Source organism: Streptomyces sp. NPDC033216 (genome assembly GCF_055577115.1).
The window spans coordinates 1-56,293 of the sequence record NZ_JBVIQK010000008.1; the positions used below are offsets into that span (position 1 = coordinate 1).

47 protein-coding genes, 7 tRNA genes and 1 pseudogene (1 of these 55 cut by a window edge) are annotated in these 56,293 nt (G+C 72.0%); 19 read left to right on the plus strand and 36 right to left on the minus strand.

Annotated elements, in window-relative coordinates:
- The first annotated feature begins 318 nt into the window (after positions 1–318).
- A complete protein-coding gene (locus ACZ5Y0_RS16875) occupies positions 319–2,514 on the plus strand; it encodes an elongation factor G-like protein EF-G2 (RefSeq protein WP_469129438.1) in 2,196 nt (731 codons plus the stop codon).
- Positions 2,515–2,724: 210 nt separating this feature from the next.
- The gene (locus ACZ5Y0_RS16880; protein WP_469129439.1) at positions 2,725–4,386 is read left to right on the plus strand and encodes a hypothetical protein; all 1,662 of its coding nucleotides are present in this window, start codon (positions 2,725–2,727) and stop codon (positions 4,384–4,386) included.
- Between the two features lie 133 nt (positions 4,387–4,519).
- Here ACZ5Y0_RS16880 and ACZ5Y0_RS16885 read toward each other — a convergent pair whose 3' ends face one another.
- Complete coding sequence (locus ACZ5Y0_RS16885) at positions 4,520–5,083, minus strand: HIT family protein (RefSeq protein WP_469129440.1); 564 nt, start codon at positions 5,081–5,083, stop codon at positions 4,520–4,522.
- A 67-nt stretch (positions 5,084–5,150) separates the two neighbouring features.
- On the opposite strand from ACZ5Y0_RS16885, the gene ACZ5Y0_RS16890 reads away from it, so the two are divergent.
- Positions 5,151–5,858 (plus strand): potassium channel family protein, encoded by a 708-nt coding sequence (locus tag ACZ5Y0_RS16890; protein ID WP_469129441.1) that lies wholly within the window; start codon positions 5,151–5,153, stop codon positions 5,856–5,858.
- A 33-nt stretch (positions 5,859–5,891) separates the two neighbouring features.
- Here ACZ5Y0_RS16890 and thrS read toward each other — a convergent pair whose 3' ends face one another.
- The 3 genes from thrS to ACZ5Y0_RS16905 form a co-directional block, all read right to left on the minus strand.
- Complete coding sequence (gene thrS, locus ACZ5Y0_RS16895) at positions 5,892–7,868, minus strand: threonine--tRNA ligase (RefSeq protein WP_469129442.1); 1,977 nt, start codon at positions 7,866–7,868, stop codon at positions 5,892–5,894.
- A gap of 91 nt (positions 7,869–7,959) precedes the next feature.
- A complete protein-coding gene (locus ACZ5Y0_RS16900; protein ID WP_469129443.1) occupies positions 7,960–9,195 on the minus strand; it encodes a serine/threonine-protein kinase in 1,236 nt (411 codons plus the stop codon).
- Positions 9,192–9,758 (minus strand): DUF4365 domain-containing protein, encoded by a 567-nt coding sequence (locus ACZ5Y0_RS16905; RefSeq protein WP_469129444.1) that lies wholly within the window; start codon positions 9,756–9,758, stop codon positions 9,192–9,194. Before ACZ5Y0_RS16905 ends, ACZ5Y0_RS16900 begins: the two co-directional genes overlap by 4 nt.
- 193 nt (positions 9,759–9,951) lie before the next feature.
- On the opposite strand from ACZ5Y0_RS16905, the gene ACZ5Y0_RS16910 reads away from it, so the two are divergent.
- Positions 9,952–10,677, plus strand: a complete 726-nt coding sequence (locus ACZ5Y0_RS16910; protein ID WP_469129445.1) for an exonuclease domain-containing protein — start codon at positions 9,952–9,954, stop codon at positions 10,675–10,677.
- Between the two features lie 75 nt (positions 10,678–10,752).
- Here ACZ5Y0_RS16910 and ACZ5Y0_RS16915 read toward each other — a convergent pair.
- Positions 10,753–10,824: transfer RNA gene (locus ACZ5Y0_RS16915), tRNA-Val, on the minus strand.
- A 39-nt stretch (positions 10,825–10,863) separates the two neighbouring features.
- Entirely contained in the window at positions 10,864–11,310 is a 447-nt protein-coding gene (locus tag ACZ5Y0_RS16920) for an SRPBCC family protein (protein WP_469129446.1), read from the minus strand.
- 93 nt (positions 11,311–11,403) lie between these two features.
- Here ACZ5Y0_RS16920 and ACZ5Y0_RS16925 point away from each other — a divergent pair, with 93 nt between their 5' ends.
- Positions 11,404–13,737, plus strand: a complete 2,334-nt coding sequence (locus ACZ5Y0_RS16925; protein WP_469129447.1) for an SCO7613 C-terminal domain-containing membrane protein — start codon at positions 11,404–11,406, stop codon at positions 13,735–13,737.
- Positions 13,738–13,878: 141 nt separating this feature from the next.
- Here ACZ5Y0_RS16925 and ACZ5Y0_RS16930 read toward each other — a convergent pair whose 3' ends face one another.
- The 7 genes from ACZ5Y0_RS16930 to ACZ5Y0_RS16960 form a co-directional block, all read right to left on the minus strand.
- Positions 13,879–16,617, minus strand: a complete 2,739-nt coding sequence (locus ACZ5Y0_RS16930) for an exo-rhamnogalacturonan lyase family protein (RefSeq protein ID WP_469129448.1) — start codon at positions 16,615–16,617, stop codon at positions 13,879–13,881.
- A 148-nt stretch (positions 16,618–16,765) separates the two neighbouring features.
- A complete protein-coding gene (locus tag ACZ5Y0_RS16935; RefSeq protein WP_469129449.1) occupies positions 16,766–17,356 on the minus strand; it encodes a hypothetical protein in 591 nt (196 codons plus the stop codon).
- 11 nt (positions 17,357–17,367) lie between these two features.
- A complete protein-coding gene (locus tag ACZ5Y0_RS16940) occupies positions 17,368–18,258 on the minus strand; it encodes a carbohydrate ABC transporter permease (RefSeq protein ID WP_469129450.1) in 891 nt (296 codons plus the stop codon).
- A complete protein-coding gene (locus ACZ5Y0_RS16945; RefSeq protein WP_469129451.1) occupies positions 18,255–19,211 on the minus strand; it encodes a carbohydrate ABC transporter permease in 957 nt (318 codons plus the stop codon). The genes ACZ5Y0_RS16940 and ACZ5Y0_RS16945 overlap by 4 nt, the downstream gene beginning before the upstream one ends.
- Positions 19,212–19,233: 22 nt before the next feature.
- A complete protein-coding gene (locus ACZ5Y0_RS16950) occupies positions 19,234–20,523 on the minus strand; it encodes an ABC transporter substrate-binding protein (RefSeq protein ID WP_469129452.1) in 1,290 nt (429 codons plus the stop codon).
- A gap of 2,238 nt (positions 20,524–22,761) precedes the next feature.
- Positions 22,762–22,833: transfer RNA gene (locus ACZ5Y0_RS16955), tRNA-Val, on the minus strand.
- A gap of 78 nt (positions 22,834–22,911) precedes the next feature.
- The gene (locus ACZ5Y0_RS16960; RefSeq protein ID WP_469129453.1) at positions 22,912–23,370 is read right to left on the minus strand and encodes a TIGR02611 family protein; all 459 of its coding nucleotides are present in this window, start codon (positions 23,368–23,370) and stop codon (positions 22,912–22,914) included.
- Between the two features lie 191 nt (positions 23,371–23,561).
- Here ACZ5Y0_RS16960 and ACZ5Y0_RS16965 point away from each other — a divergent pair, with 191 nt between their 5' ends.
- Entirely contained in the window at positions 23,562–23,975 is a 414-nt protein-coding gene (locus tag ACZ5Y0_RS16965) for an SsgA family sporulation/cell division regulator (RefSeq protein WP_004002642.1), read from the plus strand.
- Between the two features lie 278 nt (positions 23,976–24,253).
- The gene (locus tag ACZ5Y0_RS16970; RefSeq protein ID WP_469129454.1) at positions 24,254–24,814 is read left to right on the plus strand and encodes a CGNR zinc finger domain-containing protein; all 561 of its coding nucleotides are present in this window, start codon (positions 24,254–24,256) and stop codon (positions 24,812–24,814) included.
- A gap of 61 nt (positions 24,815–24,875) precedes the next feature.
- On the opposite strand, the gene ACZ5Y0_RS16975 is transcribed toward ACZ5Y0_RS16970, so the two are convergent.
- Entirely contained in the window at positions 24,876–25,028 is a 153-nt protein-coding gene (locus ACZ5Y0_RS16975; protein WP_469129455.1) for a hypothetical protein, read from the minus strand.
- A gap of 304 nt (positions 25,029–25,332) precedes the next feature.
- The gene (locus ACZ5Y0_RS16980; RefSeq protein ID WP_469129456.1) at positions 25,333–25,779 is read right to left on the minus strand and encodes a hypothetical protein; all 447 of its coding nucleotides are present in this window, start codon (positions 25,777–25,779) and stop codon (positions 25,333–25,335) included.
- A 235-nt stretch (positions 25,780–26,014) separates the two neighbouring features.
- Between ACZ5Y0_RS16980 and ACZ5Y0_RS16985 the strand changes: the two genes are divergently transcribed.
- Positions 26,015–26,557, plus strand: coding sequence for a DsbA family protein (locus ACZ5Y0_RS16985; RefSeq protein WP_469129457.1), 543 nt, complete (start codon positions 26,015–26,017; stop codon positions 26,555–26,557).
- 23 nt (positions 26,558–26,580) lie between these two features.
- On the opposite strand, the gene ACZ5Y0_RS16990 is transcribed toward ACZ5Y0_RS16985, so the two are convergent.
- The 3 genes from ACZ5Y0_RS16990 to ACZ5Y0_RS17000 form a co-directional block, all read right to left on the minus strand.
- Positions 26,581–27,399 (minus strand): GNAT family N-acetyltransferase, encoded by an 819-nt coding sequence (locus ACZ5Y0_RS16990; RefSeq protein WP_469129458.1) that lies wholly within the window; start codon positions 27,397–27,399, stop codon positions 26,581–26,583.
- Between the two features lie 107 nt (positions 27,400–27,506).
- Positions 27,507–28,328, minus strand: coding sequence for an aminotransferase class IV (locus tag ACZ5Y0_RS16995; RefSeq protein ID WP_469129459.1), 822 nt, complete (start codon positions 28,326–28,328; stop codon positions 27,507–27,509).
- Positions 28,325–29,368 (minus strand): chorismate-binding protein, encoded by a 1,044-nt coding sequence (locus ACZ5Y0_RS17000; RefSeq protein ID WP_469129460.1) that lies wholly within the window; start codon positions 29,366–29,368, stop codon positions 28,325–28,327. The genes ACZ5Y0_RS16995 and ACZ5Y0_RS17000 overlap by 4 nt, the downstream gene beginning before the upstream one ends.
- Before the next feature lie 177 nt (positions 29,369–29,545).
- Between ACZ5Y0_RS17000 and ACZ5Y0_RS17005 the strand changes: the two genes are divergently transcribed.
- The 5 genes from ACZ5Y0_RS17005 (at position 29,546) to ACZ5Y0_RS17025 (ending at position 30,003) form a co-directional block, all read left to right on the plus strand.
- A tRNA-Gly gene (locus tag ACZ5Y0_RS17005) sits at positions 29,546–29,618 on the plus strand.
- Positions 29,619–29,656: 38 nt separating this feature from the next.
- Positions 29,657–29,730 (plus strand) — tRNA-Cys (locus tag ACZ5Y0_RS17010).
- A gap of 1 nt (position 29,731) precedes the next feature.
- A tRNA-Val gene (locus ACZ5Y0_RS17015) sits at positions 29,732–29,803 on the plus strand.
- A gap of 19 nt (positions 29,804–29,822) precedes the next feature.
- Positions 29,823–29,894, plus strand: a tRNA-Val gene (locus tag ACZ5Y0_RS17020).
- 37 nt (positions 29,895–29,931) lie between these two features.
- A tRNA-Val gene (locus ACZ5Y0_RS17025) sits at positions 29,932–30,003 on the plus strand.
- A gap of 55 nt (positions 30,004–30,058) precedes the next feature.
- Here ACZ5Y0_RS17025 and ACZ5Y0_RS17030 read toward each other — a convergent pair.
- The 3 genes from ACZ5Y0_RS17030 to ACZ5Y0_RS17040 all read right to left on the minus strand — a co-directional run bounded on the left by ACZ5Y0_RS17030 (position 30,059) and on the right by ACZ5Y0_RS17040 (position 31,893).
- Positions 30,059–30,346 (minus strand): TFIIB-type zinc ribbon-containing protein, encoded by a 288-nt coding sequence (locus tag ACZ5Y0_RS17030; RefSeq protein ID WP_467515187.1) that lies wholly within the window; start codon positions 30,344–30,346, stop codon positions 30,059–30,061.
- Positions 30,347–30,427: 81 nt separating this feature from the next.
- On the minus strand, positions 30,428–31,363 hold the full coding sequence (locus tag ACZ5Y0_RS17035; protein WP_469129461.1) for a phosphotransferase family protein: 936 nt from the start codon (positions 31,361–31,363) through the stop codon (positions 30,428–30,430).
- 347 nt (positions 31,364–31,710) lie between these two features.
- Positions 31,711–31,893 (minus strand): hypothetical protein, encoded by a 183-nt coding sequence (locus tag ACZ5Y0_RS17040; protein WP_469129462.1) that lies wholly within the window; start codon positions 31,891–31,893, stop codon positions 31,711–31,713.
- 616 nt (positions 31,894–32,509) lie between these two features.
- On the opposite strand from ACZ5Y0_RS17040, the gene ACZ5Y0_RS17045 reads away from it, so the two are divergent.
- The gene (locus tag ACZ5Y0_RS17045) at positions 32,510–33,883 is read left to right on the plus strand and encodes a serine/threonine-protein kinase (RefSeq protein ID WP_469129681.1); all 1,374 of its coding nucleotides are present in this window, start codon (positions 32,510–32,512) and stop codon (positions 33,881–33,883) included.
- A gap of 11 nt (positions 33,884–33,894) precedes the next feature.
- Here the strand turns inward: ACZ5Y0_RS17045 and ACZ5Y0_RS17050 are convergent, their stop codons facing one another.
- The 8 genes from ACZ5Y0_RS17050 to ACZ5Y0_RS17085 all read right to left on the minus strand — a co-directional run bounded on the left by ACZ5Y0_RS17050 (position 33,895) and on the right by ACZ5Y0_RS17085 (position 45,716).
- Positions 33,895–34,713, minus strand: a complete 819-nt coding sequence (locus tag ACZ5Y0_RS17050; protein ID WP_469129463.1) for a TrmH family RNA methyltransferase — start codon at positions 34,711–34,713, stop codon at positions 33,895–33,897.
- Between the two features lie 64 nt (positions 34,714–34,777).
- Positions 34,778–36,010, minus strand: a complete 1,233-nt coding sequence (cobA, locus tag ACZ5Y0_RS17055) for a uroporphyrinogen-III C-methyltransferase (RefSeq protein ID WP_469129464.1) — start codon at positions 36,008–36,010, stop codon at positions 34,778–34,780.
- 137 nt (positions 36,011–36,147) lie between these two features.
- Entirely contained in the window at positions 36,148–40,188 is a 4,041-nt protein-coding gene (gene cobT, locus ACZ5Y0_RS17060; RefSeq protein ID WP_469129465.1) for a nicotinate-nucleotide--dimethylbenzimidazole phosphoribosyltransferase, read from the minus strand.
- Between the two features lie 367 nt (positions 40,189–40,555).
- On the minus strand, positions 40,556–41,773 hold the full coding sequence (gene cbiE, locus ACZ5Y0_RS17065; protein WP_469129466.1) for a precorrin-6y C5,15-methyltransferase (decarboxylating) subunit CbiE: 1,218 nt from the start codon (positions 41,771–41,773) through the stop codon (positions 40,556–40,558).
- 93 nt (positions 41,774–41,866) lie between these two features.
- Positions 41,867–42,505 (minus strand): GNAT family N-acetyltransferase, encoded by a 639-nt coding sequence (locus tag ACZ5Y0_RS17070; RefSeq protein WP_469129467.1) that lies wholly within the window; start codon positions 42,503–42,505, stop codon positions 41,867–41,869.
- A 510-nt stretch (positions 42,506–43,015) separates the two neighbouring features.
- A complete protein-coding gene (locus ACZ5Y0_RS17075; protein WP_469129468.1) occupies positions 43,016–43,846 on the minus strand; it encodes a MetQ/NlpA family ABC transporter substrate-binding protein in 831 nt (276 codons plus the stop codon).
- A gap of 77 nt (positions 43,847–43,923) precedes the next feature.
- The gene (locus ACZ5Y0_RS17080) at positions 43,924–44,667 is read right to left on the minus strand and encodes a methionine ABC transporter permease (protein ID WP_469129469.1); all 744 of its coding nucleotides are present in this window, start codon (positions 44,665–44,667) and stop codon (positions 43,924–43,926) included.
- Complete coding sequence (locus ACZ5Y0_RS17085; RefSeq protein WP_469129470.1) at positions 44,664–45,716, minus strand: methionine ABC transporter ATP-binding protein; 1,053 nt, start codon at positions 45,714–45,716, stop codon at positions 44,664–44,666. The genes ACZ5Y0_RS17080 and ACZ5Y0_RS17085 overlap by 4 nt, the downstream gene beginning before the upstream one ends.
- A 585-nt stretch (positions 45,717–46,301) precedes the next feature.
- Between ACZ5Y0_RS17085 and ACZ5Y0_RS17090 the strand changes: the two genes are divergently transcribed.
- Together ACZ5Y0_RS17090 and ACZ5Y0_RS17095 are read left to right on the plus strand one after the other, a co-directional pair.
- Complete coding sequence (locus ACZ5Y0_RS17090) at positions 46,302–46,661, plus strand: hypothetical protein (RefSeq protein WP_469129471.1); 360 nt, start codon at positions 46,302–46,304, stop codon at positions 46,659–46,661.
- Complete coding sequence (locus ACZ5Y0_RS17095; protein ID WP_469129472.1) at positions 46,642–47,082, plus strand: hypothetical protein; 441 nt, start codon at positions 46,642–46,644, stop codon at positions 47,080–47,082. Before ACZ5Y0_RS17090 ends, ACZ5Y0_RS17095 begins: the two co-directional genes overlap by 20 nt.
- Before the next feature lie 11 nt (positions 47,083–47,093).
- Here ACZ5Y0_RS17095 and ACZ5Y0_RS17100 read toward each other — a convergent pair whose 3' ends face one another.
- The 3 genes from ACZ5Y0_RS17100 to ACZ5Y0_RS17110 all read right to left on the minus strand — a co-directional run bounded on the left by ACZ5Y0_RS17100 (position 47,094) and on the right by ACZ5Y0_RS17110 (position 49,386).
- Positions 47,094–47,591: a GNAT family N-acetyltransferase gene (locus ACZ5Y0_RS17100; protein ID WP_469129473.1), complete on the minus strand. Its 498-nt coding sequence runs from the start codon at positions 47,589–47,591 to the stop codon at positions 47,094–47,096.
- A gap of 45 nt (positions 47,592–47,636) precedes the next feature.
- On the minus strand, positions 47,637–48,140 hold the full coding sequence (locus tag ACZ5Y0_RS17105) for an RNA polymerase sigma factor (RefSeq protein ID WP_469129474.1): 504 nt from the start codon (positions 48,138–48,140) through the stop codon (positions 47,637–47,639).
- Positions 48,141–48,204: 64 nt separating this feature from the next.
- Positions 48,205–49,386, minus strand: coding sequence for a glycerophosphodiester phosphodiesterase (locus ACZ5Y0_RS17110; RefSeq protein ID WP_469129475.1), 1,182 nt, complete (start codon positions 49,384–49,386; stop codon positions 48,205–48,207).
- Between the two features lie 392 nt (positions 49,387–49,778).
- Between ACZ5Y0_RS17110 and ACZ5Y0_RS17115 the strand changes: the two genes are divergently transcribed.
- A complete protein-coding gene (locus tag ACZ5Y0_RS17115; RefSeq protein ID WP_469129682.1) occupies positions 49,779–50,450 on the plus strand; it encodes a lysophospholipid acyltransferase family protein in 672 nt (223 codons plus the stop codon).
- A 64-nt stretch (positions 50,451–50,514) separates the two neighbouring features.
- Here the strand turns inward: ACZ5Y0_RS17115 and ACZ5Y0_RS17120 are convergent, their stop codons facing one another.
- The 4 genes from ACZ5Y0_RS17120 to argH form a co-directional block, all read right to left on the minus strand.
- Positions 50,515–52,038 (minus strand): MFS transporter, encoded by a 1,524-nt coding sequence (locus ACZ5Y0_RS17120; RefSeq protein ID WP_469129476.1) that lies wholly within the window; start codon positions 52,036–52,038, stop codon positions 50,515–50,517.
- A complete protein-coding gene (locus ACZ5Y0_RS17125) occupies positions 52,035–52,586 on the minus strand; it encodes a TetR/AcrR family transcriptional regulator (protein ID WP_469129477.1) in 552 nt (183 codons plus the stop codon). The genes ACZ5Y0_RS17120 and ACZ5Y0_RS17125 overlap by 4 nt, the downstream gene beginning before the upstream one ends.
- A 90-nt stretch (positions 52,587–52,676) precedes the next feature.
- The gene (locus ACZ5Y0_RS17130) at positions 52,677–53,648 is read right to left on the minus strand and encodes an aldo/keto reductase (protein ID WP_469129478.1); all 972 of its coding nucleotides are present in this window, start codon (positions 53,646–53,648) and stop codon (positions 52,677–52,679) included.
- A 281-nt stretch (positions 53,649–53,929) separates the two neighbouring features.
- Positions 53,930–55,360, minus strand: coding sequence for an argininosuccinate lyase (argH, locus tag ACZ5Y0_RS17135; protein WP_469129479.1), 1,431 nt, complete (start codon positions 55,358–55,360; stop codon positions 53,930–53,932).
- 215 nt (positions 55,361–55,575) lie between these two features.
- Here argH and ACZ5Y0_RS17140 point away from each other — a divergent pair.
- A pseudogene (locus tag ACZ5Y0_RS17140) lies at positions 55,576–56,016 on the plus strand (hypothetical protein); the annotation flags it as partial.
- 117 nt (positions 56,017–56,133) lie between these two features.
- On the plus strand, positions 56,134–56,293 hold the start of the coding sequence (locus ACZ5Y0_RS17145) for a pyridoxamine 5'-phosphate oxidase family protein (protein ID WP_469129480.1). 422 nt of this gene lie beyond the right edge of the window; 160 of the gene's 582 nt are visible here — the first part of the coding sequence; the start codon lies at positions 56,134–56,136; its stop codon lies off the right edge, out of view.

Here is a 56,293-nt window from a genome sequence, read left to right on the forward strand (position 1 = left end):
CGCCGCGTCGAGATGCGGGTCCGGGACAACTTCGCCGACGGGAACGCGCTGGGCTGGAAGCCCTATGGCGGGACCTGGTCGGCGACCGACGGCCGCACAGGGGTCGGTCACGGCCGGTCGCACGGGCGTCCGGGTCCCGGCCGTGCCGACGCCGGCGTCGCGTCCTTCGTATGGACGCACCGGGACGGGAGTGGAAAGCTCGAAGGACCGCGGGCGCCGCCGGAGCCGCCACCGCTGGGGGTGCCCCCGGACGGAGTCTGGGGAAGGAGCCGCCGTGCCCGCGCCCCGATGACCTCACCGTGCACGGGAGGCGGAGAAATGGGCGACAAGGCGAACACACACCCCGGAGCCGCCGGCAGGGCTACGGCGGCCGACCACCCCGCGTCCGTACGGAATGTGGTGCTGGTCGGCCACTCCGGATCGGGCAAGACGACCTTGGTGGAGGCTCTCGCGCTGACGGCGGGAGCGGTGAACCGGGCGGGCCGCGTGGAGGAAGGCGGCACGGTCTCCGACTACGACGACATCGAGCACCGTCAGCAACGCTCGGTGCAGCTCTCCCTGGTGCCGGTCGAATGGGACGGCATCAAGATCAATCTCCTCGACACCCCCGGGTACGCCGACTTCGTCGGGGAGCTGAGGGCCGGTCTGCGCGCCGCGGACGCGGCCCTCTTCGTCGTCTCGGCCTCGGACGGTGTGGACGGCTCGACCCGCATGGTGTGGGAGGAGTGCGCGGCCGTCGGCATGCCCCGCGCGATCGTCGTCACGCATCTGGAGGCCGCGCGCGCGGACTTCGAGGAGATGACCCGGATCTGCGCGGAAGCCTTCGGCGGCGACGACCCCGACGCCGTGCTGCCGCTGTACCTGCCGCTGCACGGCCCGCAGGCGCCGGACGGGCACGCCCCCGTGACGGGTCTGACCGGGTTGCTGTCGCGCAGACTGTTCGACTACTCCTCCGGCGAGCGCAAGGAGTCCGAGCCGGGCGAGGACGAGCTGCCCGGGATCGAGGAGGCTCGCGACCGGCTGATCGAGGGGATCATTGCCGAGAGCGAGGACGAGACCCTCATGGACCGCTACCTCGGCGGCGAACAGATCGACGTGAAGACGCTGATCCAGGACCTGGAACGGGCCGTGGCGCGCGCCACGTTCTTCCCCGTGCTGGCCGCGGCCCCGGCCGCCGAGGGCGCCCGGCAGGGCATCGGCACCGTGGAGCTGCTCGAACTCGTCACCAGGGGCTTCCCGACACCTCTGGAGCGTGAGGCGCCCCGCGTCACCACCGTCGACGGCGGGCCGCGCGCCCTGGACCCGTGCGATCCGGACGGCCCGCTGGTCGCGGAGGTGGTGAAGACGGCCTCCGACCCGTACGTCGGCCGCGTCTCGCTCGTCCGCGTGTTCTCCGGCACCCTGCGCCCCGACCAGACCGTCCACGTCTCGGGGCACGGGCTCACCGACCGCGGCCACGAGGACCACGACGTCGACGAGCGCGTCGGCGCCCTGTCATCGCCCTTCGGCAAGCAGCAGCGGGTCCTGACGCACTGCATCGCGGGTGACCTCGCGTGCGTGGCGAAGCTGAGCCGGGCGGAGACCGGCGACACGCTGTCCGCGAAGGAGGACCCGCTGCTGATGGAGCCGTGGCAGATGCCGGACCCGCTGCTGCCGCTGGCCATCCAGGCGCACAGCAAGGCCGACGAGGACAAGCTCTCGCAGGGTCTGTCGCGGTTGGTGGCCGAGGACCCCACGATGCGGCTGGAACAGAACCAGGCCACCCACCAGGTGGTGCTGTGGTGCCTGGGCGAGGCCCACGCGGACGTCGCCCTGGAGCGACTGCGCAATCGCTACGGCGTGCAGGTGGACGTGGTGGCGCACAAGGTATCCCTCCGGGAGACGTTCGCCGCGAAGGCGTCCGGGCGTGGTCGGCACGTCAAGCAGTCCGGGGGTCACGGGCAGTTCGCCGTCTGCGAGATCGAGGTGGAGCCGCTGCCGGGCGGCTCGGGCATCGAGTTCGTGGACAAGGTCGTGGGCGGCGCGGTGCCGCGCCAGTTCATCCCGTCCGTCGAGAAGGGCGTACGGGCGCAGGCCGCCAAGGGCGTCGCCGCCGGCCATCCGCTCGTCGACGTCCGGGTGACCCTGGTCGACGGCAAGGCGCACTCCGTGGACTCCTCCGACGCCGCGTTCCAGACGGCCGGGGCGCTCGCGCTGCGGGAGGCCGCGGCCGACGCGAGGATCCATCTGCTGGAGCCGGTGGCCGAGGTGACCGTGCTGGTCGGCGACGAGTACGTGGGTGCCGTGATGAGCGACCTGTCGGGGCGGCGCGGCCGGGTGCTGGGCACCGAGCAGACGAGCGGCGGTCGCACGCTGGTGCGCGCGGAGGTGCCCGAGATCGAGGTCGGCCGGTATGCGGTCGACCTGCGTTCCCTCTCGCACGGTACGGCCCGCTTCCACCGCGCGTACGCCCGGCACGAGCCGATGCCGGCGCAGGTCGCGGAGCGGCTCCGTCAACAGGAGCGCGCCGCATAGGGGTTGAGGAGCGGGTAGGACAGGGGTCGGGGCGCGGCCGCCCTCAAGTGGCCGGTGTGGAACGCGTTCCTCCGTCACGGCGGGCGGCTTCGGCCGTCCGCCACCGAATGTCCGTGCCTGGATATACGCTGATGACCTGATCAACAGGTGTGCGGAGTACGGAAGTCGGGAAGGCCGCAGAAGCGACAGTGGCGGCGATCGGGGGCGGGAATGACCGTTGGCAGCGGTTACGCGGACTTCTTCGGGCCACAGGTGCCGCAGCAGGGCGACGGCGGGCAGACACCGACCTTCGCGCTGGCCTCGGCCGCGTACCGGGACAGCCCGGTGGAGGACATCAAGAAGGCCGACAACGAATGGCACCAGTCGGCGGTCGCCACCGGCCGCAGCTGGGCCAGGATCTTCCGGCCCAACCTCGGCGAGGCGTTCTCCCAGGCGGTGATCGACCGCATGCTGGGCGTCGGGCGCAAGCCGCTGATCCAGTCGTTCGGCAGTGAACCGCAGGTGGTCGTCGAGCACTGCCTGGCCGCCAACCGGATACGCCGGGAGCGCGACAAGAAGCTCACCGGCATCATGGCGCTGTGCGGTCTGCTGTTCCTGCCCGGACTCCTGGTGTGGCTGCTGGTCTTCCAGCTCCGGACCACCATGGTGAAGGCAGGTGACCGGCGGGCCTCCGGGCTGGCCACCGGTCTGCTCGTGGCCGTCGGCGCGCTCGCCGCGCTCTTCCTGCTCCGCATGCCGTTCTCCGGCCTGGCGGGGTGGTACGCGCGCGGTGCGGTCGTCGCGCCGGTGGCCGGCTGGTTCCTGGCCAAGCGGATCTGCGAGGGCACCGCCAGGGATCTGCGCGAGCGCTGGGACAGCCTGCTGTCCGGCGGCAGCGTCGGCGCCAAGGTGCCCGAGGCGGTCCCCACCAGCCCCAACCAGACGGCGGCCGAGCAACTGCGACAGTCCCTGGCCCGGTTGAGCGCCGAGCAGCAGTCCAACTCCGTCTTCTACGCCGGGCCCAAGGGAATACTCGGCATGGGCACCCGCTGGGGCGCCTGGCACCTCGCGGAGGAGCTGACCCCGGTCGACCCCGTCAAGGGCGTCCACGAGTTCCGCAGCTGGACGGTCGTGCGGGCCATCCACGACCAGCTCCAGCTGTTGCACCGGCAGAGCCTGAAGACCGGCGGTTTCCCGCCTCCTTCGGTACGGCACTGGATCGTCACGCCGGTCGGTGAGAACGCCAAGGCGGTGGCCCGGCCCGAGGGCACCGACGTGGAGGCGTACCAGGTCAAGCCGAGGGCCGTGGAGGACATCTGCAACAACCAGCAGTTCGGCGGCGGCGACCGGCACTACCTCGGCGTCCAGTGGCCGCTGTGGGACGGCCAGTTGATCATCACCATGCTGATCACCGTGACCGTGCTGCACGAGACGCTGCGCATCGAGGTCACCGGCCATGCGCTGGGCCCCGTGAACTCCCTGTTCACCACCAAGCCGGAGGCGCCCACGAAGGAGGTGGCCAAGACCGTCCGGTTCTGGGAGACCCGGAAGATCAGCCTGCCGCTGGTCACCGCCGACGAGGTGGTGCGGGTGGCCGCGCGCGCCATGATCAGCTGGTACCCGCCGCTGCTGAACTGGCTGGGTGGCTCCATAGGCCTGCCCGAGCCGTTCGGCCTGCGGCACGCCTGGGCCGACCAGCCGTGGCGGCACCGCTTCATGGCCGACGACGCGCTGCGCGCGGCCACGCCGGTGCTGAGGGCGGTGCACTCGGCCGCGCTGAAGGTGCTCAAGGAGCACGACGTGGACACCGAGAAGTTCAGCTCCCGTTCGTCGGTCCTCAGTGGCGCGATCCAGGACCTGACGCCGAGGAAGGCCGACACCTACGACGCGTAGGCCTCCGGCGGTGGGTGGGGCACTCGTGGGCGGCCGGTGTGCTGGACCGCCGCCCGGTCCCGCTCCGGCCCCTCCGGACGCGAACGGGCCTCGTCTCGAGCGCCGACGGGACCGCGCCTGCCCGCCCCGGCCGTCATGACGCCGCCGGCCAGGCTTCCGCCAGCATCTTCCGGGTGTCCGCCAGCAGCTGCGGCAGCACGCGGGTGTGGCCGACCACCGGCATGAAGTTCGTGTCGCCGCCCCAGCGGGGCACGATGTGCTGGTGCAGGTGCGCGGCGATGCCGGCGCCCGCGACCGAGCCCTGGTTCATGCCGATGTTGAAGCCCTGGGCGCCGGACGCGGTGCGCAGGGCCGTCATCGCCTGCTTGGTCAGCTCGGCCAGCTCCGCGGTCTCCGGCCCGGTCAGGTCGGTGTAGTCGGCCACGTGCCGGTAGGGGACGGTCATCAGGTGGCCGCCGTTGTACGGGTACAGGTTCAGCACCGCGTACACATGCTCGCCGCGCCTGACCACCAGGCCGTCCTCGTCGGACTTCGCCGGGATCGCGCAGAACGGACAGCCGTCGTCGGCTCCGGGACCTGTGGGCTTGTTCTCGCCCTGGATGTAGGCCATCCGGTGGGGCGTCCACAGGCGCTGGAACGCGTCCTGCGTCCCCACTCCGATCTGCTGCTCCGGCTCACTCGTCATGCTAGGCAGCATATGGCTTCGCCCGTTCGCGGCGTGTCGGCGGGGTGAGCGGCGGAGCCAGGCGGGCCAAGCTGGGCCGATGACCGCAGACAGCCGTGTGATCCGTTGGGAACGGCGCACCGAGGTGCCCCTCGCCCTCGCCTCGCTGGCCTACCTCGCCGGATACGCCGTCCACGTCCTCGCCCCCGGCCTGCCCGACGTCTGGGGGGACCTCAGCCTGGCGGTCCTGTTCGCGGCGTGGGCGCTGTTCGCGGTGGACTACGCCGTGCGCTGGCGGCTCAGCGGACAGGGTCCGCGCTACGTCCGGCGGCACTGGCTCGACTCCCTGGTGGTGCTGTTGCCGCTGCTGCGCCCGTTGCGGATCGTGCGGCTCTACGAGACCGTGCTGCGCCGGCGTGGGGAGCCGCGGCTGTCGCTGCACGCACGCGTCATCGTGTACGCGGGGGTGTCGGCGGTACTGCTCGGCTTCGGGGGCGCACTCGCCGTCTACGCCCGGGAACGCGGAGCACCGGGCACCGAGATGCACACCTTCGGCGACGCGGTCTGGTGGACCTGTTCCACCCTGTCCACCGTCGGCTACGGCGATGTCACCCCGGTCACTCCCCTGGGCAGGTTCATCGCGGTCGTCCTGATGGCGTGCGGCCTGGCCCTGCTGGGCGCGGTCACCGGCTCCTTCTCCTCCTGGCTGATCCAGCTGTTCTCCCGCGAGGACGAGCGCGAGGACGGGACCGGGCGGCCCCCGGAGAGCCGATCGCGCGAGCACGAGGCGGGGCCCTCGCAGAGCTGACTCTCCGAGGGCCCCGCCGCCGCCTCGGGCGGATCAGACCTGCGCGCGCTCCGCGACGACCTTCGCGATCTTGGCGATGGCGTCGTCGAGCGGGATGCCGTTCTCCTGGGAACCGTCGCGGTAGCGGAAGGACACCGAGCCGTTCGACATGTCCTCGTCGCCCGCGATGACCATGAAGGGAACCTTCTGCTTCTGGGCGTTGCGGATCTTCTTCTGCATACGGTCGGAGGAGGAGTCGACCTCGACCCGCAGTCCCTGCTTCTTCGCGGCCGCGGCGAACTTCTCCAGGTACTCCACGTGCCCGTCACCGATCGGGATGCCGATCGCCTGGACCGGGGCCAGCCATGCCGGGAAGGCTCCCGCGTAGTGCTCCAGGAGCACCGCGAAGAACCGCTCGATGGAGCCGAACAACGCGCGGTGGATCATGACCGGGCGCTGCTTGGAGCCGTCGGGCCCGGTGTATTCGAGGTCGAAGCGCTCCGGCAGGTTGAAGTCGAGCTGGATGGTCGACATCTGCCAGGTGCGGCCGATCGCGTCCTTGGTCTGGACGGAGATCTTGGGGCCGTAGAAGGCGGCGCCGCCCGGGTCGGGCACGAGCGGGAGACCCTGCTTCTCGGCGACCTGGCGCAGCGTCTCGGTCGCCTCCTCCCACACCTCGTCGGAGCCGACGAACTTCTCCGGGTCCTTGGTGGACAGCTCCAGGTAGAAGTCGGTGAGGCCGTAGTCGCGCAGCAGGCCGAGGACGAAGGTGAGCGTCTTGTCGAGTTCCTCCGACATCTGCTCGCGGGTGCAGTAGATGTGCGCGTCGTCCTGCGTGAAGCCGCGGGCGCGGGTCAGACCGTGCACGACGCCGGACTTCTCGTACCGGTACACGGTCCCGAACTCGAAGAGACGCAGCGGCAGTTCACGGTAGGAGCGGCCGCGCGCGTCGAAGATCAGGTTGTGCATCGGGCAGTTCATGGGCTTGAGGTAGTAGTCCACGCCCTCGTCGAGCTGCATGGGCGGGTACATGCCGTCGGCGTACCAGTCCAGGTGGCCCGAGGTCTCGAAGAGCTTCCCCTTCGTCGCGTGCGGGGTGTAGACGAACTCGTAGCCCTCCTCCTCGTGGCGGCGGCGCGAGTAGTCCTCCATGACGCGGCGGATGATGCCGCCCTTGGGGTGGAAGACCGCGAGGCCGGAACCGATCTGCTCGGGGATGGAGAACAGGTCCAGCTCGCTGCCCAGCTTGCGATGGTCGCGCTTCTCCGCCTCGGCGAGGAAGTCGAGGTACGCCTTCAGCTCGTCCTTGGACGGCCAGGCGGTGCCGTAGATGCGCTGGAGCATCGGGTTCTTCTCGCTGCCCCGCCAGTAGGCGGCCGCGTTGCGCATCAGCTTGAACGCCGGGATGAACCGGGTGGTGGGCAGGTGGGGACCGCGGCAGAGGTCCTTCCAGCACAGCTCGCCGGTCTTGGCGTCCAGGTTGTCGTAGATGGTCAGCTCGCCGGCGCCGACCTCGACGTCCGCGCCGTCGTCGTGCGAGGCGGAGCCCTTGAGGCCGATCAGCTCCAGCTTGTAGGGTTCGGCGGCCAGCTCCTCGCGGGCGGCCTCGTCGGTCACGACCCGGCGGGAGAACCGCTGCCCGCGCTTCTGGATCTCCTGCATCTTCTTCTCGACGGCCTTGAGATCCTCGGGCGTGAACGGCTTCTCGACGTCGAAGTCGTAGTAGAAGCCGTCCTTGACGGGCGGGCCGATGCCCAGCTTGGCCTCGGGGAACAACTCCTGCACGGCCTGCGCCATGACGTGCGCGGCGGAGTGGCGCAGGATGGCGAGACCGTCCTCGGAGGAGATCTCGACGCCTTCGACGGTCGCGCCGTCGCTCAGCTCGTGGGCGAGGTCCCGCAGCTCGCCGTCCACGCGCGCGGCGACGATCGAGCGCTCGCCGGCGAAGAGGTCGGCGGCCGTGGTGCCCGTCGTCACCGTGCGCTCTTCCCGCTCGGAATCGCGTTGGATGATCACACGGACGTCTGACACCGGTCTCTCCTGACTGAAGGCGGAAGCGCGGTCCGGATTCCCATGCCGCGCAAGAGGCGATCGTACCGACCTCGGACCGCCGACCGCGAAATCAGTCCCCTCCGCACGCCTCCTCGAAGACGGCCGTGATCTCGGCGGTCTCCTGGAGCTTTTTCATCAGCCGGTCGCGTTCGGCGTCGTCCACCTGCACGGGGACGACGCCGCCGGCTCCGGTCAGCCTGCGGAAGCCTCCCCTGCTCTCCAGCCGGCCCTGTACCCGCACCGGCAGCCCGACCAGATGGGCCTGGCCAGCGATGCGGTAGTCCTCCTCGCCGAGAGTGACCCGGACGTGCGGGACGTCCGCCCCGGCGAGCACGCGCAGTCGTACTCCGCCCTCGCCGCGCGGCCCCGACCTGCGCAGTCGTACGACGGCGCCGGTGATCCGAACGGAGACGGAGGGTTCCTCGCGCAGATAGCGGGCGCCCGCCTCGCGCAGGGCGGGGAGGTCTCCGGGGGAGAACTCCACGGGCTCGGCGCCGGCGGCGCAGTCCTCGGGGACCCCGGCGGCGGGCGCCCATTCCACGGCGACCCGGGCCCCCTCGGTGCCGCGGACGAGGGCGATGAGCGCCTCGGTCAGCTCCCGGCTGGCCCCGGCCTCGACGGCGCCGTCGAAAGCGTCCATGCCGCCGGTGGCGCGCTGGTAGTCGACGGCCTCGCGGACGGCGTACAGCGCCTGGTGGAGGCGTACGGCGAGGGGGCGGGCCGTGCCGACGGGGGCGAAGGCGGTCAGCCGTCGGCCGGCGACGGTGGCACCGACCAGGACGCTCTCCAGCATGGCTCCGGCCGACCGGCGGTGCCGGGCGCCGTGGTAACCGGCACGCGCGCGGGTGGCGAGCGCGCCGGCGAGGAGCATCTGCCGGGCGGCGCCGCGCAGCTGCTCCTCGACCGCCCAGGAGGCGGCTCCGGCCGTCTCGGCGGGACCGTCGGGGCTGTCGCGCCACCAGCGGATCTCGTCGCTCGGCACGGCCAGGGCGATCAGCACCTCGCGGGCGGCGGGCGTCTGGCCGCGCGCCAGCGCCTGGAGCGCCTCGCCCAGCAGGTCGTCGCTGTCGGGGAAGGAGCGGTTCTCCGGTACGAGCAGGCTGGTCGCGCCGCCCCCAGGTCCGGGCGGGGTCCAGCGGCCGTAGCGTCCTGCTGCGCCGCCGCGCCGCTGCCAGCCGTGCCGGCGCAGCAGGACGCCGAGGACGGCCGGGTCGACCTCGGCGGTCTCGGGGGGCAGGTTCCAGGAGGGGTCGACGGGGTGCGGCCGTACCGGCCTCAGGCGCTCCTCCAGCGGGCGGTGCGTCATGGTCTGCCTCCCGTCCCGACCCGCGTCATGATCTCGCACAGCGCCCGGTCGTCGAAGATCCGTGAGGTCGGGATCCGCACGGTCGTGCGGCTCCGGCCGGTGACCGGGTGTCCGGCCAGGTTGACCCAGTAGCAGCAGTGCCGCAGGTCGAGCCGGTCGTGGCCGGCCCGCAGCCACTGGTCCTGCGAGCGGGGGACGATCATCACGACGAGGATCTTGTGCACCGACACCGGGGTGCGGGCGAGCTTGCGCAGGTGGTCGTTGTCGAGCGTGAAGGAGAAGGAACGCCCCGGTGGGCCGGGCGGGAGCTGGTACGTGGCCTTCAGCTGCACCTTGACGGTCACCTCGTCGTCGACGGTGTGGCCGGGGGCGCTGTGACTGACGTGCCAGTCGATGCCGTTGTCGGGGAACGGCTGTGACAGTGAACAGCCCGCGGCCGCCGCGACCGCGTGGAGATATCCCACCTGGAGTGTCTCCATGCACGCCGTGGTGGCGAGTGAGCCGCGATGGGGTCCCGTGCGCTCGGGCAGCAGCCCGCCCCGCTCGGGCTGCGCGATCGCCATGACCAGACAGCCTTCCAAGCAAAAGAGGATCCCCGCACCGGGGGTCGGAGGAGTTCGGCGTCGAGCCCCTGAACTGGCCCGACCCGTACTCCTGTTGTCTCCGCGCGGCGTACGGCGCAAACAGCCCGGGTATCACCAGACAGGCAATGGACGGAGCGTCAGCTGTCGCGGGTGAACGAGGGGTTGTGGTGGTATGACGTGCTGGTACGAGGGGCCGCTGGCGGCCTTCGACACGGAGACGACGGGCGTCGACGTCGAGACCGACCGGATCGTGTCGGCGGCGCTCGTCGTGCAGGACGCGCCGGGCGCCCGCCCCCGGGTGAGCCGGTGGCTGGTCAACCCGGGCGTGCCGGTGCCCGAAGGAGCGACAGCCGTGCACGGTCTGACGGAGGAACACCTTCAGCGCAACGGCCGCTGGCCCGCGCCGGTGATGTACGAGATAGCCGAGCTGCTCGGCGAACAGGCGACAGCGGGACGGCCGTTGGTGGTGATGAACGCGCCGTTCGACCTGACACTGCTCGACCGCGAGCTGCGCCGGCATCGCGCGTCCTCGCTGGGGCGCTGGTTGGAGCCGGCGCCGCTGCGGGTGCTGGACCCACGGGTCCTGGACAAGCACCTGGACCGTTACCGCAAGGGCCGCCGTACGCTCACCGACCTGTGCGGGCACTACGGCGTGACGCTGGCCGACGCGCACGACGCGGCCGCGGACGCGCTGGCCGCGCTGGAGGTCGTACGAGCGCTGGGCCGACGGTTCGCGGCCCGGCTGGAGCGACTGTCCCCCGCCGAGCTGCACTCGCTCCAGACGTCCTGGCACGCGGCGCAGGCCCGCGGGCTCCAGGCGTGGTTCGCGCGCAGCGGCACCCCGGAGACGGTCGACACGTCGTGGCCGCTGCGCCCGGCCCTGTCGGCGGCGGCGTGACGAGGCAAGGACGGCGGGCGGGCGGGAAGCGGCATGCAAAAAGCCGGTCCGCTGCTGCGGACCGGCCTTTCCCGGTGGGCGATACTGGGTTCGAACCAGTGACCTCTTCGGTGTGAACGAAGCGCTCTCCCACTGAGCTAATCGCCCGGGAACGGACTGAACAATACAGGTCCGGTCCGGTTTCCTTCAAACCGCTTCGAGGTACCGGAGCAGTCCGCGCCGGCCGGCCCGCATCATCAGCCGGTGGTTGGCGCGAAACAGTGGACGTCCGGGCACGGCGAACCTCCTGAGCAGCGGCTTGGTCACGTCGACGACCTGCTCGTAGCGGGCGAGGCTCCCGGAGCCGTGCGCGGTGACCGCCCAGCGCGCCCAGCCCTCGATGTCCCCGGTGATCGCGATCTCCAACACCCCCGCCACCGGGTCGCGCCGCACCTCGCGCGCGGCGAAGGTCATGGCGTACGGCAGGAACGAGCGGATGGTGATGACGCCGGTGGTGTCGTCGAGCCGGGTCACCTCGCGCACCTGCGGCCACCAGCGGGGATAGTCCTCGGCCCGCTCCAGCGCCGCGTAGACGGCGGCGGGCGGCGCGGCCAGCGGCCACCGGGTGAGGAAGCGGTATCGGTTCCAGTCCATGAGCCGAGTCTGCCCGCACCGGGCCGGGATCTGAGTACGCCCTGAGTAGCCGCGCTCATGCCGTAGAGCGTGACGCGAGCCACACTCCTTTCCATGACGCACCTTCCACCCCCGGCCGAGGAGCTGCGGCTCCTCGACGCAGAGCTGTGGCGACTGGACGCCCGCCGCGCCCAGTTGCTGGCGCGCCGCGCCTGGCTGGTCGCCGCGCTCCGGTCGACGCGCCCGGTACCGCCGCCCCTGCCCCGGGCCGCGCCCCGTCCCGAGGCGAGCGCCCCGCGGGTCCAGAACGTGCTCCTGCTGCTCGGTGGCACCCTGCTCACCATCGCGGCGATCGCGTTCACGCTGGTCAGCTGGGGCCATCTCGGGAGCGCCGGGCGGGCCATGGTGCTCGGCACGGTCACGCTGGCGGTGCTCGCGGCGCCGGTGCCGCTGCTGCGGCGCGGGCTGCGTTCGACGGCGGAGTCGGTGGCCGGTCTCGGCCTGGCGCTGACGGTGCTGGACGCGTACGCCCTGCACGAGGCGGCCCTCCCGGCCACCGACGGTACGGGCTACGCGGCGGCCGCCGCGGCGGTGCTCGCCGGACTCTGGGCGGCGTACGGCCGCGGTCTCGGCGCCCTGCGGCTGCCGCTGCCCGCCGGGGTGATCGCGGCACAACTCCCCCTGACCCTCTGGGCGATCGCGGCGGGTTCGGACCCGTACGCCGTCGCGGCGGCGATGCTGGTGACGGCCGGTCTCGACGCGGTCGTGGCGTTCGGGGTGACGGCCGGGGCCGTCCGGGTCACGGTCACGGCCGGTGCGTACGGCCTGGGTGGCTGGGGTGTCCTGGCGGCCGGCTGGCTGTCGTGGACGGCCGGCGGTCCGAGCGCCGCAGCACGGGCCGCGGCGCTCCTCGCCCTCGCGGCGGTGATCGCGCTGGTGGCCTCCGCCCGGCTGCCGGAGCCGGCCGTCGCGACGGGCACGGCGATCGCCGGAGGGCTGCTGCTGGTGGCGGCGGGCGGCGGCCTGCTCCGGGTGTCCCTGCCCGCCGGCTGGGCCGTTCCCGCCCACCTCGCCTTCGGCGTCGCGCTGTTGGCGGCGGTGCGCGCGGACCGGCTCCCCGAGCCGGTCCGGCAGGGTCTTCTCCGCGCCTCCGCCGCGGCGCAGGCGCTGGCACTGTCGTCGGCCGTGCCGTTGGTCGTCGTCACGCTGGTGGGCCCGCTCGGCTGGGCCGAGCGCCTCTGGTCGGGCGACCTGACGGACGCCCGTGCCGCGGTCACCGTACACACCCCCTGGCCGCCCCACGCGGGGCAGGCGCTCCTCGTCCTGGTGGTCGTCGCCGGTGCGCTGGTCGCCCCGGTCGTGCGGCACGAGACCTGGCGGCCGCGGGCACGGAACGGAGCCCTGGTGCTGGCCTGGGCGGCCTGCCTAGCCCTTCCGGCGGTGCTCGCACTGCCCTACCCGGCCGCTCTGTCGCTGGTGGGTGCGGTGGCGGTGGCGACGGCCTTCCTGCCCACGCCGTGGCTCGCCCTGGCCACCTCCCTCCACCTGTCGTTCCTGTCCCTGGCCACGCAGTCGGCGACACTGACCGTCCTGACGGCGCTGACCGTGCTGTGGGCGACGGCGTCCCGTCGGCCGCGCCTCGCCCCGGTCGCGGCCCCGGTCGCCCTCGGCTACGCCGCCGCGCTGGCCTGCGCGACGGGCGCGGCGGCGGACTGGCAGCCGTCCCGCACGGCGCTGCTCGTGCTCTGCGTCCCCGTGGTCGCGGCCCTGGCCGCCGCCCGGCTCGGCGCCTCACCGGCCACGGTGCCGGTGGAGGCGGCCGGAACCGGCGCCGCGGTGCTCGCCCTGGGCCTCGCGGTGAACGACGCGCCGATGCTGGCCACGGTGCTGGCGGCCTGTGGCGTGATCGCCGCGGGTACCGCGGCCCGTTCCGACCGCCGCCAGGCCCGCTACGCGGCGGCCGTCCTGTTCCTGCTGGCCACCTGGGTCAGGCTCGCCGCCTGGGAGGTCACCACTCCGGAGGCGTACACGCTCCCCGTGACCGTCCCGGCGCTGCTCGTCGGCGCCTGGCGCCGGCACCGCGACCCGCTGACCCGGTCCTGGACGGCGTACGGCTCCGGACTCGCCGTGACCCTGTTGCCGAGCCTGGCGGCGGCCTGGAGCGATCCGGAGCGGTCGCGCCCGCTGCTGCTGGGCGCTGCCGCCCTGCTGGTCACCCTGCTGGGCGCCCGGCACCGGCTGCGGGCGCCGCTGGTCCTCGGCGGGTCGGTGCTGGTCCTGGACGCCCTGCACGAACTGGCCCCCTACCTGGTGCAGGTGGCCGACGCGCTCCCCCGGTGGGCGCCTCCCGCACTCGCCGGGGTCCTGCTGCTCGGCGTGGGGGCGACGTACGAGCGGCGGCTCCGGGACGTCCGGCAAGTGCGGGAGGTCCTGGGGAGGATGGACTAGGTTCCGCCTCGCCCTCCTCCCCCACCGCCCGGAAAGGCGCGGGAGAAAGCCGGGGCACCCAGCCCCGGCTCCCTGTCCCCGACCCGGCCCGACCCGGCCCGATCCGGCCCGACCCGGCTGGGACGGGAAGACCCCAGCTCCCTACGACGGCATCTTGTCGCCGAGGAGGGCCAGGTTCTCGATGGCGGCGAGGCCGTAGAGGGCGGTGTCGTTGGTGGACACCCACGCGGCCTCGCTGCCCGGCACCAGGGTGGCGGGGCCGCTCAGTGCCTCCGTCCTCCAGGGCGCGGACTCCTTGTAGCCGTCGGAGTTGTAGAACTTGTCCCAGGCCCGCTTGGCGAGCTTCTCGTCCCCGGTCTTCACGGCCGCGTACGCGTCGAGGCGGGAGTGTCCCTGGAACAGCAGCAGGGTGCCGAAGTTGGAGCCGTACCTGGCCGCCTGCTCGGCCTTGGTGGCGTTGAAGTAGCGGCAGTAGTCGAAGTACGCCTCGTCGAACTTCGGCATGTCCACGAGGTGGATCAGCTCGGCGCACAGCTCGTTGAGGCCGAAGACGGCCGAGAGGTGCGAGACGCCGACGGCAGGCTTGTCGGCGACGGCGAACTTCCCGGTGTCCAGGTCGTAGAGGGCGGTGCCCTGCACGAATCCGTTGGGCTGGGCGGCGATGGTCTCCATGGTCGACAGCACCCGCGCCCTGGCCTTCTCCCACTTGGGGCCCTTGCGCTCCCACTCCGTGAGCCAGGCCGACACCAGACCGCTCCAGTCCGTGCCGAAGCCGATCGACAGGGCGTGCCGGTCGGGGGTGTACGGCTCGGTGCGGATCTTGCGGATCGGGTCCAGGACCAGGAACGTCTCGTCCGAGTCGACGTTGGCGTGCATGAGGTCGCCGACCCGCTCGTCCGCCGTGAGGAAGTAGTAGTAGCGGCGGTACGTCGTGTTGGCGATGCGCTGCTGCTTGGCGCTGTCGGCGTAGTGCTGGACGCCGTGCCGGGTGCCGAGGCCGGCCCACTGCCCGAGGTGGTAGACGTCCACCTCACCGGTGTGCCGGGTCATCGCCTCGGCGAAGCGGAAGATGTCCGACCGGCCGCTGCGCAGATACGCGAACCAGAGCCAGAGGTCCGGCGACAGTTCGGAGTTGTCCCAGGCGTAGCCGCCGATGTCGTATCGCCACTGGTGCCGGACCGTGTCGTACGTGTGCATGATGTCGCCGTAGTCCCAGAAGCCGTACCAGCGGCGCTGATCCACCTGGTCCTTGTAGTAGGTGAAGAGGAAGTCGAGGTGGTCCTCGATCCTGGCCTTGGCGGGGGTGGAACGGTCCGGCTCGGAGTACAGGCCCGGTCCGAAGACCTGTGCCTTGATGAGCTGCTTGGGCGGGGCGGCGAGCTGGGGCAGCACCCGGACGGCCTCGACCTGTTCGGCGAGCTGCGCGGGGGTGGGCGTCGACTCGTTGGCCCAGAAGAGGAGTTCGGAGGTACGGGCGATGCCGTAGGGGGTTCCGAAGCCGGGCTCGTAGTCCTCGTAGGTGATGTTGAGGCCCTCGAGCTGCTCGGCGAAGGTGTCCTGCTCCATGCCGTCGTGGTAGAAGCGCAGGTCCATGGGCTGCGCCTCGGGCGACCAGAGCCAGAGGGTGACCTCGGCCTCCTCGGTCTGGGCGTCGCGGATGTCGAGCTGGGCGGGGAACTTCTCCCAGAAGTCCCGCAGGCCGAAGGAGAATCCGCCGCTCGGGCCGCCGACGTACCCGAATCCGGAGGCGCGTCTGCCGCCGCCGGCGCCGATCCAGCCGTGTCCCTTCTTGGTGCGCTTGCGCACGGTGAAGCCGTCGGCGGAGAGCTGGGAGAGGGTGTAGTCGCCCCACTCGGGGATGTACTGGAGCCGGGTGGTGACCCGCTGGTCCCAGGTGGCCGGGTCGGGCAGCCTCTCCCCCGCGTACTGGGCCGCCTGGACGGCCGCGCCCGGGTCCCGGCGCAGGCCCGTGATGCCCTTGACGGCCTCGCGCAGCAGACCGGTGCCCTCGCCGCCGATGCGGATGTGGCGATCGTAGGACTGGTCGCGCATCGGGACGGTGAAGCGCACGCCGAGGCCGCGGACGAAGTCGCCGGCGGCCTTGCCGGGCTGCTGCGTCCCGTCGTACGTGATGGTGTGCACCATGCGGAAGGAGTCGGCGCCGGCGTAGAAGTAGAGCCGGATCGAGAACGGCAGCCAGCTGCGTTTTCCCTTGCGGTGCTTGCCGTCGATACGGACGACGGCGCGGACCGGGCCCTGCTGCTCGACGGTGACGGCGTCGATGGTCCCGTCGAAGCGCTCGGTCCTGACCGCGCCCTGGTCCTCGTCCTCGATCTCGGGCTGCCGGATCAGCACCAGACGGCCGTTCTTGGCGATCTCGGTGGAGCCGCGGGTGACCGATTTGACGAGGGTGGCGCCGGACGTGCCGATCCGCACGGTGATGACACCGGTCGACACGTCGATGGTGCCGGCTCTCCTGGAGACGGTGACCCTCTTGGCGGGGGCGGCCGGTGCCCCGGCGGTGAGGGTGAGTTTGCCGGTGCCCGAACTCACGGCGTGGGCGGTCCACTTGAGCGACCCGTCCGGCCAGTAGGCGATCGGCCAGGACTGCACGGGGACCGCCTTGCCGTCGGCGTCCGTGAGCGCGAAGGTCTGGTCCTCCTGGTGGGCGCCCATCGGCCAGGGCACGCCGAGCGTGGAGCCGGGGGCGGCGCCGAGACCGCCGTCCTCCAGCCAGTCCAGGGTGACAGGGTCCGCGCCTGCGGGTGGCGTTCCGGGGGCGGCCTCGGCGTCCTTCGCCCCTAGCGCCCAGCTGAACTGGGCGGCGGCTCCGGCGACGGCCGCCGCCTTGAGAAGGGACCTGCGGGGGATGGGGGACATGGCCTTTCCTTTCCTGCGGGTGCGTGGTCAGGGGGCGTGATGAGGTCAGGGGCATGACAGTGAGAGGCGCGGCGCGGGGCGCCTGCCTCGATCGGGGCCTGGATCGGTGGGTGCCGGGGGCGCGCCGACGGCAGGAGGCGACCGCCCGTCAGCGCTGCCGGTGGCGTTCCTCGACCGCGACGGCCGCCGCGGCGACGGCCCCCAGCACCGGGACCGCCAGCGGCGCGATGAACCAGCCCGACAGCGCGACCACGGCCAGCCCGGCGACGAGCAGGAAGGAACCGGCCGGATCAAGGACCGTACGGCGGCCGGCCCGCGCGAGCAGGGCGCGCCAGGAGTCGCCCGGCGTCCACACGGCCGCCGCACGCATGCCGGCGACCGCGAACGCGATCAGAGCGACCAGTCCGACCGCCCCGACGAACGGTCCGCCCGGCAGCCCGGCCCGCGCGGCCTGGACGTCCACCCAGACCGCGGCCGCGGCCGCCCACCCGGCGAGTCCGGCGGCCCACCCACCGCGCACGGCCGAGCGGAAGTCGGCGACGAACTCCCGTCCCCCGCCCGCCTCGTGAGCGGTGCGGCGGCGCAGGTGCCGGGCGCCGGCGGCGAAGGCAGCCGGATAGGTGACCACGCCCAGCGAGGCCACCGCGATCCACACACCGGTGAGCAGACACTCGGCGAACACCGCGAACCGCTCCGGGAGAACGGACTCCTTGCGTGCTTCCACGCGCGCTTCGGCCATCGGGAACCGCCTCAGCCCTTCAGTCCGGAGGTCGCCATGCCGTCGATGAGATAGCGCTGGAAGGCGAGGAAGAACAGCAGCACCGGCAGCAGTGCCACCAGCGACATCGCGATCATGCCGCCGTAGTTGGCGACGCTCTCCTGGTCGCGGAACATCATCATGCCGAGGGAGACGGTGTACTTGCCGGGCTCGTTGAGGTAGATCAGCGGGCCCATGAAGTCGTTCCAGGCGTTGATGAAGGTGAAGATCGCGCTGGTGATGAGCGCGGGCCGGCACAGCGGCAGCACGATCGACCAGTAGATCCGCAGGTGCCCGCACCCGTCGAGCCGGGCGGCCTCGTCCAGTTCCCTCGGCAGGTTCCGCATGAACTGCACCATGAGGAAGACGAAGAACGCCTCCGTGGCCAGGTACTTGCCGATCAGCAGGGGGACGTAGGTGTTGATCAGTTCCATCTTCTGGAACATCACGTACTGCGGGATGAGCAGCACGTGGTACGGCAGCAGCAGGGTGCCGATCATCAGGGAGAACATCGCGTTGCGGCCGGCGAACCTGATCTTGGCGAACGCGTACGCCGTCAGCGAGCAGGAGATCAGGATGCCGACGACCGAGCCGAGCGCGTAGTACAGGGAGTTCTGGAAGAACGTCAGGATCGAGATGTCGGCGATGCCTTCGGCCAGACCCTTGAAGTTGCCCAGGATCGGGTCCGTCGGGAACAGGTCGAGGCTGCCGATGATCTCCCGGCTGGGTTTGAACGACGCGCCGACGACCCAGATGACGGGATAGAGGACGACCGCCAGGACCAGCACGGAACCGATGTGCCAGGCGAGCGAGCCGGCCCGCCTGCGGCCGAGGCCCGACGCCTTGTGCAGGGTCGGCGGCGTGGTGGACGTGGTGGCGCTCATCGGGCGTCCTCCTCGTAGTGCACCCACTTCTTCTGCGACCAGAAGAGGACGGCGGTGACGAGGGCCACGGCGAGGAGCAGCATCCATGCCATCGCGGAGGCGAAGCCCATCTGCGACTCCTTGAAGCCCTTCTGGTACAGGTAGCAGGTGTAGACGAGCGTGGCGTCGGCCGGTCCGCAGGACTGGTTGGAGACGACGTAGGCGGAGCCGAAGATCTGGAACGAGTGGATGGTCTCCAGGAGCACGTTGAAGAACAGCACCGGAGAGATCATGGGGAGGGTGATGTTCCAGAACCTGCGGAAGGGTCCGGCGCCGTCCATCTCGGCGGCCTCGTAGAGGCTCTGCGGCACCTGCTTGAGGCCGGCCAGGAAGATGACCATCGGGGCGCCGAACTGCCAGACGGTCAGCGCGACCAGGCTGTAGAGAACCCAATCGGGGTTGCCGACCCAGCCGCCGACGTTCACGCCGAAGACGGACAGGCTCCGGTCGACGATGGCCTTGTCGGAGAAGAGCGCCCGCCAGACGAAGCCGACGGAGACGCTCGCGCCGATCAGCGAGGGGGCGTAGAAGGCGGCCCGGTAGAAGGCCTGGCCGCGCCGGCTCTGGGCGAGCAGCAGGGCCACGCCGAGCGCGAGGAGCAGCTTCAGCGGGGTGCCGATGACGACGTACTTCGCCGTCACCTCGACCGACTTCTGCCAGCGCGGATCGTCGAGCATCCGCGTGAAGTTGTCGAAACCTATCCACTTCGGGGTGTTGAAGAGGTTGTAGTCGGTGAACGCGAAGTAGAGCGAGGCGACCATCGGGCCCGCGGTCAGCAGCACGAAGCCGGCTATCCACGGGGACATGAAGAGATAGCCGGCCAGGTTCTCCCGGCGGCCCCGCCGCTTCACGGCGGCGGGGGCGGGAGGCCGTACCTTCCGGGTGTCGGCAGGTGAGTCCTTGACGAGCGTCACGGGGGTTCCCAATCAGGCAAAATCAGGCTTGGAAGGCGGCCTCGGCCTCGGAGAAGAACTGCTTGACCGCGTCGGCGACCTTGGTCTTGCCCGTGGCCATGTCCCCGCCGATGCGCAGGAAGGCGGATTCGACGGTGTCGGCTCCGGCCGGGTGCGGGGTGATCTTGCCGAGGACGCCCGCCTTGGCGGTGTCCTCCTCGTACTTCGCGATCTCCTGGCCGATGGCCTCGGTCGGCTTGTACGCCTGGTACTGCTCGGTGCTGGCGAGGATGCCCCGGTCGTAGCCCATGATCTTGCCGACCTCGGGATCGTGGACCATGAAGTCGATGAACTGCGCGACCTCCTTGGGGTGCTTGGTGCGCGCGGAGCCGCTCAGCATCAGGGAGGCGAGGTACTGGCCGGTGTTCTTGCCGTCGGTGGTGGGGATCGGCGCGAGGCCGTACTCGCTGTCACCCTCCGCGGCGTAACGGACCGTGAAGTTGTCCCAGGTGAATTCCGAGGCGGCGTGACCGGCGGCCAGGGAGGACTTGGGCTTGTCCTGCTCCACGATCTTCGGATCGGTGACGATGCCGGCCTTCACGCGGTTGTACGCGTCCGTCCACCACTCCGTCAGGTCGGTCTCCTCGAAACCGAGCCCGTCCTCGGTGAAGAAGGCCTTCCCGTTCTGACGGAGGTACAGGTCGTACAGGTACATGATGCTGTGGTAGCCCGAGTCACCCGCGACCTTGGTCCTGTCGTGGATGGTCTTGAGGGCCTTGAAGTACTCGTCCCAGGTCCAGCCCTGCTTCGGCTCGACGCCGGCCTTCGCGAACACCTTCTTGTCGATGACCAGCGACATGGTGTTGGAGCCGACGGGAATGCCGAGCTGCTTTCCGTCGACCTCACCGACGGTGGTGACGCCCTCGCGGAAGTTGTCCAGGCTCAGATTTCCCGCGTCGATCTGGGACTTGAGGTCCAGCAGGATGCCGCGCTTGTCGTACTTCCGGAGAAATCCGACGGCATTCTGGAACACGTCCGGCGGATTTCCACCCGCGGCCTGGGTCTGGAACTTCTCCCAGAAAGAGAGGTAGTCCTGGAAGTCCGTCTTCACCTTGATCTTCGGATACTTCTTCTCGAAGAGCGCGACGGACTGGTTGATCCTCTTGGCCCGTTCCTCGGCACCCCACCAGGAGTAACGGATCGTCACCGTCCCGTCGGAGGAGGCGCCTCCGTCCCCACCGCAGCCCGTGGTGGCCGCCAGCCCCAGCGTGGCCGCCGTCGCTCCGGCCGCCTTCAGGATCGTTCGCCTCTCAACATTCCTGCTGGTTCGCACAGTCGGGCCCCTCCCGCAGCGTCGTTGCCGCTTGCATGAATCGTTTCAAGAAAGCGCTTGCTGGCACAAGGTACGAGGGGGTTGGGGGAGCGTCAATGATTCGGACAGGAATTTCTTACGGGGCGGGCCGGGGGCCGGGGTGCGGATTGCCGGGGTGTTGAGAGCGCGAGACGGGTGAAGGCGCAGGTGAGGGGCGGAGGTTCGGCTGGTCGGACGGGAGGCGGGGCCGGAGGGCGCGGCGGGAATCGGCCGGGGAGATCGCGGGAGGGGGAGGTCGGCAGCGGGTCGGCGGCTTCGGTCGGCGTCCGCGACGCGAGGCGGACGTTCCTGGTCGGCCGGGTCCGGGCGCTGACGGACAGCAGTTTGTGGCAGCACCAGCCGCCCGGCGTCCCACGTGCGCAGGGACGGACGGCCGGTCGGCCACGGCCCGCTGACGTCACGTCGACGGACGGAACCACGTCTGTGGCCGGCGGCGACAGGTGGCGGAGGCGACCAGTGCCCGTGGTGAGCCGACCACCGGGAGTCGCATGCTCGCGCTCGCGACGGCCCTACCGCCGGGACTGCTTGCTCCATCAGTTCGAACCGGGCCCAGCGCTCCCCCTCGCCGATCGCCCGTCACCGATCACTCCTCGCCGCTCCCCCTCGCCGATCGCCGCCAGGGCCGCAACCGCGTCCGCACCCGACCGGCAGCAGGCGGCACCCCACCTGTCGGCGCATCACCGATGGCGACGGGCGGACGCGGAGCCTACGGCACACGTCTCACGGCCCCGCCGAACGCCGCCGGCCGGCAAGTCGCGCACCTCCCGCGACCGGACGTGGGCGATGACGCCCTCGCGGCACGAAGCCGACAGCGTGCAGCTGGCCGACGGCAAGCGGGCCCCGGACGTGACGATCAGCGATCGCACAGCTCAGCGCCGAGCGACGGGCGCCAGGCAGGCGTTTCCGTGATCGCGCGTCCCACCGCCGACTGCCGACCACCGAGCGAGCAGGGTGATGGCGCAGCTCGCCCTGGGGTGCCGGGACCGCCGACAACCACGTCAGTGCTCCGAGAGGGTCCGGATCGGTTACGCCACGCCGGGCCGGACGAGGCCGCAGCCGCCCCGTACGGCTCCCGCGGCCGGGCAGTCGCGAGACCGCGACACGACACGGTCGCCACGGCGCCCAGCTCGCCGTCGGCCGGCCGCACCCGGCCATCGGCGCAGCTCAGCGGGGCACGCCACCCGGACAGCGACAGCACACCACGTCGACCCCATCCAGCGACGCCCGCGCCGGGCCGGCCGAGCACCGCCTGCGACCGACCCAGCGCAAGGCGGCGACACGGCATCGCGTCCACGCCACAGAGCATCACGGCGCCCCCGTCGCTCGGCGCCGACCGCGTGGAGCGGGGCTGTCCTGCCTTCCGGCTCACCGAGTCCCACGTCCGTGCCATGCCGGTGGTGTCGCGCCGGTGGGCGGCCGTCGGTGTCGCGCAGCTGGATGGTGCCGTGACGCACAGCTTCCCCTCCCCCGGCGCCGCGCGTCGCGGGGCGGACCCGACACCGCGACCGCCCACCGGGAGGCCAGCCACGACGAGCAGACATCAGCACCTCGCGGCCGCCGCGGCTCCGCCCGCCCACGGCGGAGCCGAGCAGTGGCCGCGTCCGGCTCCCACAGGCCCGCAAAAGGCCCACGGGCGCCCTCACCGGTGGCCTCGGCGCCAAGGGCCACAGGCGGGCGGCGCGGCTCCTCCGCGGCCGGTCAAGGCATCCTGCGGGGGTTGGACAGCTCCTCGGCAAATGCGCCGCACACAGGTCTCGGCACCTGGGGCGACCCCCCGGCGACGCAAGGCAAGGTGTACCGGCTCCCGCCGGTGCGCACGGTCCGTGGCTCCGCGGCAGGGCACCGGCCGAGCGGCACGAGGCCGCACCGGTGGAGAACGCGGGCGCCGGCCTCACCAAGCGACCGCGCCGTGCCACACCACCGGAGGCGCGCCGCACCGCCTCACCGGACGCGGCACCCACCCGGCCCGACTCGCCGACGCGCCCGGTCCGCATCGACCCGAGCCGGCCATCCGCACCGGGCGCACCGGACCCCCGCCCCGCCGCGACCACATCCCCACGGCGGCCCGCCCCGACCCGGCCGGCCCGACCACCCCCGAACGAGACAGCCGATCCGCGCCGACCAGCCCTCGGCCCCCCCTCGACCGGCGCAAACGGCGACGGCCCATCTGCGTGGTCGCAGATGGGCCGTCGGTCCGGGTGGGCGATACTGGGTTCGAACCAGTGACCTCTTCGGTGTGAACGAAGCGCTCTCCCACTGAGCTAATCGCCCGGGCGCAGGAAGTACATTACCCCAAGTCAGGGGGTCCCTGTGACCATGGCCGTGCCGTCCGCTCGGCCCCGCGACGGATCACTGGTCCTTGATCTTCCAGGGCATGACGACGCCGAACTTCCACACGTAGAAGCCCACGATGGCCGCGATGATCACGAGTCCGATCGAGGTCAGGACGATGTTTCGGCGCCTGACCTTCGGGTCGAGCGCGCGCTGCGCCGCCTGGGTGACCTTGCGTTTGGTCCAGCGCAGCACCAGCTGGGCCCAGACGAACTCCGTCGCCCAGATCGCCATGCCGCCGAATATCACGACCCAGCCGGGTCCGGGCAGCGGCAGCATCACGATGCCGACGGCCACGACCGCGAGGCCGACGACGAAGATCCCGACCTGCCAGCTCAGATGCAGGATCCGCCGGGCCCTGATGAACTCCGGAGCACGGGAGCCCAGGGCCCGCTCCTGCTTCTCCGCCGCCCCGTCCGACCCGGTGTCGTTCGTCGCCATGGCTACCTCGCCCGGCTCGTCACTCCCCGTATTCATACGGCCAAACCCTACCCGAGAGATTCCGGACACCGTAATGGTGGTACTTCACGAACGACCCCTCGGCCGGAAGAGTTACGTAAACCCACGCAAAACACGCAGAGGGGTTTACAACGGCACCGTAGGTGGCATGTCGATTTCGCCGACGTGCGAATCCCCGAGCGCACACTGAGCGAAAGGCCCTGGCGCTTATGAACACCACGGTCAGCTGCGAGCTGCACCTGCGCCTCGTTGTGTCGAGCGAGTCCTCCCTGCCTGTCCCCGCAGGCCTGCGGTACGACACGGCCGACCCCTACGCCGTGCACGCCACCTTCCACACCGGAGCAGAGGAAACCGTCGAGTGGGTGTTCGCCCGCGATCTCCTCGCAGAAGGCCTGCACCGGCCCACGGGCACCGGCGACGTCCGAGTCTGGCCGTCGCGCAGCCACGGTCAGGGCGTTGTCTGCATCGCCCTTAGCTCCCCGGAAGGGGAGGCCCTGCTCGAGGCCCCGGCGCGGGCCCTGGAATCCTTCCTGAAGCGAACGGACGCGGCCGTGCCCCCCGGCACGGAGCACCGTCACTTCGATCTCGATCAGGAGCTCTCGCACATCCTGGCGGAAAGCTAGGGAGAGGGCTCCCACCGAGCCGCCCGGCGCCGTCCACTCGGGGAGACGGCTCGGGCCCGGACAACAACCGCATAGGGCATGTGTCGGCGCCGCGTCACGGTCCTCCGTGGGGCGGCGCCGGCGTGCGTGTCGCACCCGCCGTCGCCGCTTCCGGTGTCGGCGGCGGAAGCGGCGGTGCGATTCAAGGGTCCATCGACCGTGGCCGGACGGCCTGGTGCGGCTACCATCGGCCAGCATCGGCGGGCGCCCGCCCGACCCTCCAGGCCAGGGAGCGAAACGTGCTGATCACCCACGACACCCGGTGTGCGCTCGATGCCGTGGTGGATCTGGTGAACACCGCACCGGAGGACGACACCACTCCGGACGGGCTGCCAGATGTCGCCGCCCTCGAGGTTTTCGTGCGAAGGCACGAGATCAGTGACGTGGGTGTGCTTTCCGAGTTCGACCTCTCCGCGGTGCGCAAGGTCCGGGGGCGGTTCGCGCGGATCTTCGCGGCGCCGGACCCCCGAGGCGCCGCCGCGCTCATCAACGAGCTGGTCGCCGCCGCGGGCACCACCCCCAGGCTCACCGACCACGACGGCTACGACTGGCACGTGCACTACTTCGCCCCCGGTGCCTCGATCGCCGACCATCTCGCGGCGGACTGCGGAATGGCGCTGGCCTTCTTCGTGGTGGCCGGGGAGCAGGAGCGGCTGCGGCGCTGTGAGGCCCCGGACTGCCGACGCGCCTTCGTCGACCTCTCCCGCAACCGCTCACGCCGGTACTGCGACAGTCGAACCTGCGGCAACCGGCTGCACGTGGCCGCCTACCGGGCGCGCCGCAAGGAGGCAGCGGGCTGAGGACCGCTCCCTGGATGCCGACGCGGCCCCGGCGGGTGGCGCCGGGGACCGCGGGTACGGCTCAGAGCAGCAGCAGGTCGTGCAGCGAGGCCATGAGCAGCAGACACCCGATCACCGCTAGGAAGATCATCAGCGGTGGCTGGGAAAGGGCGAAGAGGCAGCCGCGCGGCTCGTCCTGAGGGGGCGCGGCGTCACCCTGTGTCGTGTCCAGCATCTCGCGGGCGATGATGACGCAGGCGGCACACCACACGCGAACAGCACGCCCGGATTGAGCGGTACCGCACCACATTCCGTGATGTCGCTTGCCAGCCTTGATCACTTGCGCGCGCGTGTGGCCCGACTGTGTCGTTTCCTTCGCGCGGCGGCCTGGCCGCGCGGTGCCCTCTCAGCTGCGGTGACCCTCGGTGCCGGACCGTCGCCGGCCGTCGCGCCGAGTGCCTTCGGGTGACGTGCGGCGCCGGACCTCCTCGCGCTCGGCCTCCATCCGCTCCGTAGCGGTCGAGCAGTGCGGCACCGCTTCATATGCCGTGCTTCTTGAGGATGGCCTCGATGTCGCTGAAGTCGTCCGAGGCGGTCGTCCGCGGTGCGGCGGCGGGGCGGGAGGCGGGCCGGGCACCCTGCCCCAGGGAGGGTGCCGACGCGGCCGGGGCCACGGCGTCGCCCTGTGCGGAGCGCGCCGCCGCCCTTCGTTCCTTGCGGGTGCCGCCGCGCCGGCGCCGCTCCACCGCGCGAGTGGTCGCGAACAGCGCCCAGGCGGCGCCCAGCACGGCGAAGCCGGCCCAGGCCGTGAGGCTGAAGGCGGTGTCGGCGGCCCACTGGACGACCCCCGTCATCACCAGACCGAGGGGCACCAGCGCGTAGGCCCCGATCCTTGCGGCCGCGAGGAAGCGCCTGCGGTATGCCGTGACGGCCGCGATGCCCAGGCCGGCCGCGGCGACGGCGGAACACACGGTCTCGGCAATCATCCGGTCCTCCAGACACGGCACACTCGGGCAGGCACAGTACGGCTCGGCGCCGCGACGGGGCGGCGCTTCGTCCCTTCCATCCTGCACCTGCGAGGGGCCCGCGGGCCATGTTTCGGCCGGACATCAGGGACATCTCCGGGTCAGCTCCTCCGCAGGTGCCGGTGGACGTCGCACAGGCGGTGCGGACCGTCCGTCCGGATTGGGGGGCCGGGACGGGGGCTGGGAGACTGGGGGCATGAGCGACTCCTCCCCCGCCGCCGTCCCGGCGCCCGATCCCACCCGTCCCGCCGTGGTCCTCGACGTCTGGTGCGAGCTCCAGTGTCCGGACTGCCGTACCGCCCTGGCCGATCTGGGTGCCCTGCGCGAGCGCTACGGGGATCGGCTGGAGCCGCGACTGCGGCACTTCCCGCTGGAGAAGCACCGGCACGCCTTCGCCGCGGCCCAGGCCGCCGAGGAGGCGGTGGAGCAGGGGCAGGGCTGGCCGTACGTCGAGGCGGTACTGGCGCGGGTGGAGGAGCTGGACCGTGGGGGAGAGAGCTTCCTGGTCGAGGTGGCGCGGGAACTGGGCCTGGACGCAGAGGAGTTCGACACGGCACTCATCGACGGGCGGCACATGCTGATCGTCGACGCCGACCAGGCCGAGGGCAAGGCGATCGGCGTCACCGGCACCCCGACGTACGTCATCGGCGGCGAGCGCCTGGACGGGGGCAAGAGCCAGGAGGGGCTGCGCGAACGCATCGAGGCGATCGCGGACCGGCTGCTGGCCGAGCAAGGCTGAGGCGTCGCCGAGCAGGCGCCCTCTCAGAGCAGGTGCTTGTAGAGGGAGTACCCCACCGGCGCATAGCCGAGCGAGTCGTAGAGGCGTTCGGCAGGCGTGTTGCCCACGAAGACGTTGAGGCCGATGACGGGCTTGCCGGCCGCGACCGACTGGGCCTCGGCCAGCAGCATCAGGGAGCGGCCGTGGCCCCGGCCCCGGAAGGGCTCGTCGGTCTGGACGTCGAACACGAACGCCTTCTCGCCGGCGAAGGACATCCACAGGGTGCCCACCCGGTCGCCCTCGTGCTCCAGAACGCTGAACAGCATGTCCTCCGTGGCCAGGCCCCGCGGCAGCCGGTGGTCCCGCCGGGACTTGGCCCGCGCCTGCTCCTCGGGAACACCGCGGTCGATCCAGTCCTGCGCGTAGTCCACGACGCCCTGTCGGAGCCAGGGTCCGAACTCGGCCTCGGTCATGGGCCGGGCCCTGCTGCCGGCGGGCAGTTCGGGCGGGACGGCACCCAGGGGCTTCTCCATCCCCCGGTTGCGGTGGACGTACCCGAGCGCGTGCGCCAGTCGCAGGGCGGCCTCGGCGTCGGCGGGGACCCGGATCTCGATCCTCCGGCAGCCCCAACCGCGCGCCACCTCCTCGGCGGCGAGCGCGGCCACCGTCCCCCGGCCGCGTCCGCGGTCCGCCTCCTCGACGCGCAGATCGTCGACGCGGGCGACCGCCGGACCGAATTCGGGGTGGGTGGAGAGGTGGACCGCGCCCACGGGGCGGCTGTTCACGCACACCTGGAAGCGGCGGGACAACGCCCCGTCGGCACTGCGCTGGAGCGGCTCGGTCGGCCGCAGGGTCGTGGTCATCACCGGTGTTCTACCCGCTGTCACACCTCAGGTCAGCCGAATAAACGCGGTCCCGCGCGAAACAGCGGCCGCCGTGCCCGTTCGGTGCCCTCGATCGGGGCGGACCGTCACGGATCGAGGTCGTCGCCCGCCCGCTCGTCGAAGACCCGCATCGCCTTGGCGGTCACGGGTCCCGCGGTGCCCGGCAGTTCGCGACCGTCGACGCGGTGCACGGCCTGGACGTCCCGCAGGGTGGAGGTGAGGAAGACCTCGTCGGCGCGCTCCAGCACGTCCAGCGGCAGGTCCGTCTCCCTGGCGCCGGTCCAGTCGAGGGTCAACTCCCTGGTGATGCCCGCCAGGCAGCCGGAGGCGAGCGGCGGGGTGTGGATCTCGCCGTCCAGGACGACGAAGACGTTCGACCCGGTGCCCTCGCAGAGCTGCCCGACCGTGTTGCCGAACAGCGCCTCCGTGGCGCCGTGTTGATGGGCGCGGGCCAGGGCGACGACGTTCTCGGCGTACGACGTCGTCTTCAGGCCGGTCAGCGCGCCACGCTCGTTGCGGGTCCAGGGGACCGTGATCGCGGACGTGGAGTCGGGGCGGCGGCCGGTCTCGCCGAGGGCGACGACCAGGGTGGGGCCGTGCTCGCCCCGGTCGGAGCCGAGGGGCCCGGGGCCGCCGGTGTAGGTGATGCGCAGCCGGCCGAGCGGCATCGGGTTCGCCTCCAGGACGGCGGCGCAGGCGCGGCGGACCTCGTCGTGGTCGGGGTCGGGCAGGCCGAGGCCGCGCGCGGAGCGGGTCAGCCGGTCGAGGTGCCGGGTGAGCGCGAACGTCCTGCCGTCCACCGCCTTCACGGTCTCGAAGATGCCGTCGCCCACGGTCAGGCCGTGGTCGAAGACGGAGACACGGGCGGACTCGCTGTCCTGCAACCCACCGTCGAGCCAGATCTTCACGTCAGTCCCTCTCCACTCACCTCGTACGATCCCGACGCTACCGCGAGCAGCCGGGACGCCTTCAGCTCGGTCTCCCGCCATTCGGCCTCGGGGTCGGAACCCCAGGTGATGCCGGCTCCGGTGCCGAAGCGCAGGACACCTGCCGCGCGGTCGATCCAGAAGGTGCGTATGCCGACGGCCAGCTCGCCGGTGCCCCGGTCGGCGTCCACCCAGCCGATGCCGCCGCAGTACGGACCGCGCGGCGCCGTCTCCAGCTCGTCGATGATCCGCAGGGCGCTGGACTTGGGGGCGCCGGTGACCGAGCCGGGCGGGAAGGCGGCATCGAGCAGCTCGGGCCAACCGGCGTCCTCGCGCAGCTCGCCGCGGACCGTGGACACGAGGTGGACCAGGCCCGGATGCTTCTCCACGGCGCACAGGTCGGGCACGGTCACGCTGCCGGTGGCACAGACCCGCCCGATGTCGTTGCGGACCAGGTCCACGATCATCACGTTCTCGGCGTAGTCCTTCTCCAGCAGGTCCGCCTCCGTCCGCCCGGTCCCCTTGATCGGCCCGGACTCCACGGTCCGCCCGTCCCGCCGCAGGAACAGCTCCGGAGACGCGGTGGCGATCTCTGTCCCGCGCCCCGGCAGCCGAATCGTTCCGGCGTACGGCGCCGGGTTTCCGCGGGCGAGCAGGGAGGTGAGCGCGTCCGCGTCGGCGCCGGAGGGCAGCGGCGCGGACAGGACGCGGCACAGGTTCGCCTGGTAGACCTCACCGGCCGCGATGTACTCACGGATCCGGCGCACCCCGGCCGTGTACGCGGCGCGATCGAGGGACGACGTCCAGTCACCCGCCGCCGGCCCGCGCCACTGTCCCGGCACCGGCGCGGGCACCGGCTCCGCGCGTACGTCGGCGAAGCGCGCGCAGACCAGACGGCCCTCGAAATCGGCGGAAACGGCCCAGAAACCGGTGGAGTCCAGGGCCGCCGGGTCTTCCGTGACGTCGAGGAGGCCGGTGGCGACGCGGTCGCCGAAGCGGGCGAGGGGAGGGAGGTCGAGCACGGTGTCGAGTCTAGGGCGGGCGTCTCGGAGGTGGCCCGGGGATGTCCTGGTGGGGGCCTGAGCAGGTACTCGGTGAAACGCAGCGCAGCACGCTGCACAAACGCGTTTTTGTACTGGCCCCGGAATCCGCTAGAGTTCAACTCGTCGCCGGGCCGCGAGAGCGGGCCGAAACGACAGGCGGACGTAGCTCAGTTGGTAGAGCGCAACCTTGCCAAGGTTGAGGTCGCGAGTTCGAGCCTCGTCGTCCGCTCGAAGGAAGAAGGGGTCTTCGCGGCCCCCTACACTCCTGGTGGAGTGGCCGAGAGGCGAGGCAACGGCCTGCAAAGCCGTCTACACGGGTTCAAATCCCGTCTCCACCTCCAAGGACGATTAGCTCAGCGGGAGAGCGCTTCCCTGACACGGAAGAGGTCACTGGTTCAATCCCAGTATCGTCCACTGGATCTTCGGATCCCCCGCGCGATTAGCTCAGCGGGAGAGCGCTTCCCTGACACGGAAGAGGTCACTGGTTCAATCCCAGTATCGCGCACGCAGCATCCACGGCCTTCGGGCCGTGATCATCCCGAGGACGATTAGCTCAGCGGGAGAGCGCTTCCCTGACACGGAAGAGGTCACTGGTTCAATCCCAGTATCGTCCACACACCGGAGCCCCCGGCCGCCCAGCGCGGTCGGGGGCTCCTTCGTGCACCGGGCTCAGCTGGAGAAGAGCATGTGTCCGAAGCTCTTGTGGCGCTTGTTGCCGTAGTGACCGCCGTGGCCGCCGTGCGGGGCGCCCCAGGCCGGGGCGGCCGGGGCGGCGGGGTACGCCTGCGGGGCGGGCGGGGGCGGCGGGGCCTGCTGGGTCCACTGGGACTCCACACGGGTCAGCGCCTCCAGCTCGCCGTAGTCGAGGAAGATCCCCCGGCAGTTGCTGCACTGCTCGATCTGGACGCCGTTGCGGTTGTACGTGTGCATCGGGGCGTGGCACTTCGGACACTGCATGGTTCGGCTCAACTCCTCGCCGTTCGGTCCTGCTTCGCGTATCACCAGGACAGACTCTGTCCCGCTGTGGTCGGTTGCACCCTACTTCGCGGAGTCCGGCGCCGACGGGGCAGGTGCGGAACCCATGCGCGCACAGGCGTCGACGAGGGCCTGCTCGGCCTCGTCCAGGTCCCTGCCCACGGCGAGGGCCTTGGTCAGGGACCTGGCCGCCGTCTGGACGGTGAGGGCGCGGGCCGGGACGTCGAGGGCGGGCCAGGGGTCTCCGTCGGCGGGGACGGCGGGGCCGCCCGTGTTCCGGTAGGCGGTCAGGAAACGAGCCCACTCCTCGGGCGGCAGCAGCCCACACGCGTACCAGGCGGCGGGGCGCGCCAGGTCCCAGGCGGGGACGCCGACACCCAGGTCGTCCACGTCGATGAGGCGCCACGGGCCGTCGGGAGCGGGGTGGCGGACCAGCTGACCGAGATGGAGGTCGCCGTGGCAGAGGGTGGTGGAGTCGGGCATCGGGGCCTCGGCGCGGGCCCAGGCGGGGAGATGGCTCCAGGCGCGCAGGACCGGGCCGGCGGCGGGGTGGTGCCCCGCCTCGCGCAGGCGGGCCACGGCGCGGGCGGCCTTGGCGGGGCCGCGCATCGGAGGGAGGGGGGTCGGCGCGGGGGTGCGGTGCAGGCGGGCGAGGAGGCTGCCGACGGCCTCCCAGGGGGCGGCGTCCGGGTCCTCCGGTGCCACGGGGGCGCCGTACGGCCAGAAGGTGACGAGGCGGGCGTCGAGGACGGCGGGAGCGGGGCTGAACGGAGGCAGGAGGATGCCGGGGAGGCGGGCCGCGGTGGTGAGGCGGGGGGTGAGTGCGGCGGGGTCGGTGTCCGGGGCGTGGGCCTTGGCGACCGTGTCGGCGTGGCGGACGACGGTGGCGTCGGGGCGGTCCGCGAGGGTGGCCGCGCCGCAGGGGCAGGTGGGGGTGCGGGTGTGCGCGTGGGCTCGGGCGCGGGAGGTGAGCGTGGTGAGCAGGGGGTGGTCGGGCACGGGGCTCCCTGGGGCGGTGCGGGTCTGCTCCGCAGGGTACGGCGGTGGTGCCGGCGGGTACTGGTCGGGTGACCGGCGCCGACGCAGGGTGACGCGCCTCGCCCTCGCCTCCCCTTCGCGTCGGGGACCTCGGGGCTGCGTCCCCGGAAAACCGGCTCTGAACAGGCTTCGTCATCAGAGGCGGACGGGCTGGGCGCCCTGAGCTGCGCGGAAAGAGGGCAGAGCAATGCCGGCGCAGCTCCCCAGCTGCGCCGGCATCTTCTGCCGTCCGCCGCACCCCCGTCCCCACGGGGTTTCATGGATGGATGTCCCCGCCCGGACCGCTCTTCCGGGCCTGGGGTCGCCGCTCAGCGCCCCAGCACCACACCCACGGACGACGCCTGTGTGGCCACTGTCTCCCAGCCGTCGAAGACGACGAGGAGCAGGACCGCCAGGGGGAGGGCCATGACCGTCGCCACCAAGGGGTGGCGGCGGCCCGTACGGCGGGGTCGTGCGGTACGGACGTGTGTCCGCGGTGCCGTGTGGGCCATGGTCCCTCTCCTGACCGTTCTCGGTTGTCGTTGGCAGCGGCGGGTGTCTGACCTCGGGGGACGAGTGCTGCACCCGCCGCTTGACCTCAAATCTAGGTGCGCGGCGGGCACCGGGCGTCATGCCCTCGTACCGATTGGCGGGCCTCCCGGAGGATGAGCCATGACCCGCGGAGTACTCCCCTGGGTGGAGACGGGGGTCCAGGTCTCGGGGTCTTCCCGGAGGGGTCACCCGATCGGGGCCGGTTTCTTCCGGGCTGTGCCTTGATGGCGCGAGGGGACACCACGGGTGACTTCGCTCACTTCCACCGTCCCCCGGCGTACCGCCGCCCCCACCTGGCGGCCGGCTCTGCCGGGCGTCACCTCGTACGTTCGCGCCGTGTCGCCGGCGTCCACGACGACCTCCGCTCGGTCACCCGCCACGAGTTCAATCCACCTGCCACGACGGGGGGTTGAGACCACGGAGGGAGCGGAACACACCTGCTCGCAAGCGCTCTGACCCTTCTTCAAGTCTCCCACCCGGCACTGACAATCGATGGGATCGAGAGGGCGCGGCCTCTGCGCGCGAACGGCCGTGGAAACGTAAGCTGTGCCACGTCACACGGACCGGGCAGCGGGGATGAACATGGCGATGATGCGCCTGAGGCGCGAGGACCCGCGCGTCGTCGGCTCGTTCAAGCTTCACCGACGGCTCGGCGCGGGCGGGATGGGTGTCGTCTACCTGGGCTCCGACAAGAAGGGGCAGCGGGTCGCGCTGAAGGTGATCCGGCCCGATCTGGCCGAGGACCAGGAGTTCCGGTCGCGCTTCGCGCGTGAGGTGTCGGCGGCACGGCGGATCCGGGGCGGCTGCACCGCCCGGCTGGTCGCGGCGGACCTGGACGCCGACAGGCCGTGGTTCGCCACCCAGTACGTGCCCGGGCCCTCCCTGCACGACAGGGTCGCCGACGACGGCCCCCTGGGCGCCGCCGAGCTGGCGTCGATCGGGGCCGCGCTGTCGGAGGGACTCGTCGCCGTCCACGAGGCCGGGGTCGTGCACCGGGACCTGAAGCCGTCGAACATCCTCCTCTCCCCCAAGGGCCCGCGGATCATCGACTTCGGCATCGCCTGGGCGACGGGGGCTTCGACGCTCACGCATGTCGGCACGGCGGTCGGCTCCCCCGGGTTCCTGGCGCCCGAGCAGGTACGTGGGGCGCTGGTCACCCCGGCCACCGACGTGTTCTCGCTCGGGGCCACCCTGGCGTACGCCTCGACGGCCGACTCCCCCTTCGGACACGGCAGTTCCGAGGTGATGCTGTACCGCGTGGTGCACGAGGAGCCTCATCTGCACGGCGTACCGGACGCGCTGGCCCCGCTGATCCGGGCCTGTCTGGCGAAGGATCCGCAGGAGCGGCCCAGCACGCTCGATCTGTCGCTGCGGCTGAAGGAGATCGCGGCCCGTGAGGCCCACGGTCCGACCGAGATGCGGCCGCCCGCGCCGCGTGCGGGTGAGGCCGACCGGCCGACGGGCCGGCTGGCCGACAGCAGTTATCCCGAGCGCACGCTGCGGCAGCCCGGTCCGCCGGCGTCGCGTGGCGGGGCGCCGTCCTCGCGCGGGTCCGTGCCGCGTCGGCGCGGTACGCCCTCCCGCGGTGGCAGTGCCTCCCGCGGTGGCGGCAACCCGTCGTCGCGCTCGGGATCCCGGCCGACCCCGGCCTCGCGGAACACCTCCTCCGTCCGGAACACCCGCTCCGGCAACGGCAGGCCCGTGCAGCGCAACGGGGCCGGCCGGCCGGGCCCGCGGAACACGGGGACCGGACGGCGGCCAGCCAATCCGCGGCTGCTGCGGCAGCGGCTGTTCGTCTTCGTCGTCGTGACGCTGCTCGTGGCGCTGGGTATCGCGGTCGTCCAGGGGTGCCAGGGCCCGGACCGGGGACTCGGCGGGGAGAACGGCGTCGTACGGCATCAGCAGCAGGCGGACGTACGGCACCAGCCCGGTGGGGGCCTCGGCGGGTAGTCGCCGGGGGGCTACGGCGACGGGCGGCCCGTGGCGACCGCGTAGAAGGCCACGGCGGCCGCGGCACCCACGTTCAGGGAGTCGACGCCGTGGGACATGGGGATGCGGACCCATTCGTCGGCGGCGACCAGGGCCTGGGTCGAAAGGCCGTCGCTCTCCGCGCCGAGCATGAGGGCGACTCTGTCCAGGGTGTGGGGGGCCGCCTGGTCCAGGCTGCTGGCCTTCTCGTCAGGGGTGAGGGCGAGCAGCGTGAAGCCGGCTTCGCGGACCGAGTCCAGGCCCTTCGGCCAGGTGTCCAGGCGGGCGTACGGCACGGAGAAGACCGCGCCCATCGAGACCTTCACGCTGCGGCGGTAGAGGGGGTCGGCGCAGTCCGGGGAGAGCAGGACCGCGTCCATGCCGAGGGCCGCCGCGGAGCGGAAGATCGCGCCGACGTTCGTGTGGTCGTTGACCGCTTCCATGATGACGACGCGCCGGGCGGTGCGCAGGAGTTCCGAGGCGGTCGGGAGCGGCTTGCGCTGCATGGAGGCGAGGGCGCCGCGGTGGACGTGGTACCCGGTGACCCGTTCCGCCAGTTCCGGGCTGACGGCGTAGACCGGGGCCGGGAGCTCGTCGATGACGTCGCGCATGACGTCGACCCACTTGGACGACAGCAGCATCGAGCGCATCTCGTAGCCGGTTTCCTTGGCCCGTCTGATGACCTTCTCGCCCTCGGCGATGAACAGGCCCTCGGCGGGCTCGCGCCTGCGGCGCAGCTCCACGTCGGTCAGGCCGGTGTAGTCGCGCAGGCGCGGGTCGTCGGGATCCTCAACGGTGATGAGATCGGCCACAGGGGTGATACTGCCTTGTCCTGAGTACGGTGCCAACGGCTTGGCACGGGTCTGTTACCGGGGGTTACGCCAACGTCCGCGGGCCGACGCCCACGACCTCGCCGATGACGATGACCGCCGGAGGCCTGACCTCCTGGGTGCGGACCGTCTCGGCGACCGTCTCCAGGGTGGCGTCGACGCGGCGCTGGGCCGCCGTCGTGCCCTCCTGGACGAGGGCGACCGGGGTGGCGGCCGGCTTGCCGTGCGCCATCAGCGTCTCCGCGATCTTGTCGATCTTGTCGACGCCCATCAGGACCACCAGCGTGCCGGTCAGCCTGGCGAGGGACGGCCAGTCGACCAGGGAGCGCTCGTCGTCGGGGGCGACATGGCCGCTGACCACGGTGAACTCATGGGCGACGCCGCGGTGGGTGACCGGGATGCCGGCCGCACCCGGAACCGAGATCGAGCTGGAGATGCCGGGGACGACGGTGCAGGCGATCCCGGCCTCGGCGAGCGCCTGGAGTTCCTCCATGCCCCGGCCGAAGACGTACGGGTCCCCGCCCTTGAGCCGGACGACCGACTTGCCCTGCTTCGCGTGCTCGATCAGCGCGTTGTTGATGGCCTCCTGGGCCATGTAACGCCCGTACGGGATCTTCGCCGCGTCGATCACCTCGACGTGCGGCGGGAGTTCGGCGAGGAGGTCGCGCGGGCCGAGGCGGTCCGCGATCACGACGTCCGCCTCGGCGAGGAGGCGGCGGCCGCGGACCGTGATCAGGTCGGGGTCGCCGGGGCCGCCGCCGACCAGGGCGACGCCGGGTGTGCGGGTGCGGTGGTGCGGGGCGACCAGGGTGCCGTCCCGCAGGCCCTCGACCACCGCGTCGCGGACGGCGGCGGTGTGGCGGGGGTCGCGGCCCTTGGCGTCCGTGGTGAGCACGGCGACGGTGACGCCCTCGCTGTGGCCCGTCGCGGGGGTCCAGGCGGTGGCCGCGTCGGCGTTGTCGGAGCGCACGCACCACACGCGGTGGCGCTCCGCCTCGGCGGAGGCGGCGGCGTTGGCGTCCGGGTCGCCGGTGGCGATCAGGGCGTACCAGGCATCGGCGAGGTCGCCGAGGGTGTAGACCCGTCGTTCCCAGGTGATCTCGCCCGCGTCCGCCATCGCCTCGACGGAGGGGGTCGCCTCCGGCGACACGAGGAGGACGTCCGCGCCAGCGGCGATCAGGGCCGGAAGGCGTCGTTGGGCGACCTGGCCGCCGCCGATGACGACCACACGGCGGCCGGTGAGGCGGAGGCCTACGGGGTAGGCGGGGTGTTCGGCCATGAGGGACGGCTCCTCGAACGGGCGGGGATGGGCGCTGCGGCTCTGGAGCGGCCCTGACGTGCGCATTTTAGAGGTGCGTTCAGCGTACGGCGGGGTCGGGGGCACGCGGGAACGCGGGCCCCCGACCCCGGGGAGTGCTACTTCTCGGTCACCCCCGCCGAGTCGAACGTCGCCACTTCGTGCATCGCTCGTGCCGTGCTCTGCACCAGCGGAAGGGCCAGCAGGGCGCCGGTGCCCTCGCCCAGGCGCAGGTCGAGGTCGACCAGGGGGCGCAGACCCAGCTTGTTGAGGGCCGCGACGTGGCCGGGTTCGGCGCTGCGATGGCCCGCGATGCAGGCCGCGAGGACCTCGGGGGCGATCGCTCGGGCGACCAGCGCGGCCGCGCCGGCGCTCACGCCGTCCAGGATCACGGGGGTGCGCAGGGACGCGCCGCCCAGCAGCAGGCCGACCATCGCCGCGTGCTCGAAGCCGCCGACGGCCGCGAGGACGCCGATGGGGTCGGCAGGGTCCGGCTGGTGGACCTCCAGGGCGCGGCGGACGACCTCGGTCTTGCGGGCCAGGGTCTCGTCGTTGATGCCGGTGCCGCGGCCGGTCACCTCGGCCGGGTCGGCGCCCGTGAAGACGGAGATGAGTGCCGCGGACGCCGTGGTGTTGGCGATGCCCATCTCGCCCGTGAGCAAGGCCTTGTTGCCGGCCGCCACCAGGTCGCGGGCCGTCTCGATGCCGACCTCGATGGCCCGCTTGGCCTCCTCGCGGGACATCGCGGGGCCGGTCGTCATGTCGGACGTGCCCGCGCGCACCTTGCGCGGCAGCAGGCCCGGGGTCGCCGGGAGGTCGGCCACGACGCCGACGTCCACGACGCAGACTTCGGCGCCCACCTGGTTGGCGAAGGCGTTGCAGACCGCGCCGCCGCCGAGGAAGTTGGCCACCATCTGCGCGGTGACCTCCTGCGGCCAGGGGGTGACGCCCTGGGCGTGCACCCCGTGGTCACCGGCGAAGATCGCGACGGCAGCGGGCTCCGGGATCGGCGGCGGGCACTGGCGGGACAGGCCGGACAGCTGGGCGGAGATGATCTCCAGCATGCCGAGCGCGCCGGCCGGCTTGGTCATGCGCTTCTGCCGCTCCCAGGCCTCGCCGAGCGCCTTGGCGTCCAGCGGGCGGATCCCCGCGACGGTCTCCGCGAGCAGGTCGTGCGGGTCCTCGCCGGGCAGAGCGCGACGGCCGTACGTCTCCTCGTGGACGACCCAGGACAGGGGGCGGCGCTTGGCCCAGCCCGCCTGCATCAGCTCGGGCTCGTCCGGGAACTCGTCGACGTATCCGACGCAGAGGTAGGCGACGACGTCGAGATGCTCGGGCAGGCCGAGGGCGCGGACCATCTCGCGCTCGTCGAAGAAGCTGACCCAGCCGACGCCGAGGCCCTCGGCACGGGCGGCGAGCCACAGGTTCTCGACGGCGAGCGCGGAGGAGTACGGCGCCATCTGCGGCTGGGTGTGGCGACCGAGGGTGTGGCGGCCGCCGCGGGTCGGGTCGGCGGTGACGACGATGTTCACCGGGGTGTCGAGGATGGCCTCGATCTTCAGTTCCTTGAACTGCTTCGCCCGGCCCTTGGGCAACGACTTCGCGTACGCGTCGCGCTGCCTCATCGCCAGCTCGTGCATCGCGCGCCGGGTGTCGGCGGAGCGGATCACGACGAAGTCCCAGGGCTGCGAGTGGCCGACGGAGGGCGCGGTGTGGGCGGCCTCCAGGACACGGAGCAGCACCTCGTGCGGGATGGGATCGCTGCGGAAGCCGTTGCGGATGTCCCGGCGTTCGCGCATGACCTTCAGGACGGCCTCGCGCTCGGCGTCGTCGTACGCGGGCGCGGCAGGGCCGGTGGACTGACGTACTTCTTCCACCGCGGCCGTGCTCTCTTCCTGGTCGGCGGCCCTGGTTTCCAGGTCCTCCGGGTTCTGTGCGACGTTCGGGTCGGGCTCCGGTCCGGAACCGGCCTCCGGCTCCGCTTCCGGGACGGCGGGGGCCGCTTCGCGGGGGGCGGGGATGCCCGGCGCCGGGACGGCGGGGGCCTCGGGTGCGGCCGCCTCGGGTGTGGGTTCAGTGGTCTCCGGCTCGTCCGTGGGGAGGACGAGGGGGTGCGGCGGGCTGGGAGCGAGGTGCGGGGCGGTCGGCACCATGCCGTCCGCCGGCACCAACCGGCCCGGCGCCTGCTGGGGCAGGGCCTCCACGGAGGCGGCGGCCTCGGTGGGGTGGGGGGCCGTCGCTGTGGGCGCGGCCGGCGTCGGGTCCGGCCGGGACGCGTCCTCGGCCGGCACCGCCACGGGGACAGGGGCGTCCGGACTCGGGGACGCGAGGTCCGTGATGTGGGCGGGCCCCTGCGGGGGCGCCTGATGCTGCGGGACCGGGGTGGGGTGCATGTCCGGTGCCGGCTGAGTGGCGTGCACTTCCGGGGCGGGGTGCGTGTCCGGTGCCGGCTGAGTGGCGTGGACTTCCGGGGCGGGCTCGGTGAGCTGGGCACTCGGTGCGGACTCGGCGGGCGGCTCCGCCACGGGCTCCACCACCGCGGCTGCCGGCTCCGGGGCTGCCGGCTCCGGGGCTGTCTGCTGCGTGGCCGACTGCTCGGGCACCGGCTGGTGGGCGGGCTGGGGGTGGAGCTGATGATCCGGCTCCTGGGGAGCGGCCGGATCGGCGGCCACGAACTCGGGGGCGGGGACCGGGGCCGGGGTCTCCCCTGCCGGGGGCATCGGTGCGGGCGCGATGATCTCCGGTGCCTCTGACACTGCCTCTGCCTGAGCCCCGGCCTCCGGCTCGGGAGCCACGGCCTTCGGCTCGGGGGCGACGGCCTCCGGCTCGGGCAGCGTCGTAGCCGCCTCCGGAGCGGATGCGGATACCTCCGGATCAGCGGGCGCCTCGGGGGCGGCGGCCACCTCGGGCACCTGGCTCGGGGCCGACACGGCTTCCGCGGCCTGCGGGGCGTCCGGTGTCGGGGCGGCCTCCGACCCCTGCGCGGGGTCCGGCACGACGGCGGCCTCAGCAGCCTCGGGGGCCTCGATGGCCTCGGAGGCGTCGGGGGCCTCGATGGCCTCGGGGGCAACGGGTACGGCCGCTTCCGGGGCCTCGGGAGTGTGTGTCGGCTCGGCGACGGGCGCCTCGGAGATCGCGTCGGCCTCCGGAGCCTCGGGCGCCTGGACCGCCTCGGGGGCGGAGAGGACCTCCGCGGGCACCTCGGCCACCTCGGCCTCGTCCGCCGCCGTCTCAGCCACCTCCGCCGCTCCGGCCGTCCCCGCCGCTTCGACGGCGGGCGCCGGTGCCACCTCGGTGGGGACCGTCTCCGTGTCGGGGACATGAGGGGCATCCGGTGCCGAGGCGTCCTGGGCGGGCTCGGGGACCTGCGCCACCGGCGGGGAGTCCGGTCCGGGCACGGCCTCGGCGCTCTCCACCGGCTCCGTCGGCTGCGGCTGCACGACCGTCGGTACGGTCGCGTCGGTGCTCTCACCGGCGTCCGCGGACCGGGCCGGCTCCGGCGACCGGGGCGGCTGCGCGACTTCCTCCGGCTGCGGCGCGACCGTCTCCGTGGCCGGGCGGGCCACGACCGCCTGGTCCGCACCCATCGGCTCGGGGTGCGGGGTTGCCGGGACAACCGTTTCCGCAGCGGCCGCCCCGGGAGCCACCGGCGCCTGGACGGTCGCCTGGGCACCCCAGGGTGCCGCGCCCTGCGGAGGCATCTCGCGCAGGTGCTGGGCGTCGAGGTACTCGGGTCCGGACGTGGGCGTCCCCGGCTGGCGCGCCGGCGCCCCCGCGGGGCCGCGGTCGGCGAGGGAGCGGACCGGGCTCGCGGAGGTGTCGGGGATGGGCGGGCCGAGGTGCAGGGGGCGCCGGGGTGCCGCGGGCGGCGCCGACGGGTTCGCAAGACGGACGGCGCTGACGTCGACGGAACCGCTGTCACGGCCCGCCGTCTCGTGCGGACCCGGTTCGTGCACCGCCTCGACCACGGGCTCCGGCGCGGGCGGCGCCACCTCGTTGCCCCAGGCGCTCTGGGCGCCGGGCAGCAGCAACAGGTCTTCGTCCTGGGCGGTGGTCTCGGAGAGGTAGGTGTACGCGCCGGGCGCGGGGACGCCCTGCTGATCCACCATGCCTGCGTTCTCCGGCAGTCCCTCGCCCGGGCCCTGGCCGGTGTCGGTCATGCGTACCCCTCGCCCATCGGTTAGTGCTCCTACGACCAGCTCACCCGGAGCGGCGCACCGACCGCCCCGTAGTGAAGAACGAGCGTCCGCGCCCAGCGGCACGAACGACCCGCCCGCAAAAGACGACAAAGCCATTCAGTGGCATTGTGGCGGTCGTTGCCGCGTCGCGACAGCTAGATCCGCGACGCTCCGCTGTGGACTGCGCCACGTTGCGCGCCCTCAGGTTCTGCCGTACCACACCCACCCCAAAACGGATGCGTTTTCCGGACATTGACCGACGAAAAGCCGGGTGCCCGGATGCGGTACGACGATCGGCCAGCCTACCGCGCGCGGTAGGACAACACGATCACGGGGAGGGCAAACCGGGTCAGGCCGACCGGTCCGGCAGAACCCCGCTGAGCAGGAACGCGACGCTCCGTTCCGTCTCCGCCCAGGCCTGCGTGTCGAGTTCGACGGACTGGAGGAGAGCGCAGTCCACCCGGTAGCCGTGCTCGGTCAGGTCGCGGCCGACCAGTTCGGCGGCGTCGCGGGTCATGGCGTGGGTGACGATGCGCTGCGGACGGCGGTCGGCGACCGCGGAGACCACGGCCGCTCCCCCGCCGCCGACGCGGACGACGTCCGGTTCGGGCAGGTCCTCCAGGACGTGCGGCGCGGTGCCGCGGACGATCTGGAGCTGGACTCCGAAGCGGCGCGCGGCGGCGTCGGTGCGGGCGCACGCCTCCAGGACCCTGTCGACTGCGATGACGGCCGCCCCGGCCCGCGCGGCCTCGGTCGCGAAGGCGCCGCTGCCGCAGCCGATGTCCCAGACGAGGTCGCCCACCCGCGGTCCGAGACGGGCGAGTTGGGCCGCCCGGAGCAGCTCCGCCTCCCCTTCGCCCAGTCCGCCGCCGTACTCCGCGGCGGGCAGGGTCCAGCCGCGTGGGCCGGTGCCCGGGTCGCGGCCGGCGATCCAGCCGCCGTCGCTCGCCGGCGGGCCGCCCGTGGTGCCGCCGATGACGATGACGACGTTGGGGTCGCGCCAGGTGTGGTCGGCGGCCTTCTCGGAGGTGACGACGCTGACCTGTTCGCGGTCGGTGCCGAGTTCCTCGCAGACGACGAACGTGCGGTGGACGCCCTCCATGAGCAGGCCCAGTTCGGCAGGGCCGGCGCCGGGCGAGGTGAGGACCGCGACCTTGGTGTGGGCGCGACATACGTTCACCGCGCGGCGCAGGGTGCGTCGGTGTGCGACGACCACCTGGGCGTCGTCCCAGGGCATGCCGGCGCGGGCGAACGCGGTGGCGACGGAGGAGACGGCCGGGACGACCTCGACCTCCAGGCCGAACTCGGGTGCGCGCAGGGTGCGTACGACGCCGAAGAAGCCGGGGTCGCCGTCGGCGAGGACGACCGCCGTGCCGCGGTGGCCGGTGATGCGGCGGGCGGCGAGGGCGACACTGCCGAGGCGGATGCGTTCGGCGGCGGGAGGCACCTCGGGCAGCGCCAGGTGGTGGGCGGCGCCGGCCACGAGAGTGGCGGCGCCCAGGGCCGAACGGGCGGCGGCGGTCAGCGGCGAGCCGTCCCAGCCGATCACCGTGACGCGGTCGGCCATCGTCGTCAGTCTCCCGTGGGTCTACGCAGCTGGCGGGCTCCTGAGACTACCTGGTCGCGCGGGCCGGGCGGCGGCGGTGCGCTGACGCGGGGGTCAGTTCCAGTCGCTGTACGACGGGTAGCCGCCGCTCTCCGTGAGGTGCTCCCCCGCTCCCTCGATGTCCTCGGGGAGCAGGCTCCACACGATGAAGTCGGTGCGCGCCTCGCTCCAGGTGCCGTCGTCGGCACGGACGCGCGCTATGCAGGCACCGCGCAGGACGCCCTCGCTGATGCAGCCGATCTTCTGCGCGACCTGCTGCGAGGCGGTGTTGTCGGCGGCCGTGCGCAGTTCGATGCGTTCGAGCTTCTGGTCGGTGAACAGCCACTGGGCGGTGGCGAGCGCGGCCTCGGAGGCATAGCCCTCGCCGCGCGCCCAGGGGGCGATGATGTACGACAGTTCGGTGGACCGTACGTGCCAGTTGGTCCTGCCGAGCTGGATGACGCCGACGAGCCGCTGGGTGAGGAACTCGGTGACGGCGAGGTCGAGTCCGCGTCCGGAGGTGCGCTGGGCCGGGGCGTACTCGGTGATCCAGGTGCGGGCGCTCTGCGTGCTGAAGGGCTGGGGGACGGAGGTCCAGGCCGTCACCTGTTCGTCGTTCATCATCTCGGCCAGGGCGGGCACGTCGTCCTCGTCGAGGGGACGCAGCACCAACCGCTCCGTGCTGATGGAGATGCTGGGGAAGGTGCTCGTCATGCGCCGCTCCGTAACCTTCGAATCCGTCAGGGTCCGACCTGGTTGACCGTCAGGCCCGCTGAACTGCCCAGCATGCAGCATGAAAGCACCGGGTCGCATCACGGGGTCCGCGCCGGCCGAAGGCGTGGAGCCCGGGTGCGGCTGCGGGGGGTCAGCCGGAGGTGGCCGGCGGCACCGAGCACTGGTCCTGTCCTCGCTGGACCTCCCGGCCTCGGCGGGGGTGAGGAGGTTCCCGAGCGTGCGTACCCGCGGGTCCGGACACGGTCGGAGGACTCCTGATCTCCAGGTCGGGGCCGCCCGCGGGGCGAGGTCGTCCGGACGTACGTCAGGACCTCGCCGGCCGTGACGGCGGTGGCGCTGACGACGAGCGTGCCGTCGGCGCCGGCGCGGGGCCGGATGCCGGGCCGGAGTCCTGACCCGAGCCGCAGGCCGCGGGCCCGCGGCTCACGTCAGGGCCGGCGCCGCGGCGAGGGTCCTGCGCGTGCCGCTCTCCCCCGTGGGGCCGAGGCCTCAGAAGGACGCGATGACGGAGCCGGCGTACTTGTCCTCGATGAACTTCTTGACCTCGGGGGAGGTGAGGAGCTTCGCGAGCTTCTTCACGCGCGGGTCGTCCTCGTCACCCTCCTTGACGGCGAGGAAGTTGCCGTACGGGTTGTCCGTGGCGGACTCCAGGACGAGGGCGTCCTTCGCGGGCTTCAGGCCGGTCGCGATGGCGTAGTTGCCGTTGATGACGGCGGCGTCCACGTCGTCCAGGGAGCGCGGGGTCTGGGCCGCCTCCAACTCCTTGAACCTGAGGTTCTTCGGGTTCTTGGCGATGTCGGCGGGGGTAGCCGAGTTGCCCGCGCCGTCCTTGAGCGTGATGAGGCCGTTCGCGGCGAGCAGCTTCAGGGCGCGCGCCTCGTTCACGGTGTCGTTCGGGACGGCGACGGTCGCGCCGCTCTTGAGGTCGTCGACGCTCTTGACCTTGTGGGAGTAGAGACCGAGCGGCTCCAGGTGGACCGTGACCACGGGCACGATGTGGGTGCCGTTCTTCTTGTTGAAGTCGTCGAGGTACGGCTGGTTCTGGAAGTAGTTGGCGCCCACCGAGCCGTCCTCCGTCGCCGTGTTCGGCGTGACGTAGTCGGTGAACTCCTTGACCTCGAGGTCGAGGCCCGCGTCCTTGGCGAGGTTGTCCTTGACGAAGGTGAGGATCTCGCCGTGCGGGACGGGGCTCGCGGCGACGACCAGCGGGCCGCTCGTGTCGGCGGAGCCGGAGCCCTTGTCCGAGCCGCATGCGCCGAGCCCGAGGGTGAGGGCTCCGGCGGCGAGGACAGCGGTGGTGATTTTGGCGGTGTTACGCACGAAAAGTGCCTTTCCTGAGGTGATACGTCCCCGCTGTGGGTGTGCGGGGAGAACAAGGGGGGTGGACGGGGTGCGGGTCAGCTCTTCCTGACGGCGTCGGTGGCGACGGTGCCGGGGAGCAGGGCACGCAACGGGCTGAAGAGGAGCAGCGCGCCGCCCTTGCCGGTGCGCCGGTGCAGGGAGCGGGCCGCGAAGTCACCGCCGAACTGGAGCAGGGAGATGACGACGGCCAGGATGGCCACGGTGATCCACATCAGGCCGGTCTCGAAGCGCTGGTAGCCGTAGCGGATGGCGATGTCGCCCAGGCCGCCTGCGCCGACGGTGCCGGCCATGGCGGAGTAGCCGATCAGGGCGACGACGGTCGTGGTGGCGCCGGAGATCAGGGACGGCAGCGCCTCGGGGACGAGCACACTGCGGACGATCTTCCAGGTGCTGCCGCCCATGGACTGCACGGCTTCCACGAGTCCGCCGTCCACTTCACGGACGGACATCTCCACCAGACGCGCGAAGAACGGGATCGCCCCGATGGCGAGCGGCACGATGGCGGCCTCGCGGCCGATGGTCGTTCCGGTCACCCAGCGGGTGAAGGTCATCAGCGCGACCATCAGGATGATGAACGGCATCGAGCGGGCGATGTTCACGACCTGGCCGATCACCTTGTTGGCGACGACGTTCTGGAGCAGGCCGCCCCGGTCGGTGAGGACGAGGAGGATGCCGAGCGGCAGGCCGCCGACGACGGCGATGAGCGTGGACCAGCCCACCATGTAGAGAGTGTCCCAACACGCCTGCCCCAGCAGGAGTCGCATCTCGGACCAGGTCACTTGGCACCGTCCTTCACCAGCAGGGGCCGCTCGTCGGCAGCGCCCGGCACGTCGATCTGAAGACCCCGTTCGCGCAGGAAGCCGATCGGCACCACGTTGTCCTCGTAGCGGCCGGGCAGTTCGATGCGCATCCGGCCGACCTGGAGGCCGCCGACGGTGTCGATGGCCGCGCCCAGGATCGAGATGTCGATGTTGTAGGTGCGCGACAGCTGGGAGATGACCGGCTGGGTCGCGGCCTCGCCCTGGAAGGTGACGTCGAGGACGGTCCGGTCGTCGCCGGTCGCTTCGCCGCCCACCGGGAAGAGCGCGGCGGCGAGTTCGGAGCCCGGCGTGGCGAGCAGCTCGCTGACCGTGCCGGATTCGACCACGCGGCCCCGCTCCATGAGCGCGGCGGAGTCGCAGATCGACTTGACCACGCCCATCTCGTGGGTGATGAGCAGGACCGTCAGGCCGAGCTGGCGGTTCAGGTCGCGCAGCAGCTGGAGGATCGACCGGGTGGTCTCCGGGTCGAGGGCGCTGGTGGCCTCGTCGGAGAGCAGCACCCTGGGGTCGCCGGCGAGGGCGCGGGCGATGCCCACGCGCTGCTTCTGACCGCCCGAGAGCTGGGCGGGGTAGGCGCCCGCCTTGTCGGCGAGGCCGACGAGGTCGAGCAGTTCGAGCGCCTTGCGGGAACGTTCCTTCCCCGACTTGCCGAGGATCTCCAGCGGCAGCTCGACATTGTCCCGCACGGTTCGCGTCGCCAGCAGGTTGAAGTGCTGGAACACCATGCCGATGCGGCTGCGCGCCTCGCGGAGTTCGCGGCCCGCGCGCGGGCCGCGGCCGGCGAGGGCGGTGAGGTCCCGGCCGGCGACGGTGACCGTGCCGGAGGTGGGACGCTCCAGAAGGTTGATGCAACGGATCAGCGAGGACTTGCCGGCGCCGGACTGGCCGATGACGCCGAACACCTCGCCTTCGCGGACGTGCAGATCGACGCCGTCGAGGGCGGTGACCTCACGGCCGCGCGAGCGGTCGGCCCGATAGATCTTCGTCAGGCCCGTGGTGGTGATCACGTGGGTTTCCGTCACTGTCGAGTGCGCGGGCGTGGGTGTGCCCGGGCACGGATGCATTCGGTCAGGGACGCGACACGGTTCTCGCGGTGGCGATGGAACCGGGGGAGAACATGTGCGCGGTGGGTCCCCCGTGCCGCTCGGGCGGTGGGGGAGGCGTCTCGTCACGTACGCGGGGCGTACGGACGTGCCGCGGCGTCTCGCTTCGGGGCGCGAGCGGTGGTGCGGGGGCCCTCTAGAAGGCGCACATTCGACACATACAACGAGCACCGGGCGTCATGGTCGCCTCGGTCGCAAGGGTGCGGCTGCTCGTCGTGGTCATGCGCTCAGTAAAGCAGACCTATGGTCCTGACCAAGCCGAGCTGTCCGCATGGTGGACAGCCATGGACAGGGGGCGCGCCTCCACGGGGGTCGCCATTCCGCCGCCGTTGACCAGCGCGGACAGGGAGGGACGGTCTGCCGCGGGGGTCGCCGTCGGGTCGACGGACGGGATGGGCTGTGGTCAACGCCACGGTTGCCGTGCGGGCCGGGCGGCACGGCACGGGCCCGGCCGCGGCGGGCCGCATACGTCCGTAATAGGGTCGCCGCATGCTCGATGTCCTGATGCCGGCGACCGGTGTCGCCGCCCTGTTGCTCGCCGCCTGGTGCGGCTGGGCGGCCTACCGTGACCAGCCGACGAAGGACTGGCACTTCATCGGGATGGCCGTGGTGTCGGTGCTGGCGCTGGTCCAGCTGGTCGTCGGGATCGTGCAGTCGGCGCGGGGCGAGGAGCCGGCGCAGGGCACGACGATCTTCGTGGCGTATCTGCTGGGCGCGTTCGCGTGCGTTCCCGCGGCGGGTTTCATGTCGCTGGCCGAGCGGACCCGGTGGGGTTCGGTGACGGTCGCGGCCGGCGGGGTCGTGCTCGCCGTCCTGGAGGTGCGGCTGCATGACATCTGGGGAGGCTGAGGTGAGGACCGTGGAGGAGAAGCCGGCGCGGCTGATCGGCGGGCCCGGTCTGCTGCTGGTCTGGTTCTACGGCGTGATGGTGGTCGGGGCGGTGTCGCGCTCGGCGTACCAGATCGCCACGGAGTTCGACCGGGCGCCGCTCGCGTACTCGCTGTCCGCGGTGGCCGGTCTGGTGTACGGCTTCATCACGTACTCGCTGGTGCGCGGCGGCGAGACGGCGCGCAGGGCGGCGCAGGTGTGCTGCGCCGCCGAGCTGGTGGGTGTGCTGGCCGTGGGCACCTGGACGCTGGTGGACCGTGACGCCTTCCCGGACTCGACCGTGTGGTCGGACTACGGGATGGGGTACGTCTTCATCCCCGTGCTGCTGCCCCTGACCGCTCTCTTCTGGCTGCGGAAGGCGCGGGCGCGACAGGCGGGCTGAGGTCCGGGCGGTCAGGCCGTGGTGGCGAACTCGTCCGCCGGCTTCTCCAGGACGATCATCGGGACGCCGTCCGAGCCCTGGGACGTGCCCACGGTCCGGTAGCCGACGCGACGGTACAGACGGAGGTTGCCCTCGCTGCGGTGGCCGGTGAAGAGGCGGAACTTGGTGGCGCCGCGCTCCCCGGCCAGCGCCGACTCGGCCGCGCGCAGCAGCCGCGCCCCGATGCCGTGGCCCTGGAGGCGGGGGTGGACGCAGAGCCTGCCGATGGAGGCGGCGCCGTCCTCGGTGATGGTGCCGCGGACCGAGCCGACGACCTCCTCTCCCAGCCGGGCCACGTAGACGCAGTCGCAGGCCACCTCCTGCCGGACGGAGTCGAGGGTCTGCACGAGGGGGGCGATGCGGTAGTTGCCGTACAGCGCCGCCTCGCCCTGGAAGCACAGGTACTGAAGCCTGAAGATCTGCTCGGCATCCTGCTCGGTCGCCACCGAGATGGTCACGCTCATGCCCATGTGCGCACGCCTCCCGCTCACCTGATCGCCTGTGGTCCTACACTCCTATCCCCGCACTTCGTGGGCCGCAACCTCCGGCGGGAGCAGACGCCGCAGACATCCCAGACATCTGGAACGTTCTGGTCCGAGGCTTCCCTGTGAGATACCCAACTCCCCCGCGACCTCGCGGTAGGTGAGGTCCTCCGGCGACAGCAGGGCGTCCAGGAGCCGGGCACACCGGGCGGGCAGCCGGCGCACCGCCTCGCGCAGCTCGCGGTGCCGGGCGGCGGTGAGGACGATCTGCTCGGGGCCGCGGTCGTCGGCGGCCGGGTCGCTCGCGTACGGCCGTTCCCGCCGGGCCGTGCGGCGGGTGCGCCGGGACTCGGCGCGGACCGCGCGACGCAGCCAGCCCTGTGGGTCGAGGGGCGGGCCGTCGATGGCGAGGTGCTCCAGCAGGCGCAGCCAGACGGCCTGTTCGAGGTCGGCGGGGTCGGTTCCGGTGGCGTGCGCCTCGGCGTCGGACTCCGCGGTGAGCAGCGGGCGCAGGGCGGCGAGCATGTCGTGCGTCATGTGCGGCACGACGCGGCCGCCCGGGGGCGGGTTGCCCGGGCGGCCCGTTGTCACCCCAACGGGGTCAGGAGCCGTTGACGAAGTCCTCGCGGGCGAGGCGGCCCGTGTCGGGCTGGTCGGTGAACACCCCGTCGATCCCGGTCGCGAAGTACGCCCGGTACGCGCCGAACACGTCGCCGTAGGCGTCCGCGTCGGTCCCCTTGCGGAAGTTCGCGGGCAGGAAGGGGTTCTCGTTGCGCATGGTGTACGGGTGCAGGACGAGGCCGACCGCGTGGGCGTCCTTCACCAGGGTGGTCGGCGTGGTGAGGTTGCCGGCCGCGTCCCTGGGGACGACCAGGTCGAGGGTGGGGCCGATGCCCTGCGCGTAGCCGGCGATCTCGCGCAGGCCCTTGCGCGTGACCAGGTCGGCGACCGTGCGCGGGTCACCGGTCTCGACGAAGTCCCAGGGGCGGGTGGTGGCGCCGGAGAGCAGGACGACGAGCGGATTGCCGATCATCTTGTCCAGGCGCTGGATGCTGGTCGGCTCGAAGGACTGGACGACGACGGGCGCGTTCCTGCCGTCCTTGCCGTGCTTGCGCAGCAGTCTGGCGACACGCTCCTCCAGGTTCAGGCCGAGCTTGCGGAAGTAGGTGGGGTGCTTCAGCTCGGGGTAGATCCAGACCTGCTTGCCGCGCCTGCGGGTCTGCTCGTCCTGCCACCTCAGGACCTCCTCGAAGGTGGGGATCTCCCAGCGGCCGTTGTAGAGGGTGTTGTGGGGGCGGTTGGCGGGGATGCGCTCGGTCGCGCGGAGGGTCTTCAGCTCGGCGAGGGTGAAGTCCTCGGTGAACCAGCCGGTGGTGGAGACGCCGTCGAGGACCTTGGTGGTCCTGCGGCCGGCGAACTCGGGATGGCTCGCGACGTCCGTGGTGCCGCCGATCTCCGGCTCGTGACGGCACACGAGATGGCCGTCCCTGGTGGGGACGAGGTCGCCGGCCTCCACGATGTCGGCGCCCAGGTCGAGGGCGAGCTGGTAGGAGCCGAAGGTGTGCTCGGGCCGGTAGCCGCTGGCGCCCCGGTGGCCGATGATCGTCGGCACGGGCAGACTCCCGAGGCCCCTGCCCCGGCGCGACTCGGCTGCTCCCGCCGTGGCCGCGAGGCCCAGGGTCGTTCCGGCGGCGCCGAGGGCGGCGGCCGCTCCGAGGAACGCCCGCCGTCCGGTACCGCCCGCCCGGTCGGGGTTCGGGTTCTGCGACTCCTGCGTAGCCATGAGGGGTCCTCCTGCCATCGGCTCGTCCCGTGCGCGCCGATCGTAGGTGCCTGGACGTGACCGCCGGGAGACCTCGAGCCGAACACGCGGATGACGGTGGACGGCGCGTACGGTACGACGGGATGACGGGGCGTCCGATTCGGCGGCGCGGGGCGGGGTAGCCGACCGGTACCGGCCGTGGAGGTCGTGGGGAACCCGGCCCCTCAGGGTCGCGACGCCCGTCACATCGTTGCGTCCGTGTGTCGGACCCGCGACGGACCGGCCGTGCAGGTAAACGTAGGTCAACAGTGCGTAAGACCTCGGTGAACCCGATGTGCGTCGCCCCCGGCGGCGCGAGTATCGTCCTCACCTGCACATACTCATACCGCTATCCCTTGACATCGGAGGGCCCGTTGTCCCGCTTCGCGCTCATCAAGGCAGTGCTCGGACCGGTCATGCGCCTGATGTTCCGCCCCCGGGTCGAAGGCGTGGAGCACATCCCGGGCGACGGTCCGGTCATCCTGGCCGGCAACCACCTGACCTTCATCGACTCGATGATCCTGCCGCTGGTCTGCGACCGGCAGGTCTTCTTCATCGGCAAGGACGAGTACGTCACCGGCAAGGGCCTCAAGGGCAGGCTGATGGCGTGGTTCTTCACCGGCGTCGGCATGATCCCCGTCGACCGGGACGGCGGCAAGGGCGGGGTGGCCGCCCTGATGACCGGGCGCCGGATCCTGGAGGAGGGCCGGGTCTTCGGGATCTATCCCGAGGGCACCCGCTCCCCCGACGGGCGGCTCTACCGGGGTCGTACGGGCATCGCCCGTCTCACCCTGATGACCGGCGCGCCCGTGGTGCCCTTCGCGATGATCGGTACGGACAGGATCCAGCCGGGCGGCTCGGGGATGCCCCGCCCCTCGAAGGTGACGGTCCGTTTCGGTGAGGCGATGGAGTTCTCCCGGTACGAGGGGATGGACCGGGACCGTTATGTGCTGCGCGCGGTGACGGATTCCGTGATGACGGAGGTCATGCGGCTGTCCGGGCAGGAGTACGTGGACATGTATGCGACCAAGGCGAAGGCCGCGTAGGCCTGCGGCGGACGGTCGGAGGCCAGGGGGTGCTGTGCGGTCGCGCCCCGTGCCCCCGTCGCCCTCAGCGTGAGCCGTCCAGCTTCTGGCCCTTCAGCAGTTTCCAGGCCGTGCCCGCCGTCGCCAGCAGCACCACGGCGCCCGCGCCCGCGGCGAGACTCAGTCCGCCGACGAAGGCCTCTCGCGCCGAGGCCAGCATCTCCTGAGCCGTCGCGGCCGGCATGCCCGAGGCCGCCTGCACCGCCCCGCCCAGCGACTCGTGCGCGCCCGCGGGTGTGCCCGGCGGGGACGGGAAGTCCCGGTAGACGCCCGTCACGATCGAGCCCAGTACGGCGATGCCGAGAGCCGCGCCCAGCTCGTACGCCGTCTCCGACACCGCGGACGCCGAGCCCGCTTCCTCCTTCGGGACGGAGGACAGGATCACGTCGGCCGTCACGGTGAACGAGAAACCGGCGCCCACGCCGACGAGCAGCAGCGACGCTCCCAGCAACGGATAGCCGGTGCTCTCGTCGATCACCGTCAGGGCGGCCAGCGCCAGCCCGATCGCCGCGAGGCCGCCGGACACGACCGCCCGGACCGAGAAGCGCCGGGCCGCGTGGCCGGCCATCAGACCGGCCGCCACCGCACCGACCGCGGCGGGAAGTTCCGCGAGGCCCGCCTCCAACGGGCCCCTGCCCTGCACCAGTTGCAGGTACTGGGACAGGAAGAACACGAGACCGGACAGGCCGAGGACGGTCAGCAGGTCGGCCAGGACCGCCCCGCTGAAGCCGCGGTTGCGGAACAGGCGCATGTCCAGCAGCGGCACCGGCAGGGTCAGCTGGCGGCGGACGAAGCCGTACAGCCCCGCCGCGCCCAGCAGGGCGGCACCGACCGTGGCCCGGGTGAAGCCGTGGGTGGCGGCCTCCTTGACGGCGTAGACGACCGCGATCATGCCGACGAGGGAGAGCACCACACTGGCCAGGTCCCAGGGACCCGGGTCGGGGTTGCGGGACTCGGGCAGGGTGCGGATGCCGACGACGACGAGGACCGCCATCACGGGCAGGTTGATGAGGAAGGCCGAGCCCCACCAGAAGTGTTCGAGGAGGAATCCGCCGACGATCGGGCCGACCGCCGTGCCGGCGGAGGCCGTCGCGCCCCAGATGCCCACGGCCAGGCTGCGCTCGCGCGGGTCGTGGAAGAGGTTGCGGATCAGGGCGAGGGTGGCGGGCATCAGGGTCGCGCCGGCGACGCCGAGCAGCGCGCGGGCGGCGATCATCATCTCGGGCGTCGTCGCGTACGCGTTCAGCACGGAGATCGCGCCGAAGGCGGTGGCGCCGATGAGCAGGACGCGCTTGCGCCCGATCCGGTCGCCGAGGCTGCCCATCGAGACCAGCAGACCGGCGATGACGAAGGAGTACACGTCGCCGATCCACAGCAGCTGGGTGCCGGACGGCTCGAGGTCCTCGCTGATGTAGGGGGTCGCCAGGCCGAGGACGGTCGCGTCGACGGCCACCAGCAGCACGGCGAACACGAGGACCGAGAGCGCGAGCCAGCGGCCGGGGCGCCTCACCGCCTCGTCCGGGTTCAGCGGCTGCAAGGTGCTGGTCATGCTTCCTCTCTCCTGAGCGCGCCGCCGAGCAGCAGCTCGACGATCATGTGCGTGAAGTCGTTGCGGGCGACGCGGCCCTCCGCGACCGCCCAGGCGCCGGAGGCCAGCAGGCCGTACAGCGCCTCGGTGAGCCAGGCCGGGGTCAGGTCGATGCGGAACTCGCCGTCGGCCTGGCCGCGCCGGAAGAGGGCCGCGATGCGGTCGTCGATCCTGGCCCAGCCCTGGTTCTGCTCCTCGCCCTCGAACAGTTGGTTCTCGCTGTAGAGGAAGGCCAGCAGGGCGGCCGCCGGTTCGATCTCGCGGACCGTGCGGCGTACGGCCTCACGCGCCGGGCCGTCATCGGGGCGGGCCCGGTCCAGGGCCGCCTCGCACTCCTGGATGCCGAGCGCCTCCAACGCCCGGACGAGCGCGTCCCGTCCGGCGAACTGCCGGTGCAGGGTGGCCCTGCTGATCCCGGCGGCCTTGGCGACCTCGTCCATGGTCGCGGTGGATCTCCGGGTCAGCAGGGCCGCGGCGCTGCGCAGCACATGGTCACGATCGACAGACATGAGACAACTCTAACCCATGTGAGACATTGATGTCTCACGACGGGCATGCGCGTACGCCGTCTCGTACGACGACTCGCCGCGAGTGATCTCTCAGTGCCAGGGCAGCCGGCCGCGCCGCTCCCAGTAGGCGCCGGGCTCCTCCGCCAGCGCGGCGAGCCGGGTCAGCTGGTCCTCCGCGAGGTCGACGGCGGCCGCGTGGAGATTGGAGGCGAGCTGGGCGACGGTCGCGGCGCCCGACAGGACGACCCCGGCCCACGGCTGCCGCAGGATCACCGCGAGCGCGACGGCGTCGCAGCCGAGGCCGGTCTCCTCGGCCACCGCCCGGAGGGCGTCCGGCGCGTGCGGCTCGGCGAGCCGGCCGTTGGCCATGCCCTCCTTGACGATCACGGTGAGTCCGGCGTCGTGGGCGTCGGCGAGGGCCGGGCCGGCCGAGGTCTCCAGGACGTTGTACGTCGACTGGACGGTGCGGAAGAGGGGGGCGCCGTCGACCTCGACGGCGAGGGCGGCCCGGATGGCGTCCGCCTGGGCGGGACCGCTGGTGGAGAAGCCGATGGTGAGGCCTCCGGCCGCGGCCTCGGCCAGCCTGGCGTGGAGCCTCCCGTCGGTGAGGGCCGGGCTGTCCGGGGTCACCGAATGGATCTGGTAGAGGTCGAGACGGTCACCGAGCAGGTCGGCCGTCTCGGCGCGCTGCCGCTCGTACGTCCCGAGGCCGTGGTCCTTGACCTCGTGCCGTTCGGCGTCGGTGGTCCAGCCGGCAGTGTAGGTGTAGCCCCACTTGCTGCCGACGACGATGTCGTCGATGTCGGGGCGGGCCGTCAGCCAGTCGGCGAGGAACTCCTCGGAGCGGCCGTAGGAGCGTGCCACGTCGAAGTAGCGGACGCCCTGGGCGTAGGCGGCGTCGAGGAGTTCGTGGGTGCGGGTGCGCAGCGCCTCGACGCCGCGGTCCTCTCCGAGGTCGTGGTCCCGGCCGAGGTTGATGTAGCCGGGGCGGCCCACGGCGGCGAGACCCAGGCCGATGTGGCAGGTGGGGGTCGTCGCTGCGGCGAGGCGGGCGAAGGGCATTCGCGGGCTCCGTTCGGTCGGCTCCTTGCGGCTGACCACCAACGTAACCCGCGCCGACGCTCCGCTCGGCGAGCCGGGCGCCCGACAACCCGCGCGGTCCGGCCCCTGGACGCGCGCGGGACCGTCCTGGCCCGTCACACCCACCCGACGGAGCCACACACGCGAGCCAGGCACCGAAGAAGCCTGTCCGAACCGGCTCCTGGGGCGTGCCGGCCCGCCTGGCCGGTCACGCCCACGGGGGGAGCCGCGCGTCGACACCCCCCGCGCCCTCGGGCCTTGCCCTACCGCTTCTTGGCGTTCGCCCACTGGTGCTGGAGGGCCACGTCCCGCTTGACCTCCGCGAGTTGCACCGCGACCGCGCTGGGCGCCGTACCACCGCGGCCGTCGCGGGAAGCGAGGGCGCCCGGCACGTTGAGCACCGACCGCACCTGCGGCGTGAGGTGGGACGAGATCTTCGCGAACTGCTCGTCCGTCAGCTCGTCCAGTTCCTTGCCCTCGGCCTCGGCGACCTTCACGCACTCGCCGGCGACCTCGTGCGCCACCCGGAACGGCACACCCTGCTTGACGAGCCACTCGGCGACGTCGGTGGCGAGGGAGAAGCCGGCCGGAGCCAGTTCCTCCATGCGCTCGCGGTGGACGGTGAGGGTGGCGATCATGCCGGTGAAGGCGGGGAGCAGGACCTCCAGCTGATCGCAGGAGTCGAAGACCGGCTCCTTGTCCTCCTGGAGGTCACGGTTGTACGCGAGCGGCAGGGCCTTGAGGGTGGCCATGAGCCCGGTCAGGTTGCCGATCAGGCGGCCGCTCTTGCCGCGCGCCAGCTCCGCGATGTCCGGGTTCTTCTTCTGCGGCATGATCGACGAGCCCGTGGAGAACGCGTCGTGCAGGGTGACGAAGGAGAACTCCTTCGTGTTCCAGATGATGATCTCCTCGGCGATCCGGGAGAGGTTCACGCCGATCATCGCGGTGATGAAGGCGAACTCGGCGACGAAGTCACGGGAGGCCGTGCCGTCGATGGAGTTGCCGACGCTGCCGTGCTCGAAGCCGAGGTCCTTGGCGACCGCCTCCGGGTCCAGGCCGAGCGAGGAACCGGCGAGCGCTCCCGAGCCGTACGGCGAGACGGCCGTGCGCTCGTCCCACTGACGCAGCCGCTCCGCGTCCCTGGACAGGGCCTGTACGTGCGCGAGGACGTGGTGGGCGAAGAGGACCGGCTGAGCGTGCTGGAGGTGGGTGCGGCCGGGCATCGCCACGTCCGGGTGGGCCTCCGCCAGGCCGATCAGGGCGTCCTGTAGCTCGGCGATCAGGCCGCCGATGATCCGGGCGTGGTCGCGCAGGTACATCCGGAAGAGGGTCGCGACCTGGTCGTTGCGGGAGCGGCCGGCTCGGAGCTTGCCGCCGAGGTCGGGGCCGAGGTGCTCCAGCAGACCCCTCTCCAGGGCGGTGTGGATGTCCTCGTCGGCGATGGTGCCGACCAGGTCGCCCGAGGCCACGTCCGCCTCCAGGCGGTCCAGGCCCGCGAGCATGTCCGTCAGCTCGTCGTCGGTGAGCAGGCCCGCCTGGTGGAGCACGCGCGCGTGGGCACGCGAACCGGCGATGTCGTAGGGCGCGAGCCGCCAGTCGAAGTGGACGGACGCGGACAGTTTCGCCAGGGCCTCGGCGGGACCGTCGGCGAAACGGCCGCCCCAGAGCCGTACGTCACCGCTGTTGCTGCTCACTTGCGCTGCTCCTCACCGCTGCACCTCACCGTCATGCATGAGTATGCAGAGCTTTGCATGTTTCGTCAATCTGACCCGGCCGGGAGGAACGGTCCCGGGTGATTCGGAAAGAGTTTTGAAAACACCTTGAACAACGGCAACCGCTTTCCCGTACTCACCGCTGAACGCTGGCGCCGCGTTACCGAACCCACTCCTGACCCAAGTGAGGCATTGCCATGTCCAGGGCTCTTCCGAAGTACAACAAGCGTCGCGTGGCGGTCATCGGCGGCGCCGCCGCTCTGGCACTGACCGGCGCGGTGGTCGTGACCTCCGCCCTCGCCGGGGAGACGTCCGAGAAGAGCGGCACGAACGCCCGGACGCTCGCCTCCCCCGGCACGATCAGCTGCCCGGACGTGGCCTCGCGGCTCCCCGCGATCCCGGCCACCGCCAAGGCCGAGGTGGACCGCAACCTCACCCTGCTCAACACGCAGATCGCCGAAGCCGACAAGCGCCTCGTCGACACCGTGGGCCAGGGCGGCCCCAACTTCGTCGACAACGCCATCCTCGGCCCCCTGAAGGACAAGCGCGTCGCGACCGTCAACCGCATCGCGACCGCCATCGGCCGCACCGCCGCCAAGCCCCAGGGCCTGGAAGCACTCGCGCCCTGCACGTTGAACAAGTGACGTGACAGGCGCGGTGGCCGCCCCGGAGAACGCCGGCCGGGGCGGCCGCCGCGGCGCCGGGTCGCGTCATCGCTCGGACAGGTGAACGGCCTTCCCGAATAATTGTCGTTCATGGGAAAGACCTATGAGCGCATCGACGGCAGACTCCGGATCTTCATCGAGGAGCAGCCTGTCTTCTTCACCGCGACCGCGCCGCTGTCCGGCGACGGCACGGTGAACCTCTCCCCCAAGGGCCTCAAGGGCTCCTTCGCCGTCCTCGACGAACACACCG

Coding starts and splice junctions, on each gene's coding strand:
- ACZ5Y0_RS16875 (WP_469129438.1), top strand. CDS start 319: ATGGGCGACAAGGCGAACACACACCCCGGAGCCGCCGGCAGGGCTACG.
- ACZ5Y0_RS16880 (WP_469129439.1), top strand. CDS start 2,725: ATGACCGTTGGCAGCGGTTACGCGGACTTCTTCGGGCCACAGGTGCCG.
- ACZ5Y0_RS16885 (WP_469129440.1), bottom strand. CDS start 5,083: ATGCTGCCTAGCATGACGAGTGAGCCGGAGCAGCAGATCGGAGTGGGG.
- ACZ5Y0_RS16890 (WP_469129441.1), top strand. CDS start 5,151: ATGACCGCAGACAGCCGTGTGATCCGTTGGGAACGGCGCACCGAGGTG.
- ACZ5Y0_RS16900 (WP_469129443.1), bottom strand. CDS start 9,195: ATGACGCACCGCCCGCTGGAGGAGCGCCTGAGGCCGGTACGGCCGCAC.
- ACZ5Y0_RS16905 (WP_469129444.1), bottom strand. CDS start 9,758: ATGGCGATCGCGCAGCCCGAGCGGGGCGGGCTGCTGCCCGAGCGCACG.
- ACZ5Y0_RS16910 (WP_469129445.1), top strand. CDS start 9,952: ATGACGTGCTGGTACGAGGGGCCGCTGGCGGCCTTCGACACGGAGACG.
- ACZ5Y0_RS16920 (WP_469129446.1), bottom strand. CDS start 11,310: ATGGACTGGAACCGATACCGCTTCCTCACCCGGTGGCCGCTGGCCGCG.
- ACZ5Y0_RS16925 (WP_469129447.1), top strand. CDS start 11,404: ATGACGCACCTTCCACCCCCGGCCGAGGAGCTGCGGCTCCTCGACGCA.
- ACZ5Y0_RS16930 (WP_469129448.1), bottom strand. CDS start 16,617: ATGTCCCCCATCCCCCGCAGGTCCCTTCTCAAGGCGGCGGCCGTCGCC.
- ACZ5Y0_RS16935 (WP_469129449.1), bottom strand. CDS start 17,356: ATGGCCGAAGCGCGCGTGGAAGCACGCAAGGAGTCCGTTCTCCCGGAG.
- ACZ5Y0_RS16940 (WP_469129450.1), bottom strand. CDS start 18,258: ATGAGCGCCACCACGTCCACCACGCCGCCGACCCTGCACAAGGCGTCG.
- ACZ5Y0_RS16960 (WP_469129453.1), bottom strand. CDS start 23,370: ATGAATACGGGGAGTGACGAGCCGGGCGAGGTAGCCATGGCGACGAAC.
- ACZ5Y0_RS16965 (WP_004002642.1), top strand. CDS start 23,562: ATGAACACCACGGTCAGCTGCGAGCTGCACCTGCGCCTCGTTGTGTCG.
- ACZ5Y0_RS16975 (WP_469129455.1), bottom strand. CDS start 25,028: ATGCTGGACACGACACAGGGTGACGCCGCGCCCCCTCAGGACGAGCCG.
- ACZ5Y0_RS16980 (WP_469129456.1), bottom strand. CDS start 25,779: ATGATTGCCGAGACCGTGTGTTCCGCCGTCGCCGCGGCCGGCCTGGGC.
- ACZ5Y0_RS16985 (WP_469129457.1), top strand. CDS start 26,015: ATGAGCGACTCCTCCCCCGCCGCCGTCCCGGCGCCCGATCCCACCCGT.
- ACZ5Y0_RS16990 (WP_469129458.1), bottom strand. CDS start 27,399: ATGACCACGACCCTGCGGCCGACCGAGCCGCTCCAGCGCAGTGCCGAC.
- ACZ5Y0_RS17030 (WP_467515187.1), bottom strand. CDS start 30,346: ATGCAGTGTCCGAAGTGCCACGCCCCGATGCACACGTACAACCGCAAC.
- ACZ5Y0_RS17040 (WP_469129462.1), bottom strand. CDS start 31,893: ATGGCCCACACGGCACCGCGGACACACGTCCGTACCGCACGACCCCGC.
- ACZ5Y0_RS17045 (WP_469129681.1), top strand. CDS start 32,510: ATGAACATGGCGATGATGCGCCTGAGGCGCGAGGACCCGCGCGTCGTC.
- cobA (WP_469129464.1), bottom strand. CDS start 36,010: ATGGCCGAACACCCCGCCTACCCCGTAGGCCTCCGCCTCACCGGCCGC.
- cobT (WP_469129465.1), bottom strand. CDS start 40,188: ATGACCGACACCGGCCAGGGCCCGGGCGAGGGACTGCCGGAGAACGCA.
- cbiE (WP_469129466.1), bottom strand. CDS start 41,773: ATGGCCGACCGCGTCACGGTGATCGGCTGGGACGGCTCGCCGCTGACC.
- ACZ5Y0_RS17070 (WP_469129467.1), bottom strand. CDS start 42,505: ATGACGAGCACCTTCCCCAGCATCTCCATCAGCACGGAGCGGTTGGTG.
- ACZ5Y0_RS17090 (WP_469129471.1), top strand. CDS start 46,302: ATGCTCGATGTCCTGATGCCGGCGACCGGTGTCGCCGCCCTGTTGCTC.
- ACZ5Y0_RS17095 (WP_469129472.1), top strand. CDS start 46,642: ATGACATCTGGGGAGGCTGAGGTGAGGACCGTGGAGGAGAAGCCGGCG.
- ACZ5Y0_RS17100 (WP_469129473.1), bottom strand. CDS start 47,591: ATGGGCATGAGCGTGACCATCTCGGTGGCGACCGAGCAGGATGCCGAG.
- ACZ5Y0_RS17105 (WP_469129474.1), bottom strand. CDS start 48,140: ATGACGCACGACATGCTCGCCGCCCTGCGCCCGCTGCTCACCGCGGAG.
- ACZ5Y0_RS17110 (WP_469129475.1), bottom strand. CDS start 49,386: ATGGCTACGCAGGAGTCGCAGAACCCGAACCCCGACCGGGCGGGCGGT.
- ACZ5Y0_RS17120 (WP_469129476.1), bottom strand. CDS start 52,038: ATGACCAGCACCTTGCAGCCGCTGAACCCGGACGAGGCGGTGAGGCGC.
- ACZ5Y0_RS17125 (WP_469129477.1), bottom strand. CDS start 52,586: ATGTCTGTCGATCGTGACCATGTGCTGCGCAGCGCCGCGGCCCTGCTG.
- ACZ5Y0_RS17130 (WP_469129478.1), bottom strand. CDS start 53,648: ATGCCCTTCGCCCGCCTCGCCGCAGCGACGACCCCCACCTGCCACATC.